The following is a 54,942-nucleotide window of genomic DNA, read 5'->3' as shown; positions in this document are numbered from 1 at the left end:
TGCACGCCATCCGGTACATGTTGGCGGTGGGGCCGCCGATGTCGGAGATCACGCCGGTGAAGCCCGGCGTCTTGTCGCGGATCTTCTCGATCTCCCGCAGAATCGAGCCCTCCGAACGGTTCTGGATGATGCGGCCTTCATGCTCGGTGATCGAGCAGAAGGTGCAGCCGCCGAAGCAGCCGCGCATGATCGTCACCGAGAACTTGATCATGTCCCAGGCGGGGATTTTGGCCTCGCCGTAGGACGGATGCGGCGCGCGCGCGTAGGGCAGGTCGTAGACCGCGTCCATCTCGTCGCTGGTCAGCGGGATCGGCGGCGGGTTGAGCCAGAGATCGCGGTCGCCGTGGCGTTGCACCAGCGGCCGTGCATTGCCGGGATTGCTCTCCCGATGCAGCACGCGTGACGCGCGGGCATAGGCGTCCTTGTCCTGCTCGACCTGCTCCAGCGCCGGCAGCCGGATCACGGTTAAGCCCTTCTGGCGGGTTGCGCCCTCATCCGCGGAGTCGAGATCGTCGGCGTGCAACTCGGAATAGCCTTCGGGCACGCGGCGGAACAGCGCGACACCCCTGATGTCGCTGAGCTCGCGCGGCGCTTCGCCGGCGGCAAGCCGGTTGGCCACCTCGACGACGGCACGCTCGGCATTGCCATAGAGCAGCAGGTCGGCCTTGGCGTCGGCCAGCACCGAGCGGCGCACCTTGTCGGACCAGTAATCGTAATGCGCGATCCGGCGCAGCGATGCCTCGATGCCGCCGAGCACGATCGGTACGTCCTTGAATGCCTCGCGGCAGCGCTGCGCGTAGACGACGGTGCAGCGGTCCGGCCGCTTGCCGCCTTCGCCGCCCGCCGTATAGGCATCGTCATGGCGCAGGCGGCGGTCCGCGGTGTAGCGGTTCACCATCGAATCCATGTTGCCGCCGGTGACGCCGAAGAACACCTTTGGCTTGCCCAGCACCTTGAACGGCTCGGCCGAATGCCAGTCGGGCTGCGAGATGATGCCGACCCGAAAGCCTTGCGCCTCCAGCAGCCGGCCGATGATGGCCATGCCAAAGCTCGGATGGTCGACATAGGCATCGCCCGTCACCAGCACGATGTCGCAGGCGTCCCAGCCGAGCGCATCCATCTCGGCGCGGCTCATTGGGAGGAACGGCGCCGGCTTGCGCGGGCGCGCCTGCGCCATCAGGGGCTTTTCGGCGGTGATGATCTGGGTGTCCATGGCGCCTACGCATAGGACTCCGGGCGCACGAATACAACCGACGGACGCGTGAAGATTTGCGGTTCCGCCAGGGGTAAACCGGCTTGCGGGAGCGCGTTAACCGTTCGCGAACCCCTGCCGGCTCGCCGCCATGCTGGCGGACCATCCGCCCGGCGTTCTCGACGAGGCGGAGATTGGTCACCGTCGAGCCCGGCAGCGCCGCCTCGATCCAGGCCTTGCGCATGGCGAGCATCGCCTCGCCGCCCGGAACGGTGCGCGTGCCGCATATGCATATGAGCGATCCCTCTTCCGGGTTCTCACCGCGGCCGACATCGGATATCCGATTGCGCCATGGGCAAGGAAACTTCTGACGGCGGTGATGACGCCGGTGCGGCGCCGTCCACCGAGGCCTGGCTCGGTGCGGTTGCGCTGATCGGCTTCATCCTGGTGGCGACCGCGCAGGCCTCAAATCAGATTCTGGCGCGCGGGCTTGCGGGCTCGGTCCCGCCCTTCGCGCTCGCCTTCTTCCGCTGGAGCATCGTTGCCATCGGGCTCGCGCCGATCGCGTTCGCCGAAATCCGCGCCGGCCGCGTGCCACTCGGCAAGAACATCTGGCCGATCCTCGCCGCCGGCTTCATGGGCATGTTCCTTTGCGGCGGCCCGGTCTATGCCGCGGGCATCTCGACGACGGCGATCCACATCGCGTTGATCATGGCGCTGTCGCCGATCACGGTGCTGATGATCTCTGCGGTGCTCGGCATCGAGCATGTCGGCCCGCTGCAATGGCTCGGCACAGCGCTTGCGCTCGCCGGCGCCTTGCTCATCATCTCCGGCGGTCATCCGGAGACCTTGTTCGCACTGGAGACGGCGGCGGGCGACGGCCTGGTCGTGATCGCGATGCTCGGCTGGTCCGGCTACACGCTGCTGCAATCGCGCGCAGCGCCCAAGGCGTCGCTGCTGGCGCGCATGAGCCTGTTCGCAGGCGCCGGCGCGCTGTTCTCGCTGCCGCAGGCGCTGATCGAGATGTGGACCGCGCCGGCGCAGGTCTTCAGCACGAAAGCGCTGTCGGCTTACGTCTTCGCCGGGATCGTTCCCGGGCTGCTCGCCTATGCCGGCTTTGCCTGGCTCGGCGGCAAATTCGGTTCGGTCCGAACCTCGCTCGTGCTTTATCTCGGACCGATCGCGAGCGCCCTGCTGTCGTTCGCAATTCTCGGTGAGCCGCCAAAACTGATCCATCTGCTCGGCGGTGTGCTGATCCTCGGCGGGGTCTGGGCGAGCCTGCGCAAATAGTTCCATCGATCGGAGTTGTGGTTCATTCGCAGGAACCAACCGCCTCCGCGAACATTCTGATCAAGGGACCGGTGCGAGCCATGCTCGCGCGCGCCCCGACCATCCCGGCGCCAGTGCCGTAACCGGATTTTGCCTCGACGCTTCGTTTCGGGGCGATGGGGGACTTGTGAGTACGGTCATAGAGAACTTGTTGTCGCGGAAGCAGAAGCTTGTGGAACAGCTCGAGAAGGCGCAGTCGGTCGACGACCGCGACAAGATCGAGCACCAGCTCGAACAGATCAACACCGCGCTGGATTTCCTGGACAGGCCGGGATCGAAGGACGCGGGGTAGAAGCGCTCAGTCCACCTTCAGCGCCTCCACTTTCAAGGTCTCCACTTTCAAGGCCTTGGCGTAGACCAGGCCGGAATTGGTGATGTGCGTCGTCATCAGCGCTTCGAAGGAGGCGAACTCGCCGCGCGCGAACAAATCCAGCAGCTTGCGATGCTCGTCGAAGGACGAGCGGGTGCGCACGTCGATCGGCGACGTCAGATTGGTGCGCAGCGCGGCGACGCGGCCCGAAACGAGCTGGTAGGATTCGATGAGATAGCGGTTGCCGCAATGCGCGAACAACCCTTCGTGAAAGCTCGCATCGGCGCGGCCATAGGCGATGTTGTCCTTCGCCGCGATCGCAGGCTCCATCGCCGCGATTGCCCCGCTCATCGTCGCAATCGCGCCGTCGCGATCGTGACGGAACGCGAGCTCGGCGGCCTTGGGCTCGAGCGCGATCCGGAAGGTGCAGAGTGCGGTGATGTCCTCCGCGCTCGGCGTGAACACGAAGCTGCCGACCTGCGGCCGGATCACGACCAGGCCCTGCGCCTGCAACTGGCCCATCGCCTCGCGCACCGGCGTGCGGCTGACGCCGAAGGAATTCGCCACCATCTCCTCGGAGATGGCGGCGCCAAGCGCGAACTCGCCGTCGATGATGGCCTGGCGCAGCCGCAGCACCACCCGCTGCGACAGCGATTTCGGCGTATCGAGCTTGAGCGATCGCATCTGCTGTCTCAGATCACCTTGCCGGGATTGAGCAGGTGATCGGGATCGAGCGCGGCCTTCAGCGTCCGCATCAACGCGATCTCGGCTTCGCTCCTCGCATGGCCCAGCCACTTCTTCTTGAGCGTGCCGATGCCGTGCTCGGCGGAGACGCTGCCGCCCAGCTCGCGCACCAGACCGTAGATGATCGCATCCATCTCTTCCTTCGGCTGCTGCTCGACGGAAAGGCCGGTAACCCAGGACACGAGATGCAGATTGCCGTCGCCGATATGGCCGTAATAGACGCTCTCGCACCCCTTGATGCCGGAGGCCAACGCGGCCTTGCAGCGCGTCGCGAACTCGTCCATCCGCGCCACCGCCAGCCCGATGTCGTAGGAGATGTGCGGCCCCAGCACCTGGCCGAACTCGGCGCAGATGTCGCGCACGCGCCAGAACGCCTGCGTCTGCGCCAGCGATTGCGCCACGGCGGCATCCGCGAGCAGCCCGCGCTCCATCAGCTCTTCGAGCCAGGCCTGGAAGCGCGGTGCATCCAGGCTCTCGTCGGTGCCTTGGGCCTCGACGAGCACGTAGAGACCTTGGCCTGCGGCGACTGGCGGCTTGACCCCGGCGCGCGTCGTGATCACGTCCCAATAGTCCGGCCACATCACCTCGAATGCCGACAGCAGCGGCCCGAGCCCGCTTCGCGCGGCATCGAGCAGGGCGATCACCGCGGCATAGTCCTTCAGCGCGCACAGCGCCGCCATGGTCGAGCGCGGTTTCGGGAACAGCCGCAACACCACGCGGGTGATGATGCCGAGCGTGCCTTCGGAGCCGATGAAGAGATGCTTGAGGTCATAGCCCGCGTTGTTCTTCATCAGCTTGTTGAGGCTGGTGATGATGGTCCCGTCGGGCAGCACTACCTCCAGGCCGAGCACCAGTTCGCGCGTCATGCCGTAGCGGATCACGCGGTTGCCGCCGGCATTGGTGGAGAGATTGCCGCCGATCGCGCAGGAGCCGCGCGAGCCGAGATCGAGCGGAAAGAAGAAGCCGGCTTCGTCCGCGGCCTTCTGGATCGTCTCCAGCGGCGTGCCCGATTTCACCGTCATCGTCATTGACGCCCGATCGATCTCCTCGATGCCGGTCATGCGCTCGAGCGAGATCGCGACCCAGCCTGCTTCGGGCGATGCGCCGCGGCACAGCCCGGTCAATCCGCCCTGCGGCACGAAGGGCAGCCGCGCCTGCCGGCAGGTCGCTATCGCATCGGCAACGCCTTGCGCATCGACCGGTCGGATCACCGCAAGCGGCGTTTGCGGCAGGCTCGCGCTCCAGTCGTTGCAATTGCGCGCGGGCACGTCGGTGCCAACAAGCACCGCGGCCGCGCCGAGCTTGTCGCGCAAGGCGCCGAGCAACCGATCGGGCCGCTCAATGGGGCTAACCATGTTCATGCGAGGCCTCCTCGGAATCTGGCTACGCCTCATGCGCGCCGTGATGGTGGAAAGGATTTGCGTCTGTCTTGTATGTAAGGTACAACATAAAAAGTAAAGCAAAAACAAAGCCCGGAAGGCCTCCTAAGATCGTTCGAGATCAGGGGCTTAGTCCGGGACCGCAGCAATGGGTGGTGAGATGACGGAGGCAATTCGCGGGTTCTGGGTGGCGTCGGCGACGCCGCTGGCGACGGATGGCAGCGTGGACTCCGCCAAGCTCGCCGCTCACGCCAGGCAGCTCTTCGGCAAGGGCGTCGACGGCGTCGTGCTGTTCGGCACCACCGGCGAGGGCACCTCCTTCAATGTCACTGAGCGTGTCGCGACCATCGAGGCCGTGCTCAAGGCCGGCGTCGCGCCCGAGCGGGTCGGCATCGGCGGCGGCTTTCCCGCCATCACCGACAGCATCGCGCTGACACGCGCCATGCTCGGCCTCGGCCTGCGTCACGTGCTGTATCTGCCACCCTATTTCGACCGTGGTGTCACGCCCGAAGGCATCGAGGACGCGTTTGCCGCGATCATCGACGGCGTCGCCGACGATCGCCTGCGCGCCTCGCTCTATCACATCCCGCAGGTCTCCGGCGTTGCGATCCCGACCAGTGTCGCTGCGAACCTGCGCAAGCGTTACGGCAAGGTGGTTGCGGGCCTGAAGGACTCCAGCGGCGACTTCAAGCAGTTCCAGGCGTTCCGTGCTGCCGCGCCGGAGCTCGCCATCACTGTCGGCAACGAAGCCGACATCACCCGCGCGATCGCCGCCGGCGGCGCCGGCACCATCTGCGGCATGGCCAACGTCGTGCCCGAGCTGGTCAAGGGCATGGTTGACGGCAAGGACGTCGAGGCGCGCATGCAAGCCGCGACCGATGTCGTGCTGAACACGCCGTCGTTCCTCGCGACGCTGAAGGCAATCCTCGCCGCACAGACGGGCGACGCGGGCTGGCTGCGCGTGCGTCCGCCGTTCCGTGCTTCGTCCGATGGCGCGGCGCTCAAGCGAAAGATTGACGAGCTGATTGCTCCTGCCATCGCGTGAAATGTAAAACCTTCGTGACACGTTGCCGCAAATTCGCGCGCAGCGTGTCGCGATCACAGCGACGTCAATCGGTGATTGCCGTTCGGCGCGCTGATACGCTTAGAACGATTCAACACTAGAGCGATTCAAGCTCGCCTACGGTTCTCTTCGATCCCGCCGACTGTTACAGGCGCACACTTCAATGTTCTTGACTTGAAGTGGAATGAAAGTGCGTGCCCCCGTGGATGGCCAGCGCGTCAGCGGCCATCGTCTTCGTGCCGGCAAGAGCCGTGCAGGTCTTCTCCTCGGCGCAGCGGTGCTGCTCGTCGAATCCCCCTCGAACACGACGACCGCGCAGGCGCAATCGGCGCTGCCGCCGGTGACAGTGGAGGCGCCGGTGCAGCGACCGAAACCGGCGCGCGCATCTGAATCGCCCCAGCGCCGGACGCAAGCCGCCGCGCGCCAGCGCAGCCGGAATGCCGCCACACCAGCAGCGCCGACAATGTCGGAACGTGCAGCCGCCGCGGCCGCCGCGCAGCAGGCCGCCAAGCTCGGTTACCGCGCGATGCCGAGTTCGACCACGCTCCGCAGCGGCGCCTCGCCCCTCGATACCTCGCAAGCCGTCAACATCGTGCCTGAGCAGGTGTTGAAGGACCAGCTCCCACGGAACATCGACGATGCGCTCATCAATGTCTCCGGCATCACTCAGACCAACACGCTCGCCGGCAGCCAGGACGCGGTGATCCGCCGCGGCTTCGGCGATAATCGTGACGGTTCGATCATGCGCAACGGCATGCCGCTGGTGCAGGGCCGCAGCTTCAATCCCGCGGTCGAAAGCGTCGAGGTGCTCAAGGGGCCGGCCTCGCTGCTCTACGGCATCATGGATCCCGGCGGGATCGTCAACACCATCAGCAAGCGCCCGGAGCTCTATCAGCACGGTTCGGTCACGCTGCTCGGCTCGGCCTTCAGTGCCTCGAAAACCGGCGCCGACGGTCTGCTCGACGTCACCGGGCCGATCGGGGATCAGGGCCTTGCCTATCGCTTCATCGGCTACGGCGTCAGCGAAGATTACTGGCGCAATTTCGGCCGCCACCGCGAGATGCTGGTCGCACCGTCGCTGGCCTGGTACGGCCAGGACACGACGGTCCAGCTCAATTACGAGCATCGCGAGTTCATCTATCCGTTCGATCGCGGCACGGCGTTCAATCCGGTGACCAAGGCCCCGCTCGTGGTGCCGCCCACGCGCCGGCTCGATGAGCCCTTCAACAACACCTGGGGCACCTCGGATTTGATGCAAGCCTCGATCGAGCACCGCTTCAACCAGGATTGGAAGCTCTACGCCGGCTACAGCTACAACACCGAAACCTTCAGCGCCAACCAGCTCCGCATCTCCACCCTCAACTTCACGACGGGCGTCGAGACGCGCAGCAACGACGGCACACAGGGCTCGCTCAGCAATGCCAGCTATGGAACGTCGTACATTTCCGGCGGCTTCTGGCTCGGCAATATACGCAATGAGGTGGTATTCGGCGGCGACGGCCAGTATCGCACCATCTATCGCGACAATCTGATCCGGCAGGCGACTCCCGCCATCAACGTCTACAATCCCGTCTACGGGCTGGTCGGACCGGGCACGACGGTGTCGAACAGCGATAGTGCACAGACCGACAAGCTCGGCCAATGGTCGCTGTTCCTCCAGGACACCCTGCATCTCACCGAACGGTTCGCCCTGGTTGGCGGCGTCCGTTACATGGACTACGACCAGATCGCCGGGCGCGGGAAACCGTTCGTCACCAACACCAACGTGTCGCAAGACAAGGTGCTTCCCCTCGGCGGGGCCATTCTCAAGCTGACCGAGGAGGTCTCGCTGTATGCGAGCTACACCGAGTCGCTGAAGCCGAACTCGACCATTGCGCCGGTCGGCACCGTGATCGGCTCCAATGTCGCGCCGGAAGAAGGCGTGTCGTACGAGACGGGCGTCAAGTTCGATCTGAACAAGCGCATCTCCGGTACGCTGGCGGTCTACGATCTCGACAAGAAGAACGTTCAAACGTTCAAGACGGTCAGCGCGAATGTGGTGGAAGTCCACACTGTCGGCCGTGCCCATTCGCGCGGCGTCGAGCTGGACGTGACCGGCAGGCTCTCCGACAGTTGGGCCCTGATCGGCAGCTATGGCTACACCGACGCGCGGGTGACGGCATCCGAAGATAAGTCGCTCTACGGCATGAAGCTGCAGAACGTCGCGCTGAACACGGCCTCACTCTATCTGGTCTATGACTTCGGCACGGCTCTGCCGGGACAGCTCCGCCTCGGCGGCGGCGCGCGCTATGTCGGCGATCGTCCCGGTGATGCGATCAACAGCTTCTTCTTGCCGTCCTATGTGGTCGCCGATATTTTCGCGACCTATGAGACGAAATACCAGACCACGCCGGTGATCTATCAGCTCAACGTCAAGAACCTGTTCGACACCGTCTATTATCCTTCAGCCGTCAACAATCTGAACGTCGCGATCGGCGATGCGCGCCGCGTGTCGCTGTCGGCAACGGTGAAGTTCTAGCGATGGCGGCGCGGCACAAAGCCATCGCGGTCCTGATCGCGGCGGCGTCCGCCTGCCTTGCCGCCACAGGTACGAGCCGCGCCGAGGAGATCACGCTCTATTCGACCAGGGAGGCTGCCCTGGTCGAGCCGGTCGTTGCGGCCTTCACGGAGGCCAGCGGCGTCAAGGTGAAAATCGTCTTCGTCGAGGATAGCCTCGTCAAGCGACTTGCGTCGGAAGGTGCCGCGTCGCCTGCCGACGTATTGATGACGATCGGGCTGGACAAGACGACCCAGCTCTCTACCCGCGGTCTGACGCAAGCCTTCACGTCGTCGCGTCTCGATCAGGTCGTCCCTCCAAATCTCCGTGGTAGCGGCGCGCAATGGCTTGCGCTTTCCGTCCGACCGCGTGTCGCATTTGTGCGCAAGGACAGCACGCTTGCTTCGATCGACTATGAAGATCTCGCCGCTCCCAATTGGCGCGGCAAGCTCTGCATGCGCTCGCCGCTTCATCAGAACAATGTCGCGCTGGTCGCGGCCTATCTCGTCCATCACGGTGAGGCCGCGACGGAGACCTGGCTCGCCGGCCTGAAGGCCAATCTCGCGCACAAGCCTGATGGCAAGGACAACGACGTGATCCGCGAGGTCGCGCAAGGCACGTGCAAGATCGGCATCGGCAATACCGTGGCATTGGCGCAATTGCGCGACGGACGGGAAGGGGCCGACTGGCGAGCCTGGGCGATGGAGGTCAAGGCGGTGCCATCGACATTCAGGGGCGGCGGCACGCATGTGAACCTCACCGGCGCGGCGATGGCGAAACAGGCGCCGCATCCGGCGTTGGCGCGACAATTCCTCGAATTCCTTGTCACGCCGGCAGCGCAGCGGATCTTTGCCGCTGCCGAGTTGGAATACCCCGTGCTTGCAGCAGCGGAGCGTGCATCCATCGTTGCCGAAATGGGCACGTTCATCGCCGATGCGACGTCGATCGACCAGATCGCCGCACATCAGCAGGCCGCGATCTCGCTTATCAAGAAGGTTGGCTTCGATGAGTAGGGTGGGGCATCACGTCAAGGCCGCTCTGCACCAGATTCACTCGATCGCGGGCCTCGTGCTTGCGCTGCTGCTGGCCTTGATCGCGCTGACCGGCGCGATCATGAGCTTTGAGGACGAGATCGGCGACTATCTGAATAGCGGTATCATGCAGGTGGCGCCGCGCCAGGCGCCGGCGCTGATGCCGGACGAATTGGTGGCCCGGCTGAAGGCGGGGCAGGACCTCGGCAAGGTCTCGGCCGTCACGCTGTCGAGCGATCCGGCCGCGGCGGTGCGTGTCCGCTTCGCGCGCGACGAGCAGGGCGCGCGGCCGACATCGCTCTATGTCGATCCCTACGACGCGCGCGTGCTGGGTGCGCCGCGTGGCGAGGAGTTCTTCGCGACCGTGCGCAGGCTGCATCGATGGCTTTTGATTCCCGGCGATGCCAAGGGGTGGGGACGCCAGATCACCGGCGTCGCCGCGCTCGGCCTGATCGTCATGCTCATCTCGGGCCTCGTGCTGCGCTGGCCGCGCCGTGCCGGCAGCGTGAAGATGTGGCTGAAGCCCAATCTCGGTCTCAGTGGCCGTGGCCTGCACCGCTCGCTGCATGCCGTCATCGGCACCTGGGTGCTGCCGGTCTATCTGGTGATGACGCTGACCGGGCTGTGGTATTCGTTTGACTGGTATAAGGACGGCGTCGTCTGGCTGCTGTCGCGTCCAGAGGTCACTGCTGCGAAGATGCAGCCCAAGATATCCGCAAAGCAGCCGCGCGCGGCAGCGCGTCCCGAGCCGGTTCAGCCGGTGGGATTTGATCTTGCGTGGTCGACGCTCCAGCGCGAGGCAGGCGATCGTTTCTCCAAAGCGCTGCTGACGTTGCCCGCCGGATCCGGCACGGTCATCCGGATCCGGTCTTGGCCGAAGCATTCGACGCTCGATACCACACGTGACGAATTCCGCGTGGATGCCGTCACCGGTGAGATCGTCTCGGCGGAGCGCTATGCCGACAAGACGCTCGGCGAAAAGATCATCGCGAACGTGCTCGACATCCATCGCGGCGCGTTCCTGGGTTGGCCCGGCAAGCTCGCCTTCATGATTGCAGCAGCGTTGATGCCGCTGTTCTCGGTGACTGGCATTTTGCTGTATCTGTCGCGCCGCAGGCTGCGGCGCCCCGCGCAGTCGCCGCTCGGGCGGCTGGTTCCGGGCGAGTGAACGGCCGCGAAGGCTAGCCAAGCGCGCCACAATCGTTCAAAAGCCCATGGCCGTACTTGCCAGGGTTCACGCCATGAAGCACCCCACCGTCACCCCCGCCGATATTCGCCGCGCGCTGCTGCTGCGCGAGGAGATCGCGCTGCTCGATCTCAGGTACGAGGCCGGCTTCGCCACCGGGCATCCGCTTTTTGCCGCCAACATGGCCGCGGACCGGATCGCGATCGAGGCCGAGGTGAGGCTGCCGCGCAAGCACGTCGCGATCGTGCTCTATGATGATGGAGAGGGACTTGTCGCGACCGGCGCCGAACGGCTTGCCGCCCTCGGCTACACCAATGTCAGTGCGCTCGAAGGCGGGCTGAAGGCCTGGCGCGATGCGGGCTATCAGGTGTTCGAGGACGTCAATTCCTATTCCAAGGCATTCGGCGAGCTGGTCGAAGCGCGGCGGCACACGCCGTCGTTCAGCGCCGACGAAGTGGCAAAGCTGATTGCGGACAAGGCCAACATCGCGATCCTCGATGTTCGTCGCTTCGACGAATATGCGACCATGAACATTCCGGGCTCGGTCAGCGTGCCCGGCGCTGAGCTGGTGCTGCGGGCAGGGCAGGCCGCGCCCGATCCCGACACCACCATCATCGTCAATTGCGCCGGCCGCACGCGCTCGATCATCGGCACCCAGTCGCTGATCAATGCCGGCGTGCCCAACAAGGTGCGGGCGCTGCGCAACGGCACCATCGGCTGGACCCTGGCGCGGCACACGCTCGATCACGGTGCTGAGCGGCGCGGTGCGATCGGGCCGTTCGAGAGCGGCCCGGCCAATGCGCGCGATGTCGCCTATCGCGCCGGTGTTCGCCATATCGGCGCGAACGAGGCGAAGGCGCTCCCAGCGCAGACCGATCGCACGCTCTATCGCTTCGACGTACGCGACGCCGAGGAGTTTGCGGCTGGCCATCTCCCCGGCTTCTGCCACTATCCCGGTGGCCAGCTCGTCCAGGAAACCGACATGGCCGCACCCGTGCGCGGCGCGCGCATCCTCCTGACCGACGACCAGGGCGTGCGTGCAGACATGACGGCATCGTGGCTCGCGCAGATGGGCTGGGAGGTCTATGTGCTCGAAGGCGGCTACGAGGGTGAGCTCGAGGTCGGCCCGCCGCGCGTGCTGCCCAAGCCCGACCCGGCACATCGTTACCGCCGGCCCTACGAGGGCACGGACGTCGCCGAGCGCGCGATGCAGGCCTATCTCGACTGGGAATACGGTCTCGTCGAGCAACTCCGGCTCGACGGCACGCATGGATTTTATGTGATTTGACCGGGCGGCCACCGTAAACACTTACCGCCCCGCCATCTTCTCCCCATATCCGAACCCTATTGTGCTGCATCTCCCCCGCGGTCTATGAGCTGCGGCAAAGTTGTGACCTACGGAGATTCCATGCCAGCCCCAGGCCAAAGCCCCGAGCGGAACGCGAAGGCGCTGTTGCTCGAAGGCGTCAATGACAGCGCTGTCGACCTGTTCCGGAGCGCGGGCTTCACCAATGTCGAGCGGCTGACCAAGGCGCTGGACGGCGAAGAGCTGCGGCGCGCGCTGAAGGGCGTGTCGCTGCTCGGCATCCGCTCGCGCACCCAGATCACCGACGAGGTGCTCGCGGCCGCGGACGGGCTTCTCGCGGTCGGCTGCTTCAGCGTCGGCACCAACCAGGTCGATCTCCTGGCAGCGCGCAAGCGCGGCATTCCCGTGTTCAACGCGCCCTTTTCCAACACGCGCAGCGTCGCGGAACTCGTGGTCGGCGAGATCGTGATGCTGCTGCGTCAGATCTTTCCGCGCTCGGTGTCCGCCCATGAAGGCGGCTGGGACAAGTCCGCTGCCGGCAGCCGCGAGGTGCGTGGCCGCACCCTCGGCATCGTCGGCTATGGCAATATCGGCTCGCAGCTTTCGACCCTTGCTGAAGCCATGGGCATGCGCGTGATCTATTACGATCGCACCGACAAGCTCCGACACGGCAATACCGAGCCGGTCGAGAAGCTCGAAGAGCTGCTGGCGCAGAGCGACGTCGTCAGCCTGCACGTGCCGGAGACACCGGAGACATCAGGCATGATCGGTGAGACGGAGCTGCGGGCGATGAAAGCAGGCTCGTTCCTGATCAACAACAGCCGCGGTACCGTCGTCGATCTCGATGCGCTCGCAGGCGCCTTGCGTGACGGTCACATCGCGGGCGCTGCGATCGACGTCTTCCCGGTTGAGCCGTCCTCGAACGCGGAACGATTCAAGAGCCCGGTGCAGGGCCTCAACAACGTGATCCTCACCCCGCATGTCGGCGGCTCGACCGAGGAGGCGCAAGAGCGCATCGGTGGGGAAGTCGCGCGAAAACTGGTCGACTATTTCATCACGGGATCGACCATGGGCGCGGTGAATTTCCCGGAGGTGCAACTGCACTTACGTCCCGCCGGAGCGCGCTTCAGCCATGTCCACCGCAACGTGCCGGGCATGCTGCGGCGGCTGAACGAGGTCTTCCTCCAGCGCGACATCAACATTGTCGCGCAATATCTGGAGACCGCCGGCGACCTCGGCTACGTCGTGCTCGACGCCGATCTCGGGGGTGAGGATTCGGCCGCGCTGCTTGCGCAGATCCGGGCGCTCGAGGGCACGGTTGGCGCACGGCTGGTATTCGAGCACTAGAACGTCCCACGTTCCGGTTGCAATCTGTAGCCACGGCTCTCTACACTGCTGTCATCTTCGGGTACTAAAAAGTACGTCGAATTTGAGCTTCAGTTGCGTGGGTGCCGCGATGGAACGGGACGCCGTACTGATCGATCTCGCGCTTCAAGGTGGCGGTTCGCACGGCGCCTTCACCTGGGGCGTGCTCGACCGTCTTCTGGAAGAGAAGCGGCTCACCATCGCCGCGATCTCCGGAACCTCGGCAGGCGCAATGAACGCGGCCGTGCTGGCGGATGGCTGGACGGCCGGCGGCGCCGAGGGCGCGCGCGACGCGCTCGAAAAATACTGGCGCCGCGTCTCGAAGGCTGCCGCCTTCAGTCCGCTCCAGCGCTCGCCGCTCGATCGGTTGATGGGGCGCTGGACGCTCGATACGTCGCCGGCCTACATCCTCACCGATTTGATGTCGCGGGTGCTCTCGCCCTATGATCTCAATCCGACCGGTTACAATCCTCTGCGCGCGGTGCTGGCCGAGAGCATCGATTTCGAACGTCTCGTGCGCTCGCCGATCCAGCTGTTCATCACCGCGACGCGGGTGCGCACCGGGCGCGGCCGCATCTTCCGCAACGCGGAGATCACGGCGGATGTGCTGCTGGCATCAGCCTGCCTGCCGACCATGTTCCGCGCGATCGAGATCGACGGCGAGCCCTATTGGGATGGCGGCTTCGCTGGCAACCCGACCATCACGCCGCTGATTCGTGAGAGCGACGCGCACGACACCATCCTGGTCCAGATCAACCCGACCGAGCGGCCGGAGGAGCCGCGGACGGCGGCCGAAATCCTCAACCGGCTGAACGAAATCTCCTTCAACTCGCCGCTGATGAAGGAGCTGCGCATGATCGCGCTGCTGCGCCAGGCCGCCGACCCCGGCAGCGGCGAGGGCGCGCGCTGGGCGAAGATGCGGACGCACCGGATCAAGAGCGACATGCTGGCGGGGTTCGGCGCCTCGTCAAAGCTCAACGCGGAATGGGAGTTCGTCTCGATGCTGCGCGCCGAGGGGCGCCTGGCCGCGGACGCGTTTCTCGCCGCGCACGGCCACGACATCGGCCGGCAATCGACCGCCGATCTCGACGTCCTCCTGTCGGAGTGCTGAGACATGGGTCTTCTCGGCCTCCTCGTCGGGCTCGCCCTGCTCGTCCTGTTCGCCTTTCGCGGCTGGAGCGTGCTTCTGCTGGCGCCGTTCGCGGCGCTCGTTGCCGCGTTGTTCGGCGGCGAGCCGCTGCTTGCGAACCTGACCCAGGTGTTCATGGTGCATGCGGCGGGATTTCTGGCCCAGTTCTTCCCGATCTTCCTGCTTGGCGCGGTCTTCGGCAAGCTGATGGACGATAGCGGTGCGGTCACGTCGGTTGCCGCCTTCATGGCGGAGCGCCTCGGCGAGCGTCGCGTGATCCTGGCGGTGGTGCTCGCCGGTGCCGCGGTGACCTATGGCGGCGTCAGCCTGTTCGTTGCGTTTTTCGTCATCGTTCCCATGGCCCGCTCGCTGTTTCGTGCGGCTTCGATCCCGCGTCGCCTGATCCCGGCTGCGATCGTGCTGGGGACGTCGACCTTCACCATGTCGGCCTTGCCGGGCACGCCGTCGATCCAGAATGCGATCCCGATGCCGTTCTTCGGCACGACGCCGTTCGCCGCGCCGGGTCTCGGTATCATCGCTTCCATCATCATGCTCGTGGCAGGGTTGTGGTGGCTCCACCGCGCCGAAGCTGCGGCGCGCCGTGCCGGAGAAGGTTATGGCGACGATATCGAGGACGCGACCGAGCGCGCCGCCGCCGACGAGCTCGTGCGCGAGCGCGCCACGACCGCGCGCGAGTTCGATCCGGCAGAACTCCAGCACGGTCAGCGCAGCGAGCGGCCTTCGCCCGTGTGGAGCGCAATTGCGCCGCTGATCGTCGTCGTCACGGTGAATCTGGTGATGTCGCTCGTGGTGCTGCCGCGACTCGATGTCAGCTATCTCGCCGAGCAGCGTTTTGGCGAAACGACGCTCGCGGCCGTCGCGGGCGTGTGGTCGGTCGCGGTCGCGCTGACCGCGGCCATCGTCACGGCCATCGCGCTGAACCGGGCCCGCCTGCCGGCGCTTCGCCGCACAATGGACGCCGGGGCCAATGCATCCGTCCTGCCTGCGTTCAGCGTGGCGAGCCTCGTCGGATTCGGTGCGGTCGTCGCGTCGCTGCCGGCGTTCACGATCGTGCGCGACTGGGTGCTGGCGATCGAAGGCGGACCGCTGGTCTCGCTAGCGGTTGCGACCAACATCCTGGCCGCTCTGACCGGGTCGGCGTCGGGCGGCCTGACCATTGCGCTGGACGCGCTCGGCCAGACCTATGTCGAGCTCGCCGCGCGCACGGGCATCGCCCCCGCGCTGATGCATCGCGTGGCAGTGATCGGCTCGGGGACGCTCGACATCCTGCCGCACAATGGTGCGGTGGTCAGCCTGCTCGCGATCTGCGGCCTGACGCATCGCGACAGCTATTTCGACATCGTGATGGTCGGCATCGTGACCTCGCTGCTGGCGCTGGTGGCCGTGATCGCTTTGGGCAGCGCGCTGGGATCGTTCTGACCAGAATGCGAATGTGAGCGATTGACGGAACGGCGAAGGTTGCATTCAATGCGGCCAACGGACCAAATCCAATCAGCAGCGAACGCCGGGTGGAAACGATGACGCGAATGAGAGCGAAGCTCTGTGCATGGCTCGTGGGTGCGATGGCAGCCATGAGCGCGAGCGGCGCGTCGGCGGTGACGCTAGCTGAGGACGCGGATACGGTCTGCAAAGGGCTCATCGGCAGCGCCGATGCCGTGAAGATCGATTCCGCTACATTGTTGGCGCCGACACTCCTGGCGGTCGTCGAACGCGGCCCGACGCCGTCTGGGCGCGTCACGCCCGCCAATCCTGCCTTCTGCAAGGTGCTGGGTCACATCGACCCGACCGATCCCAAGGCGCCGCCGATCAAATTCCAGGTCAACCTTCCGGTCGAATGGAACGGGCGCTCCGTCCAGTATGGCGGTGGCGGCTTTAACGGCGTGCTGATCACTGGCCTTGGGCTGCCGCCGGCCTATCCCTTTGACAAGCCGTCGCCGCTGGCGCGCGGTTTTGTCACCTACGGCACGGACTCCGGCCATGAGTCCAAGCCCGGCGAGCCGCCGCAGGTCTTCGCACTCAACGACGAAGCCTTCGAGAATTTCGCTCACCGCGCCTACAAGAAGGTGCGCGACGCTTCTGTCGCGCTGATGGAGCGCGCCTACGGCAAGAAGCCGGAGAAGATGTATTTCATGGGCTCCTCCGAGGGTGGCCGCGAAGGCCTCACGATGGCCCAGCGTTACCCCGACGATTTCGACGGCATCTTCGCCCGCGTGCCCGTGATCAACTGGGTCGGCCTGCAGCATGCCGGTACGCGCTCGGGCCTTGTGACCATGGGCGAGGGCTGGATCAATCCGGCGCAAGTCAAGCTCTTTGCCGATGCGGTGCGCACTGCCTGCGACAAGGCCGACGGCTCCGATAAGACGCTGGTGCACGATCCCGTGGCCTGCAAGGCCGTGTTCAAGGTCGAGACGCTGCGCTGCGAGGCCGGCAAGGCCGGCGATCAGTGCCTGACCGAGGCGCAGATCAAGGCAGTCAGCACGCTGCATGGGACCTACAAATTCCCGTTCGTGCTCGCCAATGACCTCGATGACTATCCGGGCTGGGGCATCTCTGGCGAGGATACGCCGGCGTTTGGGCCGACCGGCGGCTGGTCCGCGTGGTGGCTGGGTAGCGCGCCGCCGGCGCAGCCGCCCGCACCCAACAACGGCATCGCCTGGATCTACGGCGCCGGCGGCATTCAATATGTGTTCGCGCGTGATCCCAAGCTCGACGTCACCACCTACAAGGTGGAGGACCACAAGGCGCGGCTGCTCGAAGTCTCGAAGCTGATGGATTCGACCGATCCGGATCTCAGCCGTTTTCGCGGACGCGGCGGCCGGCTGATCATGCTCGAGCACATGGCGGACTATGCGCAGAGCCCCTATGCCGGCATCCGCTATTTCGAGAGCGTCGAGCGCAAGCTCGGCAAGGCCGAGACGGCGGAATTCGCGCGGCTCTACACCGCGCCGGGCGTCGATCATGTCGGCTCCGGCGCGCCCGCCAATGTCGACATGCTCAGCGCGTTGGTCGACTGGGTCGAGAAGGGCAAGGCGCCCGGCGATCTGGAAGTCAGTGAGCAGAAGGTCGAGGCGCCGTCATTTGCCGTGTTGCGCGCGATGCCGCTGTGCCACTGGCCGTCCTGGCCGCGTTACAAGAGCGGCCCGGTCACGGAAGCGTCCAGCTTCACCTGCGCGCCGTGAGGCGGCTCTTCACCTCTCCCCGCAAGGACGGGGAGAGGGAGTAGACCTTCTAATGCGCACCGCCTCCGCCGGCCGCCGCCTTCACCCGCAGCGTCAGCAGCACCGCGATCGCGGCGAGCACGAGCACCACGCCGATCACCGCGAAGGTGTCGGAATAGCCCATCACCAGCGCCTGGCGTTTCACCGTCTTGCCGAGTGCGATGATAGCCTGCTCGCGCGCGGCGTTGGGGTCGGGCACGCCGTGCGCGATGAAGTAATTGGTCATCTGCGCGATGCGGGCACGGACCTCCTCACGGCCGAGCGTGACGGAATGGCCGATGATGTTGGAGTGGAACTGCTCGCGCTTGGTGACGATGGTCGCAAGCACCGCGGTGCCGATGGCGCCGCCGAGATTGCGCATCATGTTGGAGATGCCGGAGGCGGCCGGCGCGTCCTGCGGCGCGACACTGCCGAGGCTGAGCGCCGACAGCGGCGCCAGCGTCAAGGCCTGGCCCACGGCGCGCACGACGTTGGGGATGAAGAACTGGTCGCCTGAATAGTCGAGCGACATCTCGATATTCAGGAAGGAACTCGCGGCGAACAGCAGCAGGCCGACGGCCGCGATGTAGCGCGCGTCGAAGCGCTGCATCAGCTTCGGCACCAACGGAATCAGGAGGAGCTGCGGGAGGCCGGTCCAGGCCAGCACGTTGCCGATCTGCTCGGCATTATAGCCCTGCACCTGCCCGAGATAGGCCGGCAGCAGATAGACGGAGCCGAACAGCGCAAATCCAAGGAACACGGCAGCGATCGTGCCGACCCCGAAATTCCACTGCGTCAAGAGGCGCAGGCGGAGCAGCGGCTTCTCCACCACGAGCTCGTTATAGATGAACAGCGACAGGCTGACGGCGGCGATGATCGCAAGGCGGACGATGAAGGGCGAGCCGAACCAGTCGTCCTTGTTGCCCTCCTCGAGCACGGCCTGAAGTGAGGCCAGGCCAACCGCCATGGTCGCGATGCCGAACCAGTCGCCCTCGCGTAACAGCCCGAGATTCATCGGCTGGCGCTCCAGGGTGAAGAACAGGATCGTCACCATGACGGCGGTCGGCAGCACGTTGACGAAGAAGATGGTCTGCCAGCCGTAATTCTCGGTGAGATAGCCGCCGATGGTCGGCCCGATCGCCGGGGCAAAGGTCACGGCGAGCGAGAACATGGCAAGGCCGATCGGCTGCTGGCCCTTCGGCAGCTTGGTGAAGACCAGCGTGAAGGCCATCGGAATCAGCACGCCGCCGAAGAAGCCCTGGAGGCCGCGCATCGCGATCATCGAGGGCAAATCGTGGGTGAAGGCACAGGCGACCGAGAACGCGGCGAACAGCGTCGCGAAGCTCAGCATGATGTTACGGAACGAGAACACCCGCGACAGATAGTCGGTCAGCGGAATCACGATGATCTCGCCGATCAGGTAGGACGTCGAGATCCAGGAGCCGTTGTCGGCGCCGGTGCCGATGCCGCCCTCGATGTTGAGCAGCGAGGCGTTGGTGATCTGGATGTTCAGGATCGCCATGAAGGCGCCGATCATCGCCGCGAAAACGGCGATCCAGACCGTAGCGCTCGCGCGGTTGGGATCGCTGGCGGCGCGATCAGGCGTCGCGGCCGGTGTTGCGGGTGCTGGCGTCGAGATTGTGAGGCTGTTTGACATGGCACGACCCTCCGGAAACAAGCTTCGCTTTGGGCGTCGTTGCCGCTTGCGCGGTCGGCGCTGAACGGGTTGCGATCGTCGGGATCACGGACATGCCGGGCCGCAGCTCGATCGCAGAGTGCGTCTCGGCATCCAGCGCGATCTTCACGGGGATGCGCTGCACGACCTTGGTGAAATTGCCGGTGGCGTTGTCCGGCGGCAGCAAGGCGAACTCCTGGCCGCTGGCGGGTGCGATGGAATCGACATGACCGTGCACGACCTGGCCCGGGAACGTGTCGACCTCGATCTCGACTTGCTGTCCCGCCCGGACATGGGTGAGCTGGGTCTCCTTGAAATTGGCGACGACATAGGCGCCCTCGGCCGGCACGATCGACATCAGCTGCGTTCCCGCTTGCACATATTGGCCGATGCGCAAGGTGCGGTTGCCGACGACACCGTCGATCGGAGAGACGATCGTGGTGTAGCTGAGATTGAGCTCGGCCTGATGTTGAAGCGCGGTCGCGCGGGCGGCCGCGGCACTGGCTTGCACGATCTCGGCCTTCAGCAGCTCGACCTGTTTCAGAGCTGAGGCGAGATTGGCGGTGTCGCGCTGGATCGCGGCATCGGCGCCGGCATCGCGCGCCTGCGCCTGCTGTGCATTCTGCACGCTGCCATAGCCGGTCTTGGCGAGGTCGGTGTAGCGCTTGTTCTCCTGCTCCGCGAAGGTCTTTGCAGCAGTGTCGACGTCGATGGTCGCCTTGGCGGCCGCGATCACCGCTTGCTGGACCTCGAGCTGCGCTTGCTTGCTTGTCACCGTCGCATTCGCGGCGGCGACATCGGCCTTGGCCTGGTCGAGCGCGACGCGGAAGTCGCGGTCGTCGATCCTGGCGAGCACCTGGCCGGCCTTCACATGCTCGTTATCGCCGACCAGGACGCGGTCGAGATAGCCGCTGACCTTCGGCGCGATCGTGGTGTTGTCGGCCTTCACATAGGCGTCATCGGTGGAGACGAGGAAGCGGCCGACGGTCCAGTAATCGTAGCCATACCAGCCTGCGCCGGCGAGCGCGACGATTGCCGCTCCCATCAGCAACAGCTTGCGGAGATTGAGCTTTTGCCGGCGGACGCCGGTCGGGGCCGTGGGCAGCACGCCCTCCCGCACGGTTGCGGGAATAGCGGTTTGGGTCGCAGCAGATGGGGTGGTGTGGACGGACATGGCCGGCTCCCCTGAATTAGGAAACTTGACGATTTCCAAAATGAGACTAGCTTTGGAATTGTCAATGGAATGACAGGCGTCATTTAAAAGCATGGCTCAGGCAAAACCTTCAGGTGAATGCCGTCCGCGCGGGCGGCCGCAACTGCGCAGCGACGAGGAGACGAGGCGGATCGTCTTCGACGCCGCGCGCCACGCGTTTGCCGTCGACGGCTACGCCGCGACCAGCACCGAAGAGCTGGCACGCCGCGCCGGCATCTCGACCAAGACGCTCTACCGCCTGTTTCCGGGCAAGGCCGCGCTGTTCGAGGCGATGTGCGCGGACAGGCTCGAGCAGCTGCTCTCCGCCGTCGATCTGCAAGGAAGCGACGAGGTCGATATCGAGACCGGCCTGCGTGCAGCGCTGCTGGCCTGCGCCGATCTCGCGCTCGATCCGGAGGTCGTGGCGTTGCAGCGCATGGTGCTGCAGGAATCCGCAGCGTTCCCCGAGCTCGCCGCCAACTTCTACAACAACGGCATTTTCCGCACCGTCAGGACGCTTGCCGGCTGGCTGCGGGTCCAGGTCAAGCGCAAGCGCATCGCCATCGAGGATGCGGAGGAAGTTGCCGGCATGCTGATCGGCATGGTCGCGTCGGCGCCGCAGCGCGCGGCGATCTACGGCGGCATGCCGCTGCCGTCACGCAAGCAGATCGAGCGCCGCGTGCAGACCTGCGTGGCCCTGTTCCTCGACGGCTGCCGCGCCGCGTAGCGGTCGCCCTTTGACAATCCGGTTCGGGTCGGCTATCTATTTCGCATGCGAAATAAAGAAGCCGCAGCGAGGCATCATCGGCTCATTTACCTCCTGAACGTCGCACAGCGCCGCTTGCAGCGCTGGATGGCGGCGCAGCCGCAGAACGAGGTCACGCCGGCGCAGGCGGGGCTGTTGTTCATCCTCGGCAAGCAGGACGGCGTGCTGATGGGCGAGGCGGGCGCGGCGCTCGACATGGGGCCGGCCGGCATCTCAGGCCTCGTCGATCGCAGTGCTGCGGCGAGGCTGGTCGAGCGGCGGGCCGATCGCGAGGATGGTCGAGCCTGGCGCGTATGGCTGACGCCGAAGGGACGCACCGTGCTGTCGCAGGCGAAGACCGACGCGGCGCAGATCAACGCCGCGTTGACAGACGGATTTACCAGCGCGGAGATCGACATCGTCGCGCGCTGGCTGACCAGCATTCAGGACAAGTTTCCAAGACCTTCAGACGAATAAAGGAGAGACCCATGACCGAGCACGTCCGGATCGAGAACAACAACGGAATTCTCACCCTCACGCTGGCGCGTCCCGACAAGAAGAACGCGCTGACGGATGCGATGTACGGCAAGCTCGCCGACACGATCGAATCCGCCGAGTTCGATCCGTCCGCCCGCGTGATCCTGATCCGCGGCGAGGGTGACATGTTCACCGCCGGCAACGATGTCGGCGAATTCGCCGCTGTCGCCGCCGGCAAGTCCGAAGGCAGCCGCAACGTCGTGCGCTTCATCCAGTCGCTGGCGCGCTGCACCCGGCCGCTGGTCGCGGCCGTGCAGGGCCGTGCCGTCGGCGTCGGCACCACGATGCTGCTGCATTGTGATCTCGTCGTGCTCGCCGACAATGTGCAATTGTCGACGCCCTTCGTCAGCCTCGCGCTGGTGCCGGAGGCCGCCTCGAGCCTGCTGATGCCGGCGCGCATCGGCTACGCCCGCGCCTATGAGATGTTCGCGCTGGGCGAGACCGTAGCGGCGAGGTCGGCGCTGGAATGGGGCCTTGCCAATCGCGTGGTGCCGCTCGACAAGCTCGATGCCGAGGCGCTCGCGCTGGCGCAGCGGCTCGCTCGCCAGCCGGCCGGCGCGCTCACGGCCACCAAGAAGCTGATGCGCAACGGCGAGGCTCTGGTCGCGCAGATGCAGGCCGAAGGCGAGCAGTTCGCGCAGCGCCTGCGCACCGCTGAGGCGCGTGAGGCCTTCACCGCCTTCGCGGAGCGCCGGCCGCCGGATTTCACCAAGGTTGCCTGATTTCGCTAGTCTTGAAGCGCTTACAGACCGGGCACTCCCGGCAATTTGACTAAAACCTTAACCGATCCTTGGCATGTCGCGATGCAGGGTGGCCGGCAGTACAATGCAGGCCCCCTGACTCATGGCAATGTTTAAGAAATCGGTAAGCTCGCTTCTCCTGACCTTGATGGCCCTGCTGGCGGCCGGTGCGCTGGCCTCTACGGCGATCCAGATGTTCGGAGCGTTCGGTCGCTACAGCGACAGTCTCGAGACGGCGCGGCTCGCCGCTGCCGACAAGGCGATCTTCCATGGCGTGCTCGCGTTGCGCAACAATCGCGGCGATGCCCAGAGCGCCATCCTTGGCGAGGACGATCCCAAGGCTAAACTCGCCGAAGCCGAGAAAGCCGAGCAGGGCGGCTATGAAGGGATCAGCGCTGCACTCTCGACCGTCGATTTCGCACGCCGCGACGAGCTCGCCGGCACGCTGAAGCAGCGCTGGAACGAAGCCGCGCCGCAATTCCAGCTGTTCTACGACGAGGCCAGGCTGCCGCGCGCCGAGCGCAAGATGGAGCGGACCAATTCCTGGTACGACGCCGTCACCAAGGTCATCGACACGGCGAACCTCGCCTCCACCGCGGTGTCTAACCGCGCCTGGATGAACGATCCCTACATCGCCCGCATGATCCAGGTCCGCCGCTTCGCCTGGCAGGTGCGCGACCGCTATGGAATCCATTGCTCGTCGCTCCGCTCGAACGTCAACAGCAGCAAGCCGCTCGACGACGCCCAGAAGCGGTCAGTGGCGCAATGGGACGGCACGATCGCCTCCGGCTGGGCGGGCATGGCCGAGTTGCTGGCTGCGCCCGACGTGACGGCGGAGCTGGTGACGGCAGCGTCGGACGCGAAGGCCAAGACCGATGGCGTCCTGAAGCAGATCGGCGATCTCACCAAGAATTTCGACGGCAGCGGCAAGCCTGCGATGCCCGCTTCGGAGTGGAATGCGCTGTGCCAGTCGCCGTTCCCGCTCATTGTCGGGGTCGCGACCAAGGCGCTGGATCAGTCGATCGCGCGTGCCGAGGCCGTGCAGACCAAGGCGCTCACCAACCTCATCGTGCAGTCGCTCGCGTTTCTGCTCGCGCTCGCCGTGACCCTCGCCGGCGTCTACGTGGTGCGCAATCGCCTGATGCGCCCGGTCCGCGCCATCCTCGACGCCATCGCGCGAATCGGCGCCCGCGATTACGCGACGCCGGTGCCGCAGTCGAAATATCCGGACGAGTTCGGCACCATGGCTGCCGCGCTCGAGAGCCTGCGCGAGAGCGCGGCGACCGCCGAGCGGCTGGGCCAGGAACGCGAATCGCAGCAGGCGCTGCAACTCGCCCGCTCCGGTACCGTGGACGACGCATGCCGCAGCTTTGACGACACCGTGCAGGCGGTGATCCACAGCGTCGCTGCCTCGGCAAGGGAGCTCGATGCCACCGCGACCGATGTGCGCACTCTGGTTTCGGAATCGACCAGCCAGACCGCGGCAGTCTCCTCCGCGGCCGAGCAGGCCACCAACAACCTCGAGACCATCGCGGCCGCGACCGAGGAACTCTCCGCATCCGTCGGCGAGATCTCCGCACAGGTGCAGTTGAGCGCCCGCGAGGCGCGCGAAGCCGTGTCGCAGGCCGAGCGGACCAACGCGACGGTCGAGATCCTCGATCAGACCGCGAGCCGCATCGGCGAGGTCGTGAAGATGATCAACGCCATCGCCGGCCAGACCAATCTCTTGGCGCTGAACGCGACCATCGAAGCGGCGCGTGCGGGCGAAGCCGGCCGCGGCTTTGCCGTGGTCGCCGGCGAGGTCAAGAGCCTCGCCGCGCAGACCGCAACTGCAACCGAAGAAATCTCGCGTCAGGTCGAGGAGATCCAGGGCGCGACGGGCCAAGCCGTGACCGCCATCCGCTCGATCGGGGGCGCCATCAGCGGCATCGACGAGAAGATGACGGCGATCGCAGCCGCGGTCGAGGAGCAGCGCGCGGCCACCACCGAGATCTCGCGCAACTTCCAGCAGGCAGCCCAGGGCACCCGCGAGGTCACCGACACCATCGGCAGCGTCGCCAGGCTCAACCAGGAAACCGGCAACGCCGGCACGGTGCTGTCCGAATCCGTGAAGAAGATGTCGGGCGATGCCGATCGTCTTCGCGTCGCGGTCGAAGGCTTTTTGGGGGCCGTGAAGACCGCATAACTTCGATCGTCGTCCATTCCGGCGTCGCGCGAACGGCATTGCCGCCGCTTCACGCGGCGGGTACATCTGTGCCGCTGCGGGAGTGCAGCAACAGACGTATCAAGGATGGAGAGTTCGATGCCGGTCACCCCACACAAGGCCCAGCGCCCCTATCGCGGCGTGTTCCCGGTCGCGCCCACCATCTTCGACGAGCGCGGCGAGCTCGACCTCGAGGGCCAGCGCCGCTGCATCGATTTCATGATCGATGCGGGCTCGAATGGTCTCTGCATCCTCGCCAATTTCTCCGAGCAGTTCGTGCTCACCGATGCCGAGCGCGAAACCGTGATGCATGCGGTGCTGGAGCACGTCGCGGGCCGGGTTCCCGTGATCGTCACCACCACGCATTTCAGCTCCGCCGTCTGCGCCGCGCGCAGCCAGCAGGCCGAGGCGGCGGGGGCCGCCATGGTGATGGTGATGCCGCCGTATCACGGCGCGACCTTCCGCGTGCCCGAGAAGGGCATCGTCGAATTCTTCAAGGTGCTCTCGGGCGCGATCAACATTCCCATCATGATCCAGGACGCGCCTGTCGCCGGAACGCCGCTGTCGGTCGAGCTGCTCGCGCGGCTGGCGCGCGAATTCGCCAACATCCGCTATTTCAAGATCGAGGTGCCGGGCGCCGCTGCAAAGCTGCGCAGCCTGATCGAGGCGGGCGGCAAGGATATCGAAGGCCCGTGGGACGGCGAGGAAGCCATCACGCTGCTCGCCGATCTCGACGCCGGCGCCACCGGCGCGATGACGGGCGGCGGCTATCCCGACGGCATCCGCCAGATCATCGATCCCTATTTCGCCGGCAAGCGCGAGGAGGCAAAGGCCGCCTATGAGCGCTGGCTGCCGCTGATCAACTACGAAAACCGCCAATGCGGCCTGATCGCCTGCAAGGCCATGATGCAGGCCGGCGGCGTGATCAAATCGGACGCCGTGCGGCATCCGCTCCAGCCGCTGCACCCGGCAACGCGGGCAGGGCTGCTGGAGCTGGCGAAGGAGCGAGATGCGCTGGCGTTGCGGTGGGGGAAGTAGCGCTGGACCCACTCGGTTGCCGCGAGGTCTCTCTGCAGTCCCCGCCTTCGCGGGGGCGACGCCGAGTGTGAGGTGCGCACAGTCCTGATCCCGCCGGCTTCCGTCTGGCCGAGGGCGTCGAATTAGCGCGGTTCGGGCGGTTTTCCGCACGCCGGCGATGACGTATCGTACGCTCGCCGACCAGGTCTGCGGAGCTTCTCAAGACGTCGCTGGGCAGCTCTTCATTATGCCGCTATTCCGAGCCAGGTTGGAGCGAGCCGACGAAACAGGGAGGCAGTGCCATGACGATGAGGCCGGATCCCACCTTTCACGCATCGCCCAAGCTGGCGATGGAAGCACCAGCGGAGAACTTTGCCTACACGCTGCTGCTCAGTCCGGATTTCTCAAAACCGGATGCTCTCGCGGTCATCGACGTCAAGCCGGGATCGCCGACCTACAGCCAAATCGTCCACACGGTGACGATGCCCAACAAGGGCGATGAGTTTCATCATTTCGGCTGGAACCCCTGCTCCTCCGCCTTGTCGCCGCTCGCCGGACATGCCTTCATCGAGCGGCGCTACCTCATCATCCCCGGGATACGCTCGTCGCGGATCTACATCATCGATACCAAGCCCGATCCGACCAAAGCCAAAATCCACAAGATCATCGAGCCCGAGGAAATCTTCAAGAAGACCGGCTACTCGCGGCCGCATACCATCCATTGCGGGCCGGACGGCGTCTATGTGAGCACGCTGGGCGGCGGCGGCAAGGACGGCACCAACGGGCCTCCAGGCGTCTTCATCATGGATTGCGAGACGTTCGAGGTTCTCGGACGGTGGGAGATCGACCGCGGTCCGCAGACGCTGCACTATGATTTCTGGTGGAACCTGCCGCGCGACTACATGGTGACGAGCGAATGGGCGTTGCCGCCGCAGTTCGAGAACGGGATCGTCGCGGAAGATCTGCTGGCGAACAAATATGGCCATCGTCTCCACTTCTGGGATCTCCGCGCCCGTCGCAACGTGCAGACCATCGACCTCGGCGCCAATCATCAGATGGCGCTGGAGGTGCGGCCCGCGCACGATCCGGTTCGCGAATACGGCTTCGTGGGCGTTGTGGTCGACACCACCAACCTCGAAGCATCGATCTGGACCTGGTGGCGCGAAGGCGGCAAATTCCATGCGGAGAAGACGGCGACGATCCCGCCCGAACCCGCGCCAAAGGAGAAGCTCCCGCCGCTGCTGCAGGGATTTGGCGCCGTGCCGCCGCTGGTCACCGACATCGACCTGTCGATGGATGACCGGTTTCTCTATGTCTCGTGCTGGGGCACGGGTGAAATGCGCCAGTACGATGTGAGTGATCCGCGAAAGCCGAAGCTTGCCGGCTCGGTTCACATCGGCGGCATCGCGCGCCGCACGCCCCATCCGAACGGCAAGGCATTTGCGGCCGGTCCGCAGATGGTCGAGATCAGCCGCGACGGCAAGCGCGTGTACTGGACCAATTCGCTGTATTCCACCTGGGATGACCAATTCTATCCCGATGGAGTTCCGGGCGTGGAAGTCATGGCCAATGTCGGTCGCGACGGCGGCCTCGAGCTCGCCAAGGACTATTTCGTGAGCTTCCCCGACGGATATCGTGCGCACCAGATCAGGCTGGAGGGCGGCGATTGTTCGACGGACTCCTTTTGCTACCCGTCGGCCTAGGCTGGCAGCACGGGAGTTGGCCGCTCGGCTGGCTGTGGCTCGCTCTTGTCGCGAGCGGTCTTTATCACGGCGTCAATCCGGGAATGGGATGGCCGCTGGCGGTGTCGGCCGGGCTCATGGACAAGAGCCCGCGCGCGCTGTTCCGGGCGTTGTGGGCGCTGGCGGCCGGACATCTCCTGGCAACACTTCTCGTGCTGCTGCCATTCGCGTTCCTGCTCGTGCTGGCCGAGTGGCAGCGTTCGATCCAGCTCGGCGCGAGCCTTCTCGTCATCGGCTTCGGCGTCTATCGGCTGATCGCGCGGCGCCATCCGCGCACGCTGGCACGAATTCCGCCCACGCAATTGGCGCTCTGGTCATTCGCCGTTGCCATTGCTCACGGCGCGGCCTTGATGCTCGTGCCGATCTATCTCGGGCTCTGCCGGGCCTTCGAGCTCGATGCCGGCCATGAGGCGGCTGGCGCGCTGATGAAGGCAAGTCTTCTGAAGACAAGTCTCGGGATGGCGGTGCTGGTGTCCCTGGTGCACGTTGTCGCCATGGTCAGTGCCGGCGGATGTCTGGCGTGGCTGGTCTACCGCTATCTGGGATTGAGGTTCGTCGCGCGAAGCTGGTTCAATCTGGATGCAATCTGGGCGACCAGCCTCATTCTGGTTGGCGCCGTAGCGCTCGCCTTCAATCTCGCGAGCTGGCTCTGAGGCCTACTTCGCCAACGCCCACTCGCCGACAAAGCGGAAGCGCGCCCTGGCATCATCCTGCTTGAACAGCGCGATCCGGTCGATCGCCAGCGTATCGAGACCAAGCGCCGCAAATCTCGCGCGCAGCATCTCCAGGATCGGCCCGCGCCGCTCCGCGTCCAGCCGTCCCGTCAACGTCATGTGGAAGCGGAATTCTTCCATCACGTACGGGTAACCCCAGCGGTCGAGATAGTCGCGCTGCCGCTCAGTGAGCTTGTCGGGCTTGCGCCGCGCGCGGTCTTCCGCCGTCATGGGCGCGCGGAAGTCGTCGAATTCGCGGACGCAATCGGCGGCAAGTTGCTGGAGCGCGCCCACCGGCTCGGTCGGAATCACCGCGATGAAGCCGCTGATGGAGTCGACGACCGGGCGGATCGACGGCATCGGCCGCGCCTTGCCGGCAAAGGCCGCGCAGGCTGCGACGAGCTCGGCTTCAGTCCTGCCGGGTGCCAGCGCCATCGGCGCCTTCAGCGTGCCGTGGAAACCGTATTTGCGGGGATCGGCCGTGACGTCGCGCCAATCCGGCGCAACACGCGATGCGTCGGCAGGGAACGGCACCTCGTCACCGGTGTAGACATCGTAGCCGAGCAGCTCGGCGCCGAAGCGGGTGAGGGCGCTGTCGGCGCCGGCGGCAAAGTAGATCGCGTAGCGGGGAAAATCTGTCATTGCCCGAGCATAACCGGTTCAGGCCGCAACAACAGCCTCGCGCGGCGTCGCCGCCGCAGCGAGCAGTCGCGTCGCATCGGTGAGATGCACGAGCTTTCCGCCTGATACCACCGCGATCAGCCGCGGCCGCAGCGGCACGCTGTCGTCGACCAGCAGCATGTCGGCGCGGCGTCCTTCCGCGAGCACGCCGCGATCGGCGAGGCCGGTCGCGCGGGCCGGTCCCGCGGACACCAGGTTCCAGGCCTCGGTCAGCGGCAGCACGCCGTCGGCGGCGAGGCGGAACGCGGCGAGCAGCTGCGCGGGATAGTAATAATCCGACGCCAGTACCGAGCAGAGCCCCTTCGCGATCATGTCGGATGCCCGGGTCCAGCCGGTATGGCTGCCGCCGCGCACGACATTCGGCGCACCATAGACGATGGCATCGCCCTGGCTTGCAGCCGCCCGCGCGGTCTCCTCGTTGATCGGAAACTCCGCGATGTCAGCGCCCAGCTCGCGAAACTCCCGCCGCATCGCCGGCGTCGCATCGTCGTGCGAGAGCATCCGCACCTCGGCCGCGCGAGCAGTTGCGGCGAGCCGCGACACGGAAGCCGGCACTTCACTGGCGCGCGAAAGCACACGCTCGACCAGCCGGTCGAATTCCTCGCCCGAGAGGCCGGTGCGCTCGACCATGCGGTTGCGCTTGCGCGGCTTGGCCATGTCGGCAACGGTGCCGTCCATGTGGTCGTTGAAGGCGAACAGGTCGACGCGGCCCTCGGCGAGCCACTGGTCGATCTCGGTCTCGGCATCGAGATTGTAAGTCTCGTGCCGCAGGTGGAAACGGGTGTCGGCGGCGAATTGCGGGCGCTGCCGCTCGATCGCCTCCATCAGGGCGCGCGCATTGCCGGCGCTGCGCAGGCCCGGCTCCCACGAGCAGGTCGTGGCGTGAAACACGGTGGTGATGCCGTTGCTGATCGCCTGGCGGTCGCTGTCGGCGAGAGCGACGTCGATCGGAAAGTCGACGCCGGCGCGCGGCATCATCTGCCGCTCGAAGGCATCGCCATGCAGATCGACGATGCCGGGCAGCACCAGCAGGTTGCGCGCATCGATCGCCAGCCGCGCACGGCCGCGAGAGGCACTGACCTGCGCAATGTCGGCGCCGGACACGAGAATGGAAGTTTCGACGAGCTCGGAGCCGATCAGGGCCCGGCCGCCCTCAAGGAAGATGTCTGTCACGCGACCGCGCTTCGTTTGCTGGCAGGGGAACGGGTGAGGGAGCTTGCCCGTGCTTCATATGCCGAGAGGAAATCTTCAATCCCGAGCTTGCGGAAATCGGGCAGTGCTTCACGCAATTTGTCGTGATCCCAGTCCCACCAGGCGAGCCGGGCCAGCCGTCCGGCGACGTCTTCCGAGAACCGCCGCCGCACGATGCGCGCCGGATTGCCGGCGACGATGGTGTAGGCCGGCACGTCCTTGGTGACGATGGCGCCGGCCGCGATCACCGCGCCGGTGCCGATGTTGCGGCCCGGCAGCACGATCGCGCCATGGCCGATCCAGACGTCGTGGCCGATATGGACGTGATGCTGGCGCCGCCAGTCGAAGAACTCGGTGTCGTCGCTCTCGCCGGGGAAATAGGCGCTGGAACGATAGGTGAAATGCGCCTGAGTGGCGCGATGCATCGGATGATTGCCGGGATTGATGCGGGTCATCGCCGCGATCGAGCAGAATTTTCCGATGGTGGTGTAGGTGATCTGGGCGTCGTTCACGACATAGGAGTAATCGCCCATCGTGACTTCAGTGAGGATCGTGCGCGCGCCGACTTCGGTATAGGTGCCGAGCCTGGTCTCGTGCAGCTTCGCCGAAGGGTCGATGGTCGGTTGAATTGAGAGCGTTTTGCCGGCCATGCTACATCCGATAGGTCGAGGGCGGGCATACCTCTTCGAGCGGCCTGATGACAGCGTCATGACGGTGCGATGACAGGGGAAGAGGTGTGTAGGATCGCCGCACCGCGATCCGCGTGTCACACAAGTGTCAAGTGCCGGCGTTAGCGGTGGCAGCCAGCTACTCTGGAGCCCTCTATGCTGGTGGTTGAAGGTCTGACGTGCCGCTTTGGCGCAAAAGCCGCGGTGGACGACGCTTCGTTTCAAATCTCCCCCGGCGGCTTCGTCGGTGTGATCGGGCGCTCCGGCGCCGGCAAATCGACCATGCTGCGCATGATCAATCGCCTGGCGACGCCGACGCAGGGCCGCATCCTGTTCGACGGCCTCGACGTCACGGCGTTGCGCGGCAAGGAATTGCGGCAGTGGCGGGCGCGCTCGGCGATGATTTTCCAGCAGTTCAACCTGGTCGGCCGGCTCGATGTGCTGACCAACGTGCTGATGGGGCGTCTTGCCACGATGCCGGCCTGGCGCTCGCTGACGCAGACCTGGCCCGAGCACGACAAGGCGCTGGCGATGTCGGCGCTCGAACAGTTCGACATCGCCTCGCTCGCCGCCCAGCGTGCCGACCAGCTCTCCGGCGGCCAGCAGCAGCGTGTCGCGATCGCCCGCGCGCTGGTGCAGCAGCCCGACATCATCCTCGCCGACGAGCCGATCGCCTCGCTCGACCCGCGCAACACCAAGATCGTGATGGATGCGCTGCTGCGCATCAACAAGCATTTCGGCATCACCGTGCTCTGCAACCTGCATTCGCTCGATCTGGCGCGCACCTATTGCGATCGCCTGATCGGCATGGCGCAGGGCCGCGTGGTGTTCGATGGCGTGCCGTCCGAGCTCACCGACCGCGTCGCGCGTGAGCTCTACGATCTCGAAGCCGCCGACGTCATGGGCGGTGCATCTGCACCGGCGCCCGAGGGCGTGCCGGCGCTCGGAACGGCCGCGGCGGCCTGAGCGGCACAGCGCTGTCACGTCCTGCTGATAATTTCGCGTCAACCGACCCCAACCGATGAAGAGGGTATCATGATCACTCGCAGACTCATTCTTGCCAGCGCCGCCGCGCTCGCGTTCACGACCTCGGCTTCCGCCGACGACTGGAAAGCCAAATATCCCGAACTAACCTTCGCGGTCGTTCCGGCCGAGAACGCCTCCGGCGTCACCGAGCGCTGGGCGCCGTTCGTGAGCTATCTCTCCAAGGAACTGGGCGTGAAGGTCACGCTGCGTATCGCCAACGACTATGCCGCGGTCATCGAAGGCCAGCGCGCCGGCAACATCCAGATCGCCAGCTACGGCTCGGCGTCGTTCGCGCGCGCCCGCCTGACCGGCGTCAAGACCGACGCGTTCGCCAACGACATCAACGCCGACGGCTCGACCGGCTACTATTCGGTGTTCTTCGTCAAGGCGAGCAGCGCCTACAAGAAGGTCGATGACCTCAAGGGCAAGAACCTCGGCCTGGTCGACCCGAACTCGACCTCCGGCAACAATGTGCCGCGCTTCGAGCTCGACAAGATGGGCATCCCGGATGCCGACACCTATTTCAGCAAGGTCGTCTTCACCGGCAGCCACGAGAACGCGATCCTGGCGCTGTCGCAGGGCACCGTCGACGTCGCCGCCAACCAGTGGACCAGCGACGACGATTCCACGCTGGCGCAGATGTTGACCAAGAACATGCTGAAGAATGCCGACGGCTCGGCGATGAAGAAGGACGACTTCCGCATCATCCACAAGTCGGCGCCGATCATCAACGGCCCCTACGCCTACAATTCCGACCTGCCGGAAGATGCCAAGGCGGCGATCGCCAAGGCGTTCTTCGACGCGCCGGCCAAGGACAAGGCCGCGTTCGACCGCCTCTCTGACGGCCAGAAGAAGGGTTTTCATCCCGCCACGACCAAGGACTGGGATGGCACGATCGAGCTGATCAAGTTCGTCGATGCACTGCGTAAGAAGAAGGCGTCCTGAGTTTCAGGACGATAGCACTGGGGCCGGGTCGATGGACCCGGCTCTTTCTCTTTGATCGACCACCTTTCCTGGCCAGATGACCGTCGCGGTTTCGATCCTCCCCGAGCAGCAACTGGCTGCGTTGAACGCCGCCTATGACCGGGCGGTCGCGCGCAAGCGACTCCGCCTCCTGTTGGGAGTTGTGATCTTCGCCGCCGCGCTGGTTCTCGCCGCGATCGGCGCTGAAGTGAATTTGCGCACGCTTTTCACCTATTTCGGTAACTTCATCAGCTATTTCGACCGCATCCTCACACTCGACAGCGGCCAGCGGGTCTGGACCGATGCCGGCGAGTGGCTGTGGGGCTGGCGTAAATGGCTGAAGATGCTGGGCGAGACGCTGCTGATCTCCTATGTCGGCACGCTGATCGGCGCGATCTTCGCCTTCGCCTTGAATTTCTTCGCGGCCGAGAACACATCGCCGTCGCGCTGGCTGCGCTTCGTGGTGCGCCGCCTGCTCGAATTCGCCCGCACCGTGCCGGGCATCGTCTTCGCGCTGATCTTCGTGATCGCGTTCGGCCTCGGGCCGATGGCCGGCGTGCTCGCGATCGCGATTCACTCCACCGGCGCGCTCGGCAAACTGTTCTCCGAGATCGTCGAGAACGCCGACATGAAGCCGGTCGAAGGCATCCGCTCGACCGGCGCGAGCTGGCTCTCCTGCATGCGCTTCGCCGTGGTGCCGCAGGTTACCGCGGGCTATGCCAGCTATGCGCTGCTGCGCTTCGAGATCAATGTCCGCGAGGCCTCGGTCATGGGCTTCGTCGGTGCCGGCGGCATCGGCCAGGAGCTCGTCGTCGCCATCCGCAAGTTCTATTACTCCGACGTCAGTGCCATCCTGCTCACCATCATCATCACGGTCTTCATCATCGACATCACCACGGGCTGGCTGCGCGGCCGTCTGTTCGGCAAGGAGGCACGGACGTGACGAGGCCGCAGGAGGTCGACACGCGAGAGCTTCGCGCGCGCTATCCCGATGTGTTCGACCGCCCCGCCTCGGCGCGGCTCGCGATGCCCGCGATGATCGTCGCGGCCTTCGCGATCCTGGTTTACGGCCTCGTCGATCTCGACTTCTCGCCGTCGCGATTCTTCGCAGGGCTGAGCCAGCTCGGCTGGATCAGCCTGATGATGATCCCGCCCGATCCCGGCTCTTCGCTCCCGGTCTATCTGAAGGCGCTAGGTGAGACGCTGTCGATTGCGCTGCTCGGCACGACGCTTGCGGCCGTGTTCGCGCTTCCGGTCAGCTTGCTCGCCGCTCGCAACGTCATACCCTCGCAGATCCTGCGCTTTCCTATCAGGCGTTTCCTCGATTCGATCCGCGGCGTCGACACGCTGATCTGGGCTCTGGTGTGGATCAATGTGGTCGGGCTCGGTCCTTTCGCCGGCGTGCTCGCCATCGCCGTGTCGGATTTCGGCGCGTTCGGAAAACTGTTCTCGGAGGCGATCGAGGGCGCCGACCAGAAGCAGGTCGAAGGCGTCCGCGCCTCCGGCGGCAGCGCCTTGCACGAGATCCGCTTCGGCCTGCTGCCGCAGGTGCTGCCCGTGATCGCCGGCCAAGTGCTCTATTTCATCGAATCCAACACGCGCTCGGCCACCATCATCGGCATCGTCGGCGCCGGCGGCATCGGCCTCCAGCTCGCCGAGCAGATCCGCGTGCTGGAATGGCAGAGGGTGTCGTTCCTGATCCTGATGATTCTGGTCGCAGTGGCCGCGATCGATTTCATCTCGAGCAAGCTGCGGTTTGCGATTATTGGGAGACGGGCGGTCGCCTGATCACAACTGCCGTAGGGTGGGCAAAGCGCAAGCGTGCCCACCACCTCCGACTAGATGTCGAGAAAGATCGTGGGCACGGCGCAAGTGCGCCTTTGCCCACCTACGGCCCCTGTGTCGTGGAGAGAGCCGCCTACGACTCCACCAGAAACTCCACCCGCTCCGCTGCAAAGCGCGAGTGCTTGGTCACCAGTGGCTTGCCGGCGAGATCGTGGTCGGTCGCGTCGACCACGAGGATCGGCCGTCCCAGGGGCAGATCGAGCCGCGCAGCATCGGTCGCGTCCACGATGCCGGCGGTGATCCGGGTCGCGCCGCGGCTGTAGTCGCGGACGCCGTAATGCTCGAGCAGTTTCGTCATCGAGCGCGTCGCGGCGAACACGTTGCCCGCGCCCGGGAACAATTCCGCTGACAGCCAGGTGGTGGAGACGCAGATCGGCGTGCGGTCGGCGAGGCGGATCGCCTCGATCCGCACCAGCGGCGCGCCGGCCTTCAATCCCAGTTCGCGCGCCAGTTCGCGGGTCGCGACGTCCTCGGACGCCTCGATCAGCCGGCCATGCGGTTCGCGGCCGTCGGCACCGACGATCTCGGAGAAGCGGGTGCGCGAGCGCAAGGGATAAGCAAGGCGCTGCGCCTCGACATAGGTTCCGCTGCCGCGTTCGGCGCGCACGATGCCGCGCTCGGCAAGCGCGGCCAGCGCACGCCGCACGGTGTGGCGGTTCACGCGATAGGTTTCGGCGATCTCCATCTCGCCCGGCAGCTTGTCGCCGGCCGCAAAGCGGCCGTCGGCGATGCCGCGTTCGATGCCGTCGGCAACGAGGCGCCACAGCGCGACGCCCGAAGAGGCTGTGTCCTGCATGCTCATGTCGCCGAGAAGCCTACTTCAGAAATCACACGTTTGTCACGAAACAGTCATGGCGCTTCCGTATCAAGTTGTCTATTATCATAGACAACTTGGATTCGGCAAGTTCTGCAGAAAGTTTCGGTGGATTTGGTGACCCAGCACAACAACCAGCAAGTCCAGCGCAAGGCCGCGATGGCCGTGCTGGCGCACGCGGAGGCGGGCGAGATCGCCGCTCGCCTCCGCGCTCTCGCCCTGCCGGCTCATCAGGAGCTGCGCGCGCCGGAAAACGGTCTCGTCATGCTGCGCGGCCGGGTCGGCGGCGACGGCGCGCCATTCAATCTCGGTGAAGCCACGGTGTCGCGCGCGGCGGTCCGGCTTGCGAGCGGCGAAGTCGGCTTCGGCTATACGCTGGGACGCGACGGCGAGAAGGCGCGGCTGATCGCGCTGTGCGACGCGCTGGCGCAGTCCAGTGATTTCGGTGAGGCGGTGGAGCGTGACGTTATCGCGCCGTTGCGCGAGCAGCTTATGATCCAGCGCAAGCAGGCGGCCGCCGAGACCGCCGCGACGAAGGTTGATTTCTACACCATGGTGCGCGGTGAGGGGTGAGGCCATGACCACGATTGCGGAGCTGCCGCCGGGTTTCGTCGACAAGGTCTTGTCGGCGCAATCGACCTTTCGTTCCGTCATGGACGCGATGGCGCGGCCGGGCTCGGTCCAGCGCATCGTGCCGATGGCGGGAGTGCCCGGGCCGACGATGCGCGGCACTGCCGCGATCGCGCTGACGCTGTTCGACCACGACACGCCGCTCTGGCTCGATGCGCGGATGGCGGAGAGGTCGGACGTGGTGAAATGGCTCAAGTTCCACACCGGCGCGCCGGTGGTGCAGGATTCCTCGATCGCCGCGTTCGCGCTGATCAGCGACGGCGCGGCGCTGCCGGCGCTCGAGCGCTTCGCGCTGGGCACGAACGAGTATCCGGATCGTTCGACCACGGTGATCCTTCAGGTCGAGAGCCTGGACTCGGGCCGCAGTTTCGAACTGCGTGGCCCCGGCATCGACGGTGTCGCGACGCTTCAGGCCTCGATCAAGCCTTTCGATCTGTTCGAGCGCCTGCGCATGAACGAGGCGCTGTTTCCGCGCGGCATCGATTTGGTGCTGGTCGCCGATGACGCCGTGGTTGCGATCCCGCGCACCACGCGTGTCGTGAACAAGGGAAGCTAGTCGCATGTATGTCGCAGTCAAAGGCGGCGAGCGCGCCATCGAGAACGCCCATCGCCTGCTCGCCAATGCGCGGCGTGGCGACCAGAGCGTTTCCGAAGTCACGCTGGACCAGATCTCGGAGCAGCTTGGCCTCGCCGTGGACCGCGTCATGAGCGAAGGGTCGCTCCATGACCGCGAGCTCGCGGCGCTCGCCATCAAGCAGGCGCGCGGGGACCTGATCGAGGCGATCTTCCTGGTCCGCGCCTTCCGCGCCACCCTGCCGCGCTTCGGCACCAGCGAGCCGGTCGACACCGGCGCCATGCGCGTGCAGCGACGGGTGTCGGCGACGTTCAAGGACATTCCCGGCGGCCAGATTCTCGGGCCGACCTTCGACTACACGCACCGCCTGCTCGATCCCTCGCTTGGCCAGGGCTTTGTGCCTGAAGCGCCAGCGACGGCCGAAGCCTCGACGGCGCCCACGCCGCGTGTGACCGATATTCTGGGCCGCGACGGGCTGATCGAATCCTCGCCGCGGGCCGAAGACGGCGCCAGCGTCGGCGATCTCACGCGCGAACCGCTGAACTTCCCGGCCGATCGCGACCTGCGCCTGCAAAACCTCGCGCGCGGCGACGAAGGCTTTCTGCTGGCGATGGGTTATTCCACCCAGCGCGGCTACGGCCGCAACCATCCCTTCGTCGGCGAGATCCGCTTCGGCGAGGTCGAGGTCGAATTTTTCGCGGAAGACGTCGGCTTCGCCGTGCCACTCGGCTCCATCGAGCTCACCGAGTGCCAGATGGTCAACCAATTCAAGGGTTCGGCGACGGAAGCGCCGTGCTTCACCCGCGGCTATGGTCTCGCCTTCGGCCAGAGCGAGCGCAAGACCATGTCGATGGCGCTGGTCGACCGCGCGCTGCGTGCCCGCGAGCTCGGCGAAGAAGCCGTGGCCCCGGCGCAAGATGAAGAATTCGTGATGTCGCATTCGGACAACGTCCAGGCGACCGGCTTCGTCGAGCATCTGAAGCTGCCGCACTATGTCGACTTCCAGTCCGAGCTTGGCCTGCTCCGCAAGCTGCGCAAGGAGTTTGCCGAGGCCAACGCGCCCGATGCCATGAAGGAGGCCGCGGAATGAACGCGCCCGCCTACAATTTCGCCTATCTCGACGAGCAGACCAAGCGGATGATCCGCCGCGCGATCCTCAAGGCGATCGCGATCCCCGGTTATCAGGTGCCGTTCGCCAGCCGCGAAATGCCGATGCCCTATGGCTGGGGCACCGGCGGCGTGCAGGTCACGGCCGCGATCCTCGGTCCCCAGGATGTGCTGAAGGTGATCGACCAGGGCTCCGACGACACCACGAACGCGATCTCGATCCGCAAGTTCTTCGCCAAGACCGCCGGCGTCGCCACGACCACGGCAACAGAAGATGCGACCGTGATCCAGACCCGTCACCGCATCCCGGAGACGTCGCTGCACGCGAACCAGGTGCTGGTCTATCAGGTGCCGATCCCGGAGCCGCTGCGTTTCCTCGAGCCGCGCGAGACCGAGACGCGGCGCATGCATGCGCTCGCCGAATACGGCCTGATGCACGTAAAACTCTACGAGGACATCGCCCGCTTCGGCCACATCGCCACCGCCTACGCCTATCCGGTGAAGGTGAACGCGCGCTACGTGATGGACCCGTCGCCGACGCCGAAATTCGACAATCCCAAGATGGACAATTGCCCGGCGCTGCAATTGTTCGGCGCCGGTCGCGAGAAGCGCATCTATGCGATCCCGCCCTATACGCAGGTGATGTCGCTCGATTTCGAGGACCATCCGTTCGAGCCGTACCGCTTCAATGCGCCCTGCGCGCTGTGCGGCGCGGAGAATTCGTACCTCGACGAGATCGTGACCGACGACAAGGGCGGGCGCATGTTCGTGTGCTCGGACACCGACTATTGCGAGGGCCGCCAGGCCGCCGGCCATCACGGCAGCCTCAGCGCCGCGCCGTACAAGGAGAAGGCGCAGGAGGGATCAAATGGCTGAGGAGATGCTGGAGAACGATCAGCCGCTGCTGGTCGCGGAGTCGCTCAGCAAGTCCTATGGCCGCATCGCCGCGTGCCGCGACGTCTCCTTCTCGCTTTACCCCGGCGAGGTGCTGGCGATCGTCGGCGAGTCCGGCTCGGGCAAGTCGACGCTGCTGCAAATGCTGTCGGGCCAGCTCGCGCCGAGCGCCGGTCAGGTGTCATACCGGATGCGCGACGGCGTCACCCGCGATCTCACGACGCTGGGCGAAGCCGAGCGGCGCTTCCTGTTCCGCACCGACTGGGGCTATGTGCACCAGGACCCCGCGCAGGGCCTGCGCATGGCGGTCTCGGCCGGTGCCAATGTCGGCGAACGGCTGATGGCGGTGGGCTGGAATCACTACGGCCGCATCCGCGATACCGCGTCGGACTGGCTGACCCGTGTCGAGATCGACATCGCGCGCATCGACGATGCACCGCGGACCTACTCCGGCGGCATGCGCCAGCGTCTCCAGATCGCGCGCAACCTCGTCACCGAGCCGCGGCTGGTGTTCATGGACGAGCCGACCGGCGGTCTGGACGTGTCTGTCCAGGCTCGCCTGCTCGACCTCGTTCGCAGCCTCGTCGCCGAGCTGCACCTCGCCGTCATCATCGTCACTCACGATCTCGCGGTGGCGCGGCTGCTGTCGCATCGCGTGATGGTGATGAAGGGCGGCCGTGTCATCGAGACCGGTCTCACCGACCAGGTGCTCGATGATCCCCGCGAACCCTATACCCAGCTCCTCGTCTCCTCGATTCTGCCGCCATGAGTTTTCCAAGATGAGTTTTCCGATGACCGCCATGATCGACATCGCCGCCGCGAAAAAGACCTTTACGATGCACCTGCAGGGCGGCATCGAGCTGCCTGTCGTCAGCGGCGTGACCTTCCACGTCGATCCGGGTGAATGCGTCGTGCTCTCCGGCCCGTCCGGAGCCGGCAAGTCGTCGATCCTGAAGATGATTTTTGGCAACTACCGCTGCGACTCCGGCCGTATCGGCATCCGCCACCGCGGCGCGCTTGTCGATCTCGCCACCGCCGAGCCGCGGCAGGTTCTCAACATCCGCCGCTCCACGATCGGCTATGTCAGCCAGTTCTTGCGGGCCGTGCCGCGGGTTGCGACCATCGACGTCGTCGCAGAACCGCTGATCGTCAACGGCCTGACACGCGCCGAGGCGCAGCAGCGCGCCGGCGAACTGCTGCACCGTCTCAACATTCCCGAGCGTCTGTGGCAGCTTCCGCCCGCGACTTTCTCCGGCGGCGAGCAGCAGCGCGTCAACATCGCGCGCGGCTTCATCTCGGAGCTGCCGATCCTGCTGCTGGACGAGCCGACCGCTTCGCTCGATGCCGCCAACCGCGCCGTCGTGGTCGATCTGGTCGCCGAGAAGAAGCGCCAGGGCGTCGCCATGGTCGCCATTGTCCATGACGACGAAATCCGCCATCTGATTGCCGACCGTATTGTTGACGTCACCAGCTTTGCCGCCGCCGCCTGAAGGAAATGGAAATGAACGCCAAGCCGAAGGAAACATTGATCGCCAACGCCAGGATCGTGCTGGTTGACCGGGTGATCGAGCAGGGCTGGCTCGCTCTTGCCGACGGACGCATTGCCGAGATCGGCGAGGGCAGGGCGCCTGCGGGTGCGGAGGATGCCGGCGGCGACCTCATCATGCCCGGCCTGATCGAGCTGCACACCGACCACCTCGAGGCGCACTACGTGCCGCGCCCAAAAGTGTTCTGGAATCCAGTCGCAGCCGTCATCTCCTATGATGGCCAGCTTGCGACCTCGGGCATCACCACAGTGTTCGACTCGCTGCGGGTCTGGCGCGAGGACGGCGCCGAGGAAGTCGATGGCCGCGCCGGCGTGCTCGCCGCCGCCATCACGACCGCGCGCGACGCCAGCCTGCTGCGCGCCGACCACTTCTTGCATCTGCGCTGCGAAATCCCGATGCCGAGCGTGGTGGAGGAGGCCAAGGAGCTGATCGACCGTCCCGACGTCAAGCTGATGTCGCTGATGGACCACACGCCCGGCCAGCGCCAGTTCCGCGACGAGGTCAAGCTGCGCGACTATTACCGCGGCAAGGGCGGCGGCAAGACCGATGCCGAGCTCGACGAGCTGTTCGCGAAGCGCTTCGAATATCAGAAAGCCTATGCCGCGACCAACATGCGCGAGATCGTGGCGCTGGCGCACAAATACAACATTCCGCTCGCAAGCCATGACGACACCACCGAGGAGAACGTCGCGGATGCCGTGCGCGATCGCGTGTCGGTGGCGGAATTCCCGACCACGCTGGAGGCCGCGCGCGGCCTGCATCAGGCCGGCATCGACATCCTGATGGGTGCGCCGAACGTCGTGCGCGGCGGCTCGCACTCCGGCAACATCGCCGCGGTCGATCTCGCCCGCGAGGGCCTGCTCGACATCTTGTCGTCGGACTACATCCCGTCCAGCCTCCTGATGGCCGCGCTGCAATTGCCGGAGCATGTGCCCGCGATCAGCCTTCCGGCGGCGGTTCGCACCGTGACCAAGGCGCCGGCCGAAGCGGTTGGCCTGTCGGATCGTGGCGAGGTCGCGATCGGCAAACGCGCCGACCTGATCCGCGTGCATGTCGCAGGCGACGTTCCCGTGGTCCGCAGCGTCTGGCGCGAAGGAAACCGCGTCGCATGAGCGAGACCGCGACCATGGCACACGATGAGGCCAGCGGGATCGGACCCGGGCGGCTCGTGCTCGTGGTCGGTCCCAGCGGCGCCGGCAAGGACACGCTGTTGCGGCTCGCACAGGCGGCCTGCGTCGACGATCGCGACGTCGTCTTTCCGCGCCGCGTCGTGACGCGCGAATCCTCCGAAGCCGAAGACAACATGGCGATGAGCCAGGACGAATTCCGCCGCGCGCGCGAGCACGGCGATTTCGCCGTGCACTGGGAAGCGCATGGTCATTCCTACGCTCTTCCGCTCGAGATCAACGGTGACATCCTCGCCGGCCGGGCCGTCGTCGCCAATGTCTCGCGCACGGTGATCGGCGCGCTACGCCAGGCCTATGCCAATGTCGTGGTGGTCGCGATCACGGCGCCGCCGGACGTGCTGGCGCAGCGGCTTGCTGCCCGGGCCCGGCACAGCGACGGCAACATCGCGGATCGCCTCGCGCGCAGCGTCGACGACGCATCGGCCAATGCCGATGTCACCATCCTCAACGCGGGCAGCGCGGACTATCACAGCCGCCAGCTCGTGCGCGTGATCAGGAACGAAGGCTGGCACGAATAGCCGGCGCAACAAGGAGAACGGAATGTCGGTGATTGAAACGGTCGAACAGCTGGAGGCCATCTACGGCGCCGTTGGTGATGCCTCGACCGTGAAAGTCGCCGACCACGTTACCCCGCTCTACCGCATCTTCATCGAGAAGGCGCCGTTTGCCGCGCTCGCCACCATCGGGCCGGAGGGGATCGACTGCTCGCCGCGGGGCGATCTCCCCGGCTTCGTCCGCATCCATGATCCGAAGACGCTGATGCTGCCGGATCGCCGCGGCAACAACCGGGTCGATTCCCTGCGCAACATCGTGCGCGATCCCAGGGTGTCGCTGATGTTCCTGATCCCCGGTTCCGGCAACGCGGTGCGGGCCAACGGCCGCGCTCATCTCTCCGTCGATCCCGAACTGCTCGCCTCGTTCAAGGTCGAGGGCAAGGCGCCGCGCAGCGTCATGGTGATGAATGTGGATGAAATCTACTTCCAGTGCGCCCGCGCCATCGTCCGCTCCGACCTCTGGAATCCCGACAAGCGGATTGATCCGAAGACGCTGCCGACGCCCGGCCAGATCCTCGCCGAGATGAGCGAGAACAAGGTCGGCGGCGCCGAGTATGACCGGATCTGGCCGGAACGGGCTGCGGCGACGATGTGGTGATGTTTTCTCACCCTCTCCCGTTGTCGGAGGGGGTGGCATAGGCGGCCTCCGGCCGCCGTTCATAAGAACGCCGATGCTTTGCATCGGCTATAGCGAAGCGGCGAGACGGGTGAGGGGCTTCTCTCCGCGAACTTATCTCTCTCAATCGGCATGCGCGGAGAGATACCCCTCATCCGGCGCTTCGCGCCACCTTCTCCCACAAGGTGAGAAGGAAAGCCGGCGCCATCTTCACCCCTAATTAAACGCCATCCCGCCGCTCAGCGCGATCGTCTGCCCGGTCATGTAGGCATTGTCGACCAGCAGCATCACGGCTTTCGCCACCTCATCCGCAGTGCCGAAGCGGCCGAGCGGGATGCGGCTGACGAGCCCGGGCTGTCCGCTCATCATGTCGGTCTCGATCAGTGACGGCGCTACCGCGTTGACGGTAATGCCTTCCTTCACCAGCCGCGCCGCATAACCGCGCGTGAGACCCTCCATGCCGGCCTTGGATGCATTGTAGTGCGGACCGATCGAGCCGGCCCCGCGCGCCGCGCCCGAGGAGATGTTGACGATACGGCCCCATTTCCGTGCGCGCATCTCCGGCAGCACGGCCTGCGTGCACAGGAAGGCGGATTTCAGGTTGACCAGGATGGTGCGGTCGAAATCGTCCTCGGTGAGATCGTCGACGCCGCGCGTGATGGCGATGCCGGCATTGTTGACGAGAATGTCGATCGGCCCGAGCCCGGCCGTGACGCGCTCGGCCATTGTAGCCACGGCGTCGCGCTGCGAAACGTCGGCGGCAACGACAATGGCGCGACCGCCTTGCTTGCCGATCTCGCCTGCCAGCTGCTCGGCCTGCCCGATCTGCTCCCGGCAGTTGATCGCCACCGCCGCGCCTGATGCGGCCAGGGCGCGACAGACGGCTGCGCCAATCCCGCGCGAGCCGCCGGTGACGAGCGCGGTGCGCTCCTTCAGATCATCCGCCATATCCGGATCTCCCTAATTGTCTGTTTTGACGTTGCGCGAGCGTACCATGCCCGCCGCCCGCGCCTGTTGAACTCATCGCGAGATGAATCCGTCTGTTGGTGCTTGCGCCGGGAGAAGCGCGCCAGCGCGCTCGTGTCAAATATGGATAGCCATTTCATTGACCGAACGCGCCAATCTCTCGATATTCGCAGCATCGAAACTGCTCCTCGAGCTTGATGCCGCACTATGAAAACCGATCACCAGCGTAACCCCAGCGACATGCACGCGTGCATAACGCGGCGCTGTTTTTCGGCGGCAACCGGCGCCTGTTGTTGTTGCTGATCGCCTCCTAGCAACCTCCCGCAGCACGAATCCCACGACAGGAACGCCGAGATTCCGGCGAACGAGCAGTCATGTCCCAAATCCAATCCAACGCCTACATCATCGAAATCCAGGACCGCGCCGCCGGCATCATCACAAGAGATGAGCGCGGCTTCCGCTTCTTCTCCTCCGAGCGCCTGTTCGACAGCCTCGAAGGCCGCCAGTTCCGCTCGGCGCGCGAGGCCGAACGCGCAGCCCGTGCGGTGCTTTCGGAGCGGAGCCGCCGCGCCAATTCCTCACTCTTCGCCAACTGAACCTGACGCAAAGGACCGCAACATGATTGCACGACGACATATCCTGACCGCAGCGCTTCTCCTTGCAACCGCCCTGGCCGCACCAGCACGCGCCGAGGACAAGCCGGCGGAAATCCGCATCGGTACCCAGAAGGGCGGCTTCTTCCCGGCCGTGCGCCAGCGTCAAACGCTCGAAAATGCCTTCAGGCCGCTGGGCATCGAGGTCAAATGGATCGACTTCCAGTTCGGTCCGCCGCTTCTTGAGGCCATCAACGTCGGCAGCGTCGATTTCGGTTTCGTCGGCGACACGCCGCCGATCTTCGCGCAAGCCGGCGGCGCAAAGATCAAGTATGTCGCGGCGGTGAAGTCCGAGGGCGATAACCAGGCGATCATCGTGCCGAAGGACTCAGCCATCAAGACGCTGGCCGATCTCAAAGGCAAGCGCGTCGCCTTCGGCAAGGGATCGAGCGCGCACAATCTCCTGGTCGCTTCGCTCGAAAAGGCCGGCCTGTCCTGGTCCGACATCACGCCCGCGCCGCTCGCGCCGGCCGATGCGACGGCGGCCTTCGTGAAGGGCTCGGTCGACGCCTGGTCGATCTGGGATCCTTATCTCGCGCTCGCCGAATTGAAGGAGAACGCCCGCGTTCTCGTCTTCGACAAGGACGTGCACAAGCCGAACGCCTACTACATCGCCAACACCGACTTCGTCGAGAAATATCCGTCGCTGGTCGCGAAGCTCAACACGACCTTCGCCTCCGAAGGCAAGTGGGCGGAGCAGCATCACGAGGAGGTCGCAAAGGCGCAGGCCGAGGCGACCGGCGTCGACATCGAAGCTGTCAGGCGCTTCGTCAATCGCTCCGTCTACAGCGTGGTGCCGCTCGACGCCGAGGTGATCAGGACGCAGCAGGCCGTGGCCGACCGTTTTGCAAAGCTCGGCCTGATCCCGAAGCCGGTCAATGTCTCCGATATCGTCTGGAAGTGGACGCCGGGGTCCTGAGCGGGCTCAGCCCCTCAACGCCGCGAGCAATTCATCCGGGCGCTCGGCCATGATCATGTGGCCAGCGCCCGGCACCACGACGGTCTTCGCATGCGGGATCGCCGCGGCGAGCGCCTTGCCCGCCTTCGCCGGCGTCATCATGTCGCGTTCGCCGAGGATGAGCGTCGTCGGCACTTTCACGCTCGCAGCAGCAGTCAGCGCATTCGCATAAGAATTGCAGGCCGACAGATCCCTGAACAGCACGCCGGGCTCGCAAGACTTCAGCACCGCCTGCGCGCCGCCATGCATCCATAGGCCCGGCGCAAGGCTGCCGCCGAGCTCGGCGTTGAAGCCCAGGCCCCAGATCGACACCATGTCGTTGGCATCCTGCGAGTTGGCTTCGGCGGCTTTCAGCAGATCCGGGCCGACTGTCATGGTTGCGGCGGTGCCGATCAGGCTCAGCGCGGACACCTTGTCGGGATGACGCGCCGCCGTCTCCAGCGAGATCAGCGATCCCATCGAATGGCCGATCAGGTGCGCTTTCGCCACGCCGGCCGCGGCGAGCAATGCCGCCGTCCAGTCCGCCATCTCGGCGATGGTTGACAGCGAAGGTCCGGCCGAGCGGCCGTGGCCGGGCAGGTCGGGCGCCAGCACGCCAAAACCGTGATGCGCGAACCAGCGCGTATGCAGCGCCCAGCTCGAGTGATCGAAGCCGGCGCCGTGGATGAAGGCGACGGCGGGCAGGGACTTGTCGAACTCGCGGCCGCCGTTTGCGGCAAACACCTCGGCGCCGTTGACAGTGAGCTTCATGGTGTCAGACCTTTTGCGAGATGCGCAGCGCCTGCGCAAGATCGTCGATGATGTCGCTTGCCGTCTCGATGCCGACCGACAGCCGCACCAGCTCCTCGCCAATGCCGGCGGCCTTGAGCTGTTCGGCATCCATCTGCTGGTGCGTGGTCGAGGCCGGGTGGATCACCAGTGTCTTTGCGTCGCCGACATTGGCGAGATGGCTGATCATGCGCAGCGATTCGATGAATTTTCGGCCGGCGGGTCGCCCGCCCTTGATGCCGAAGGAGACGATCGAGCCGGCGCCGCGCGGCAGCAGCGTTTTTGCGAGCTGATAGTCGGTGTGATCCTCCAGCGAGGGATGCAGGACCCAATCGACCGCCTTGTTCGATTTCAGCGCCTCCAGCACCAGATGCGTGTTCTGCATATGCCGGTCCATGCGCACGCCGAGCGTCTCGACGCCCTGCAAGAGCTGGAACGCGTTGGTCGGGGACAGGCAGGCGCCGAAATCGCGCAGGCCCTCGGTGCGCGCGCGCATGATGAAGGCGCTCGTGCCGAACTGTTCGTCGAAGACGATGCCGTGATAACCGCCATAGGGCTCGGTCAGCACGCCGAACTTGCCGGAGCCGCGCCAGTCGAACCGGCCGCCGTCGACGATGGCGCCGCCGATCGCGATGCCGTGGCCGCCGATCCATTTGGTCGCCGAATGCATGACGATGTCGGCACCAAGCTCGATGGGGCGGCTGAGATAGGGCGTGGCAAAGGTGTTGTCGATCAGCAGCGGAATCTTTGCCTCATGCGCGATTCCTGCGACCTTCGGGATATCGAGCACCTCGAGCCCGGGATTACCGATGGTCTCGCCGATCACGAGCCTGGTGTTCGGCTTGATCGCTGCGCGGAACGCGTCGAGGTCGCGCGGCTTGACGAAGGTCGTGGTGATGCCGAAGCGCGGCAGCGTGTGCGCCAGCAAATTGATGGTGCCGCCATAGAGCGAGCTCGACGCCACGATATGGTCGCCGGCATTCAAGAGCGTCGCGATGGCCAGATGCAGCGCGGCCATGCCGCTCGCGGTGCAGATCGCGCCGACGCCGCCTTCGAGCGCCGCGAGCCGCTCTTCCAGCACACCTGTGGTCGGATTGGAGATGCGCGTATAGATGTGGCCGGCGCGCTCCAGATTGAACAGCGCGGCGGCGTGGTCGGAATCCTGGAACACGTAGGACGTGGTCTGGTAGATCGGCACCGCGCGGGCGCCGGTCGCGGGATCCGGATGCTGGCCCGCATGCAGGCTCAGGGTCTCGAAGGCAGGCGGTTTCGGCGCGGGCATGCGTGGCCTCGTTGGTCGATCGGCGGAGGCGGCTCTTGTGCCACAAAATGATGCGGCACGTCAGCCCATTGACTATTCACAAGAGGTCGTCATGCCCGGGGCAAGCCCGGCCATGACGCTGTGATGGCCTTAGTGCGCCCCAGCTCGCATGCGATTGACTTACCGCACGCCGGGGGAGGCGGAGCTAGCCCCGGATCGCCTGCTCGATGATCCGCGCCTCCCGCAGCAAAATCTCCGCCACCTCGTGCTCGCGGCGCGGGCCGAGCCTCGTCCGAACGGCGGAGACGGTGATCGCCGCGGCAGGCTGTCCGTCCGGGGTCTTGATCCAGGTGGAGATCGATTTCGTACCCTGCACGAGGCCGATCTCCCTCATGCCGTACCCCAGCCGTCTCGCGGCAGTGACCTGACCGAGCACCGACGCGACGTCGGTCCGGTAGGTCTCGAATCGCTTCTCGTTGGCCGCGACGATTTTTCGCGCGTCCTGCGCCGGCATCGCGGCGAGGATGGCGACGCCTGCGCTGGAGACGCCGAGCGGCCGGCGCGCGCCGACCTCGATCGACAGCACCTGGATCGGATAGATTCCGATCCTGCGATCGACGCACAGCGTGTCGTTGCCGGTTCGCACCGTCAGGAACAGCGTGTCGCCGATCTCGGTGGAGGCACGCCGCAGCGACGGATTTGCTGCGACCAGCAGCCGCGACGGCCGCGGGCGCGCAAGTGCGAGCTCCGGCACCTGGTTGCCGATCGCGTAACGGCCGGTTCGCTCGTAACGTTCGACGATGCCTTCCTCGATCAGCACGTGGACGATGCGATGCACGGTCGGGCGGGTGAGACCGGTCGCGCGCACGACCTCGGCCAGCGGCACGCCGTCTTCGCGCCCTGCGGCAAGAATACGCAGCACCGCGAGCGCGCGCCGGATCGCCTGCGCGCCCTGTCGCGGCTCTGCCGTTCCGCGGGCGGATCTTGCGGAGTTTGTCTTGTCCATATTGTGGACAAGAACGCCACAATTCTCTCGACAGGTAAAGCGCTCGTCTGGAGATTGCGCCGCGATCGAGCGCCATGCGCGACGTCACGGCACTCGATATGGAATTGGAAGCGCCGCCGGGAGGTTAACATGAGATTAATCTGGATTGCCATAGCTGCCGCAGCCGCGATGCTGGCGGGACCCGCATCGGGCCAGCAATGGCCGGCGCGCAGCGTCAAGCTGATTGTGCCCTATCCGGCCGGCGGCAATGTCGACAGCGCCGCGCGCATCGTCGCCGACAAGCTCCAGGAAAAGCTCGGCCAGCCCTTCATCATCGAGAACAAGGCCGGCGCCGGCGGCATGATCGCGGGCGAAGCCTTCGCGAAATCGGCGCCCGACGGTTACACGCTGTTCGTTGGCGCCAACGGCCCGGTGCTGTTCGCGACCGAGATCAACAAGCGCGAGGCCTATAGCTGGAAGAAGGATTTTCTTCCGATCTCGACGATCTCGATGACGCCGCTGGTGCTCGAAGTGCACCCGTCCGTGCAGGCCACGACGTTCAAGGAATTCATCGAGCTCGCCAAGCGCGAGCCCGGCAAGCTGACGATGGCCTCGCCCGGCCCCGGCACGACCAACCATTTGCTCAGCGAGCTGATGCAGTCGAGCCTCGACCTGCAATGGGTCACCGCGCATTACCGCGGCAACGCGCCGGCGATCAACGATCTCCTGGGCGGCCAGGTGCAGTTCGCATTCGACCAGCTCACGGTCAGCCTCCAGCACATCAAGGCCGGCCTGTTCCGCGCGCTCGCCGTCACCAGCCCGCATCGCCTGAAGTCGCTGCCTGACGTGCCGACCTTCGCCGAGCTCGGCTATAAGGATTTCGACGGCCAGACTTTTACGGGCCTGTTCGCGCCCGCCGGCACGCCGGCGCCGATTGTCGACAAGCTGCATGAGACGCTGGTTGCGATCCTGAAAGATCCCGGTGTGATCGACAAGTTCGAAAAGCTTGGTGGCGAATCCACCCTGATGACGCCGGCCGAGTTCAAGGCCTATCTCGAGCGCGAGGACGCCAAGTGGATTCCGGTCGTGCGCAAGGCCAACATCAAGGCTGACTGATTGATGCGGATCGACCCCACCGAGCTCGGCGCGGAGCGCATCTACCGGCTGATGACCGGAATCGTGGTGCCGCGCCCGATCGCGTGGGTCACGAGCCTGTCGCGCTCCGGCGTGCTCAACCTTGCGCCGTTCAGCGCCTTCACCTTCGTCTCGCAGAAGCCGCCGATGCTCGCCATCAGCGTCGGCCGCAAAGGCGCCGACTACAAAGACACCGCGCACAACATCCTCGACACCGAGGAATATGTCATCCACATCGCCGACACTCCGTTGATGGGCGCAGTGCATGACAGCTCGGTCGAGCATCCGCCTGAAATCAGCGAGGTCGAGCATCTCGGGCTGGAGACGCTGCCGTGCGAGCGGATCAAGGTGCCGCGGCTCGCGGCGGCACCTGTCGCGATGGAGTGCCGCTTCCGGCAGTGCCTCGAATTCGGCGAGGCTCGCAGCCGGCTCATCGTCGGCGAGGTCGTGATGTTCCACATCCGCGACGGCCTCGTGAACGACGGCAAGGTCGAGACCGCGGCGCTCGACCCGATCGCGCGCATCGGCGGCCCGCGCTACGCCCGTCTTGGCGAGATCGTGACGCTGAACACCGTCTTCCAGACGCCCAAATCCAAAGACTGAGCGCGCGGCCCATCGCGCTGGCCCTTGTGCCTGAAGACCATTGGAGAACACGACAATGCGACTCGTAAGCTATCTCTTGGACGGAGCGCCGCGCTACGGCGCCGCCGTTGAAGGCGGTGTCGTCGATCTGACCAGGCGGATCGGCCGCGACTTCTCCGACGTGAAGGCGCTGATCGCGGCCAACGCGCTCGCGGACGCGCAGGAAGCGGTGGCTGGACAAAAACCCGACTACGCGCTGGGAAGCCTCGTCCTGCTTCCGCCGGTGCTGGCGCCGGAAAAGCTCTGGTGCATCGGCGTCAACTACGCCGAGCGCAATGCCGAGTATAAAGACAGCTCGGACCTGCCCAAATATCCCAGCCTGTTCGTGCGCAGCATGTCGTCGATGACCGGCTCCGGCCAGCCGATCGAGAAGCCGCATGTGTCCGACCAGCTCGACTATGAAGGCGAGCTCGTCATCGTGATCGGGCAGGGCGGCCGTCACATCCCGCGCGAACAGGCCTTCGCGCACATCTTCGGCATGACCCTGTGCAACGAGGGCACGATCCGCGACTGGCTGCGCCATGGCAAGTTCAACGTCACCCAGGGCAAGAATTTCGATGGCTCCGGCAGCATCGGGCCCTGGATCGTCACGTCTGATGAGCTCGATCCGCGCGGGCCTCATGACATCATCACGCGCGTCAACGGCGAGGTGCGGCAGCAGGACACGACCGAGCGGCTGATGTTCCCGTTCGATTTCCTGATCTCCTATCTCTCGACCTTTGCCACCCTGAAGCCCGGCGACATGATCGTCACGGGCACGCCGACGGGCGCGGGCGCGCGTTTCGATCCGCCGCGCTGGCTCAGGGTGGGCGACGTCGTCGAGGTCGAGTCGAGTCGTATCGGCGTTCTGCGCAACACCGTCGCCGCGGAGCAGTAAGCCATGCTCGACACCGCCACGATCGAACGCCTCGCCGCGCGCCTGGATGAGGCCGAGCGCAGCAAAACGCTGATCCCGATGTTCTCGAAAGAGTATCCCGATTTCGCCATCGAGGATGCCTATGCGATTCAGCGCGCCTGGACCAAGCTCCAGCTCGGCCGCGGCCGCGTCATCAAGGGGCACAAGATCGGCCTGACCTCGAAGGCGATGCAGAACGCGGTCGGCATCTCCGAGCCCGATTACGGCGTGTTGTTCGCCGACATGTTCTATGCCGACGCCACGCCGATCCCGTTCGACCGCTTCCACGCGCCGCGCATCGAGGTCGAGCTCGCCTTCGTGCTGAAGGCGCCGCTCCGCGGACCTGACTGCACAATCTTCGACGTCCTCAACGCCACCGACTACGTCACGCCTGCGCTCGAGATCCTGGAGACGCGCATGCATCGCGTCGATCCTGAAACGGGCAAGACGCGGAAGGTGATGGACACGATCTCGGACAATGCGGCCAATGCCGCGCTGGTGCTGGGCGGCCGGCCGTTCCGCCCCATGGACGCGGACCTGCGCTGGATCGGCACGCTGCTGTTCCGCAACGGCGAAGTCGAGGAGACCGGGCTCGCGGCCGGCGTGCTCAACCATCCCGCCAACGGCATCGCCTGGCTCGCCAATCGCCTTGCGCCGCATGACGAACATCTCGCGGCCGGCGAGGTGGTGCTGGCGGGATCGTTCACCCGTCCCGTCGACATCCGCTGCGGCGACACCTTTCACGCCGACTATGGCGCGTTCGGCTCGGTGTCGTGCCAGTTCGTCTGAATCAACATATAAGAGGGAGCGCATCATGACGGGTCAAACGCGGCGCAAGAGCATCCACATCGGCGGCTTCAAGCACGCCAACCCGATTCCCAACGCCTGCCGCATCGGCAATCTCGTGATGTCCGGTGTCATCCTTGGCCGTGATGCGGCCGGCGTGATGCCCGCGAGCCTGGACGCGCAATGCGCCAACATGTTCGCGCATATGAAGGCGACCGTGGAAGCTGCCGGCGGCACCACGGACGACATCATCAAGATGACGGTGTGGCTGAAGGACCGCACGCAGCGCGGCCCGGTCAATGTCGAGTGGCTGAAGATGTTTCCGGACGAGCATTCGCGCCCGGCGCGCCACGCGCTGCCGATGGACAACATGGACGGCGGAGCACTGGTGCAGTGCGACTTCACCGCCGTGATCGACTGAAGGAGCATTTTGCATGCCGACCTATCTGCCGTTCGATCCGAACCCCCGTCGCCCGGTCAAGGCGCCGCCGCCGAAGACCGTCGACAGCCAGTTTCACGTGCTGGGGCCCATCGACAAATATCCGGAGCGGCCCGGTGCGGCCTATCGGATGCCGAGCGCGACCTGGGAAGCGGCACTGCGCGTGCACAAGACGCTCGGCATCGAGCGCGGCATCATCGTGCAGACCACGACCTATGGTGCGGATCATTCCGTCGTACTCGACGGTCTTGCGGCGATGGGCCCGAACTATCGCGGCTGCGCCAACGCACTGGTGTTCGCGGAAGCGAGCGACGCTTATCTCGCCAAGCTGCATGACGTGGGCGTGCGCGGCGCGCGCTTCAGTTTCCGCCAGGAGCTCGGCGCCGTGCTGTCGGACGCCGATTTCGCCCGCGCCATCGCGCGCATCCGCGAGCTCGGCTGGTACGTGAAGATCCAGCCCGAGAAGGACGGCATCGTCTCCAGCGTCGCCAAATACGAGAATCTCGACGTGCCCGTGCTGATCGACCACATGGCGCGGCCCGATCCGGAAGCCGGCAAGGCCGATCCGAACCTGCGCAAGATGCTCGAGCTGCTGGCCAAGGGCAATTTCTGGGTGATGCTGTCGCTCGGCGAAAAGACCTCGAAGGCCGGCCCGCCTTACGACGACGTCATCCCGATCGCGCGCGCCTATATCGAGGCCGCAATCGACCGCTGCGTCTGGGCCAGCGACTGGCCGCATCCCGTCTCCGTCAAGCAGCCGCCCAACGACGCCGACCTGCTCGAGCTGATGTACCGCTACGCGCCCGATCAGGCCGAGCTGGAGAAGATCCTGGTGCACAATCCGGCAAAGCTGTTCGGCTTTCCGGATTAGGGCGCAATTGATTCACACCGCCGGCTGCGCTGCCAGCCGGTCGCGCACCTCGGCTGCGATCTCGAACGAGCGCAGCCGCGCGGCATGGTCGTAGATCTGGCCCGTCGTCATCAGCTCGTCCGCGCCGGTCTCGGCGATCAGCGCCTTCAGCTTCTGCTCGACCGTTTCAGGCGAGCCTACGGCGGAGCAGGACAGCGACTGGCCAACCATGGCCTTCTCGGCCGGCGACCACAGCGCGTCCATGTCGTCGACCGGCGGCGGCAGCGGGCCGGGCGTGCCGCGGCGGAGATTGATGAACTGCTGCTGGAGCGAGGAGAACATCCGCTCCGCCTCCGCGTCGCTCTCGGCGGCGAACACGTTGACGCCGACCATCGCATAGGGTTTGTCGAGTTGCGCCGACGGCTCGAAGCGCGCCCGATATTCGCGCAGCGCCGGCATCATCATTTGAGGCGCGAAATGCGAGGCGAACGCGAATGGCAGCCCGAGCATCGCGGCAAGCTGCGCGCCGAAGGTGCTCGATCCCAGGATCCAGAGCGGCACCTTCGTCCCAAAGCCGGGCACGGCGCGGATCGCCTGGTTCGGCTGGACATCACCGAGCAGCGCCTGCAACTCCAGCACGTCATGCGGAAAGTTTTCGGAACTCGTGGCGAGATCGCGCCGCAATGCCCGCGCGGTGAACTGGTCGGTGCCCGGCGCGCGGCCGAGCCCGAGATCGATGCGCCCGGGATAGAGCGACTCCAGCGTGCCGAACTGCTCGGCGATGACCAGCGGCGAATGGTTCGGCAGCATGATCCCGCCGGACCCGACCCGGATCGTCCCGGTCCCGCCCGCGACGTGCCCGATCACCACCGACGTCGCCGCGCTCGCGATGCCCGTCATGTTGTGATGCTCGGCCAGCCAGAACCGCTTGTAGCCCCAGGCCTCGGCATGCTGGGCGAGGTCGAGCGAATTGCGGAACGCCTGCGCCGCATCGCCACCTCTTCGGATGGGCGCGAGGTCGAGCACGGAGAAGGGGATCATGGGTGGGTACCGGGTGGGAGTGCGGTGTGCGCTGCGGCCTCACATGTAGTGGCTTATTATGGAAATGTTAGCGCTGCCGTAGCGTGCAAATGCAATCCAAATCTGCTGTACAACGATGGCGTTGCCATTCCCTTTGTAAAGCCTCCAGCGATCGAGATGTGGCCGGCACCTTTCCCGTTGGCGGCAGCTACAGCAGGCCGCGCTTGTGCTGGATGATGATGATAACGCGAATGATGCAGTCCGATACCGACTCGCCGGGCCGCCGTGCCTTGTGCAGCATTTGCCACGTCACCTCATCGATCTGTATCTGCCATTTGCCGCTTGCCAGGCGTCGTCCGGTATCGTCGGACGGGAACTCGGCCGCAATCAGAGCGCGGCACTCGTCGGTGATTTCAATTTCCGGCATTGTTGGTCGTTCTCGCGGACGGTGTGCTCGCGTGCAGCCCTCGCCCGATCCGGAGAGATCAGCCAGTTAAATCTCGGTAACAACCGATCCGGCCGAAGCCGATGCCGATCGTCCTGACCATGAACGAGGAGCGCGACATCTGGACGCAGTCGCGGTAGGGCGCTGCGGCGCCGCCAGTGGATGCCTGCTGAATATCGAGGGATGCGGCGCTGACAAGAAAGATCATTCAATGGCTTGGGTCTCGTTCGTGCAGCCGTGACGCTTGAGCCGTCGGGCTCCCGTCGTCGCCGGACATTGCCAATCCTTCACAACCTTAATGCGGTTTAACGAGGTTTCCGTAAGCAGTGCGGGTAAACCGCGAGTCGCGGGGGGCGTCCTCCAGACACGAGATGACGCCGTGAAGTTTGACGAACAGGAACGCACCGCGCTGACGGACGCTGGGTTTTCCGTCGCCGACAACAGCAAGGCTGCCTACGTCGAAGCCGTCGTGGTGATCGCCGCGTACGACG

At 65.5% G+C, this 54,942-nt stretch carries 57 protein-coding genes (2 of these 57 cut by a window edge); 41 read left to right on the top strand and 16 right to left on the bottom strand.

Annotation, left to right across the window (positions count from 1 at the left end; translation table 11 throughout):
- Nucleotides 1–1,213, bottom strand: partial view of a YgiQ family radical SAM protein gene (locus AB7008_RS46295; protein ID WP_441261010.1) — the 5' portion only. The gene continues 809 nt to the left of window position 1, outside the view; 1,213 of the gene's 2,022 nt are visible here — the first part of the coding sequence; its start codon is at nucleotides 1,211–1,213; the stop codon falls past the left edge of the window.
- 173 nt (nucleotides 1,214–1,386) lie between these two features.
- Here AB7008_RS46295 and AB7008_RS46290 point away from each other — a divergent pair, with 173 nt between their 5' ends.
- The 3 genes from AB7008_RS46290 (at nucleotide 1,387) to AB7008_RS46280 (ending at nucleotide 2,813) form a co-directional block, all read left to right on the top strand.
- Nucleotides 1,387–1,563 carry a hypothetical protein gene (locus AB7008_RS46290; protein WP_441261009.1) on the top strand — a complete coding sequence of 59 codons (177 nt, stop codon included), beginning with the start codon at nucleotides 1,387–1,389 and terminating at the stop codon, nucleotides 1,561–1,563.
- Nucleotides 1,544–2,482, top strand: coding sequence for a DMT family transporter (locus tag AB7008_RS46285; RefSeq protein ID WP_041956829.1), 939 nt, complete (start codon nucleotides 1,544–1,546; stop codon nucleotides 2,480–2,482). The genes AB7008_RS46290 and AB7008_RS46285 overlap by 20 nt, the downstream gene beginning before the upstream one ends.
- Nucleotides 2,483–2,672: 190 nt before the next feature.
- The gene (locus AB7008_RS46280; protein WP_162131457.1) at nucleotides 2,673–2,813 is read left to right on the top strand and encodes a hypothetical protein; all 141 of its coding nucleotides are present in this window, start codon (nucleotides 2,673–2,675) and stop codon (nucleotides 2,811–2,813) included.
- A 6-nt stretch (nucleotides 2,814–2,819) separates the two neighbouring features.
- Here AB7008_RS46280 and AB7008_RS46275 read toward each other — a convergent pair whose 3' ends face one another.
- Nucleotides 2,820–3,515 carry a GntR family transcriptional regulator gene (locus tag AB7008_RS46275; RefSeq protein ID WP_441261008.1) on the bottom strand — a complete coding sequence of 232 codons (696 nt, stop codon included), beginning with the start codon at nucleotides 3,513–3,515 and terminating at the stop codon, nucleotides 2,820–2,822.
- 8 nt (nucleotides 3,516–3,523) lie between these two features.
- Entirely contained in the window at nucleotides 3,524–4,936 is a 1,413-nt protein-coding gene (locus AB7008_RS46270) for an FAD-binding oxidoreductase (protein WP_441261007.1), read from the bottom strand.
- Between the two features lie 178 nt (nucleotides 4,937–5,114).
- Here AB7008_RS46270 and AB7008_RS46265 point away from each other — a divergent pair, with 178 nt between their 5' ends.
- The 9 genes from AB7008_RS46265 (at nucleotide 5,115) to AB7008_RS46225 (ending at nucleotide 17,770) form a co-directional block, all read left to right on the top strand.
- On the top strand, nucleotides 5,115–5,999 hold the full coding sequence (locus tag AB7008_RS46265; RefSeq protein ID WP_304491820.1) for a dihydrodipicolinate synthase family protein: 885 nt from the start codon (nucleotides 5,115–5,117) through the stop codon (nucleotides 5,997–5,999).
- Nucleotides 6,000–6,201: 202 nt separating this feature from the next.
- Complete coding sequence (locus tag AB7008_RS46260; RefSeq protein WP_441261006.1) at nucleotides 6,202–8,535, top strand: TonB-dependent siderophore receptor; 2,334 nt, start codon at nucleotides 6,202–6,204, stop codon at nucleotides 8,533–8,535.
- Nucleotides 8,536–8,537: 2 nt separating this feature from the next.
- Nucleotides 8,538–9,566, top strand: a complete 1,029-nt coding sequence (locus AB7008_RS46255) for an extracellular solute-binding protein (protein ID WP_441261005.1) — start codon at nucleotides 8,538–8,540, stop codon at nucleotides 9,564–9,566.
- The gene (locus tag AB7008_RS46250; protein WP_441261004.1) at nucleotides 9,559–10,752 is read left to right on the top strand and encodes a PepSY-associated TM helix domain-containing protein; all 1,194 of its coding nucleotides are present in this window, start codon (nucleotides 9,559–9,561) and stop codon (nucleotides 10,750–10,752) included. The genes AB7008_RS46255 and AB7008_RS46250 overlap by 8 nt, the downstream gene beginning before the upstream one ends.
- A gap of 73 nt (nucleotides 10,753–10,825) precedes the next feature.
- Nucleotides 10,826–12,058, top strand: a complete 1,233-nt coding sequence (locus tag AB7008_RS46245) for a rhodanese-like domain-containing protein (protein ID WP_441261003.1) — start codon at nucleotides 10,826–10,828, stop codon at nucleotides 12,056–12,058.
- Between the two features lie 120 nt (nucleotides 12,059–12,178).
- On the top strand, nucleotides 12,179–13,423 hold the full coding sequence (gene serA, locus AB7008_RS46240; protein WP_441261002.1) for a phosphoglycerate dehydrogenase: 1,245 nt from the start codon (nucleotides 12,179–12,181) through the stop codon (nucleotides 13,421–13,423).
- A 109-nt stretch (nucleotides 13,424–13,532) separates the two neighbouring features.
- The gene (locus AB7008_RS46235; protein ID WP_441261001.1) at nucleotides 13,533–14,552 is read left to right on the top strand and encodes a patatin-like phospholipase family protein; all 1,020 of its coding nucleotides are present in this window, start codon (nucleotides 13,533–13,535) and stop codon (nucleotides 14,550–14,552) included.
- Between the two features lie 3 nt (nucleotides 14,553–14,555).
- Entirely contained in the window at nucleotides 14,556–16,010 is a 1,455-nt protein-coding gene (locus AB7008_RS46230) for a GntP family permease (protein ID WP_441261000.1), read from the top strand.
- 98 nt (nucleotides 16,011–16,108) lie between these two features.
- Nucleotides 16,109–17,770 (top strand): tannase/feruloyl esterase family alpha/beta hydrolase, encoded by a 1,662-nt coding sequence (locus tag AB7008_RS46225; protein ID WP_304491812.1) that lies wholly within the window; start codon nucleotides 16,109–16,111, stop codon nucleotides 17,768–17,770.
- Between the two features lie 49 nt (nucleotides 17,771–17,819).
- On the opposite strand, the gene AB7008_RS46220 is transcribed toward AB7008_RS46225, so the two are convergent.
- Both AB7008_RS46220 and AB7008_RS46215 read right to left on the bottom strand, forming a co-directional pair.
- Entirely contained in the window at nucleotides 17,820–19,445 is a 1,626-nt protein-coding gene (locus AB7008_RS46220) for an MDR family MFS transporter (protein WP_439711274.1), read from the bottom strand.
- On the bottom strand, nucleotides 19,387–20,637 hold the full coding sequence (locus tag AB7008_RS46215; RefSeq protein WP_304491811.1) for an HlyD family secretion protein: 1,251 nt from the start codon (nucleotides 20,635–20,637) through the stop codon (nucleotides 19,387–19,389). The genes AB7008_RS46220 and AB7008_RS46215 overlap by 59 nt, the downstream gene beginning before the upstream one ends.
- A gap of 91 nt (nucleotides 20,638–20,728) precedes the next feature.
- Between AB7008_RS46215 and AB7008_RS46210 the strand changes: the two genes are divergently transcribed.
- The 7 genes from AB7008_RS46210 to AB7008_RS46180 all read left to right on the top strand — a co-directional run bounded on the left by AB7008_RS46210 (nucleotide 20,729) and on the right by AB7008_RS46180 (nucleotide 28,292).
- Nucleotides 20,729–21,382: a TetR/AcrR family transcriptional regulator gene (locus AB7008_RS46210; protein ID WP_304491810.1), complete on the top strand. Its 654-nt coding sequence runs from the start codon at nucleotides 20,729–20,731 to the stop codon at nucleotides 21,380–21,382.
- Nucleotides 21,383–21,427: 45 nt separating this feature from the next.
- A complete protein-coding gene (locus tag AB7008_RS46205) occupies nucleotides 21,428–21,877 on the top strand; it encodes a MarR family winged helix-turn-helix transcriptional regulator (RefSeq protein ID WP_304491809.1) in 450 nt (149 codons plus the stop codon).
- Between the two features lie 11 nt (nucleotides 21,878–21,888).
- A complete protein-coding gene (locus tag AB7008_RS46200) occupies nucleotides 21,889–22,659 on the top strand; it encodes an enoyl-CoA hydratase (RefSeq protein WP_304491808.1) in 771 nt (256 codons plus the stop codon).
- 121 nt (nucleotides 22,660–22,780) lie between these two features.
- Nucleotides 22,781–24,862 carry a methyl-accepting chemotaxis protein gene (locus AB7008_RS46195; protein WP_028159104.1) on the top strand — a complete coding sequence of 694 codons (2,082 nt, stop codon included), beginning with the start codon at nucleotides 22,781–22,783 and terminating at the stop codon, nucleotides 24,860–24,862.
- Between the two features lie 117 nt (nucleotides 24,863–24,979).
- Entirely contained in the window at nucleotides 24,980–25,918 is a 939-nt protein-coding gene (locus AB7008_RS46190) for a dihydrodipicolinate synthase family protein (protein ID WP_028159105.1), read from the top strand.
- A gap of 281 nt (nucleotides 25,919–26,199) precedes the next feature.
- Complete coding sequence (locus AB7008_RS46185; RefSeq protein ID WP_441260999.1) at nucleotides 26,200–27,600, top strand: selenium-binding protein SBP56-related protein; 1,401 nt, start codon at nucleotides 26,200–26,202, stop codon at nucleotides 27,598–27,600.
- Between the two features lie 83 nt (nucleotides 27,601–27,683).
- Complete coding sequence (locus AB7008_RS46180; protein WP_304494276.1) at nucleotides 27,684–28,292, top strand: hypothetical protein; 609 nt, start codon at nucleotides 27,684–27,686, stop codon at nucleotides 28,290–28,292.
- A gap of 3 nt (nucleotides 28,293–28,295) precedes the next feature.
- Here AB7008_RS46180 and AB7008_RS46175 read toward each other — a convergent pair whose 3' ends face one another.
- The 3 genes from AB7008_RS46175 to AB7008_RS46165 are packed head-to-tail and all read right to left on the bottom strand — an operon-like array spanning nucleotide 28,296 to nucleotide 30,874.
- Nucleotides 28,296–28,994: a DUF1045 domain-containing protein gene (locus AB7008_RS46175; protein WP_304491807.1), complete on the bottom strand. Its 699-nt coding sequence runs from the start codon at nucleotides 28,992–28,994 to the stop codon at nucleotides 28,296–28,298.
- A gap of 18 nt (nucleotides 28,995–29,012) precedes the next feature.
- Entirely contained in the window at nucleotides 29,013–30,206 is a 1,194-nt protein-coding gene (locus tag AB7008_RS46170) for an alpha-D-ribose 1-methylphosphonate 5-triphosphate diphosphatase (protein WP_441260998.1), read from the bottom strand.
- Nucleotides 30,203–30,874 (bottom strand): chloramphenicol acetyltransferase, encoded by a 672-nt coding sequence (locus AB7008_RS46165; protein ID WP_304491805.1) that lies wholly within the window; start codon nucleotides 30,872–30,874, stop codon nucleotides 30,203–30,205. The genes AB7008_RS46170 and AB7008_RS46165 overlap by 4 nt, the downstream gene beginning before the upstream one ends.
- A gap of 174 nt (nucleotides 30,875–31,048) precedes the next feature.
- Between AB7008_RS46165 and phnC the strand changes: the two genes are divergently transcribed.
- From phnC to phnE (AB7008_RS46145), 4 genes are all read left to right on the top strand, one after another.
- The gene (gene phnC, locus AB7008_RS46160) at nucleotides 31,049–31,858 is read left to right on the top strand and encodes a phosphonate ABC transporter ATP-binding protein (RefSeq protein ID WP_014491449.1); all 810 of its coding nucleotides are present in this window, start codon (nucleotides 31,049–31,051) and stop codon (nucleotides 31,856–31,858) included.
- Between the two features lie 69 nt (nucleotides 31,859–31,927).
- Complete coding sequence (gene phnD / locus AB7008_RS46155; protein WP_304491804.1) at nucleotides 31,928–32,863, top strand: phosphonate ABC transporter substrate-binding protein; 936 nt, start codon at nucleotides 31,928–31,930, stop codon at nucleotides 32,861–32,863.
- A gap of 76 nt (nucleotides 32,864–32,939) precedes the next feature.
- The gene (gene phnE, locus AB7008_RS46150; protein WP_028159113.1) at nucleotides 32,940–33,824 is read left to right on the top strand and encodes a phosphonate ABC transporter, permease protein PhnE; all 885 of its coding nucleotides are present in this window, start codon (nucleotides 32,940–32,942) and stop codon (nucleotides 33,822–33,824) included.
- Nucleotides 33,821–34,669 carry a phosphonate ABC transporter, permease protein PhnE gene (gene phnE / locus AB7008_RS46145; protein ID WP_208084140.1) on the top strand — a complete coding sequence of 283 codons (849 nt, stop codon included), beginning with the start codon at nucleotides 33,821–33,823 and terminating at the stop codon, nucleotides 34,667–34,669. Before phnE (AB7008_RS46150) ends, phnE (AB7008_RS46145) begins: the two co-directional genes overlap by 4 nt.
- 130 nt (nucleotides 34,670–34,799) lie before the next feature.
- Here phnE (AB7008_RS46145) and phnF read toward each other — a convergent pair whose 3' ends face one another.
- Complete coding sequence (gene phnF / locus AB7008_RS46140) at nucleotides 34,800–35,528, bottom strand: phosphonate metabolism transcriptional regulator PhnF (protein ID WP_028159115.1); 729 nt, start codon at nucleotides 35,526–35,528, stop codon at nucleotides 34,800–34,802.
- A gap of 120 nt (nucleotides 35,529–35,648) precedes the next feature.
- Between phnF and phnG the strand changes: the two genes are divergently transcribed.
- The 9 genes from phnG to AB7008_RS46095 are packed head-to-tail and all read left to right on the top strand — an operon-like array spanning nucleotide 35,649 to nucleotide 42,631.
- Nucleotides 35,649–36,113 (top strand): phosphonate C-P lyase system protein PhnG, encoded by a 465-nt coding sequence (gene phnG, locus AB7008_RS46135; RefSeq protein ID WP_014491455.1) that lies wholly within the window; start codon nucleotides 35,649–35,651, stop codon nucleotides 36,111–36,113.
- A 4-nt stretch (nucleotides 36,114–36,117) separates the two neighbouring features.
- Nucleotides 36,118–36,726, top strand: a complete 609-nt coding sequence (phnH, locus tag AB7008_RS46130; RefSeq protein WP_304491803.1) for a phosphonate C-P lyase system protein PhnH — start codon at nucleotides 36,118–36,120, stop codon at nucleotides 36,724–36,726.
- Between the two features lie 4 nt (nucleotides 36,727–36,730).
- Nucleotides 36,731–37,834, top strand: coding sequence for a carbon-phosphorus lyase complex subunit PhnI (locus AB7008_RS46125; protein ID WP_304491802.1), 1,104 nt, complete (start codon nucleotides 36,731–36,733; stop codon nucleotides 37,832–37,834).
- A complete protein-coding gene (locus AB7008_RS46120; RefSeq protein ID WP_304491801.1) occupies nucleotides 37,831–38,727 on the top strand; it encodes an alpha-D-ribose 1-methylphosphonate 5-phosphate C-P-lyase PhnJ in 897 nt (298 codons plus the stop codon). The genes AB7008_RS46125 and AB7008_RS46120 overlap by 4 nt, the downstream gene beginning before the upstream one ends.
- Nucleotides 38,720–39,514 (top strand): phosphonate C-P lyase system protein PhnK, encoded by a 795-nt coding sequence (gene phnK / locus AB7008_RS46115; protein ID WP_028159118.1) that lies wholly within the window; start codon nucleotides 38,720–38,722, stop codon nucleotides 39,512–39,514. The genes AB7008_RS46120 and phnK overlap by 8 nt, the downstream gene beginning before the upstream one ends.
- Before the next feature lie 22 nt (nucleotides 39,515–39,536).
- Nucleotides 39,537–40,235, top strand: coding sequence for a phosphonate C-P lyase system protein PhnL (phnL, locus tag AB7008_RS46110; protein WP_304494275.1), 699 nt, complete (start codon nucleotides 39,537–39,539; stop codon nucleotides 40,233–40,235).
- An 11-nt stretch (nucleotides 40,236–40,246) separates the two neighbouring features.
- On the top strand, nucleotides 40,247–41,404 hold the full coding sequence (locus AB7008_RS46105) for an alpha-D-ribose 1-methylphosphonate 5-triphosphate diphosphatase (RefSeq protein WP_441260997.1): 1,158 nt from the start codon (nucleotides 40,247–40,249) through the stop codon (nucleotides 41,402–41,404).
- Nucleotides 41,401–41,997, top strand: a complete 597-nt coding sequence (gene phnN / locus AB7008_RS46100; RefSeq protein WP_441260996.1) for a phosphonate metabolism protein/1,5-bisphosphokinase (PRPP-forming) PhnN — start codon at nucleotides 41,401–41,403, stop codon at nucleotides 41,995–41,997. The genes AB7008_RS46105 and phnN overlap by 4 nt, the downstream gene beginning before the upstream one ends.
- A 22-nt stretch (nucleotides 41,998–42,019) precedes the next feature.
- A complete protein-coding gene (locus tag AB7008_RS46095; protein WP_028159122.1) occupies nucleotides 42,020–42,631 on the top strand; it encodes a pyridoxamine 5'-phosphate oxidase family protein in 612 nt (203 codons plus the stop codon).
- A 234-nt stretch (nucleotides 42,632–42,865) separates the two neighbouring features.
- On the opposite strand, the gene AB7008_RS46090 is transcribed toward AB7008_RS46095, so the two are convergent.
- The gene (locus tag AB7008_RS46090; protein WP_441260995.1) at nucleotides 42,866–43,597 is read right to left on the bottom strand and encodes an SDR family NAD(P)-dependent oxidoreductase; all 732 of its coding nucleotides are present in this window, start codon (nucleotides 43,595–43,597) and stop codon (nucleotides 42,866–42,868) included.
- A gap of 392 nt (nucleotides 43,598–43,989) precedes the next feature.
- On the opposite strand from AB7008_RS46090, the gene AB7008_RS46085 reads away from it, so the two are divergent.
- Together AB7008_RS46085 and AB7008_RS46080 are read left to right on the top strand one after the other, a co-directional pair.
- Nucleotides 43,990–44,211 (top strand): hypothetical protein, encoded by a 222-nt coding sequence (locus AB7008_RS46085; RefSeq protein WP_441260994.1) that lies wholly within the window; start codon nucleotides 43,990–43,992, stop codon nucleotides 44,209–44,211.
- Nucleotides 44,212–44,233: 22 nt separating this feature from the next.
- The gene (locus AB7008_RS46080; protein WP_080751987.1) at nucleotides 44,234–45,187 is read left to right on the top strand and encodes an aliphatic sulfonate ABC transporter substrate-binding protein; all 954 of its coding nucleotides are present in this window, start codon (nucleotides 44,234–44,236) and stop codon (nucleotides 45,185–45,187) included.
- A gap of 6 nt (nucleotides 45,188–45,193) precedes the next feature.
- On the opposite strand, the gene AB7008_RS46075 is transcribed toward AB7008_RS46080, so the two are convergent.
- From AB7008_RS46075 to AB7008_RS46065, 3 genes are all read right to left on the bottom strand, one after another.
- Nucleotides 45,194–45,976, bottom strand: coding sequence for an alpha/beta fold hydrolase (locus AB7008_RS46075; protein ID WP_441260993.1), 783 nt, complete (start codon nucleotides 45,974–45,976; stop codon nucleotides 45,194–45,196).
- Nucleotides 45,977–45,980: 4 nt separating this feature from the next.
- On the bottom strand, nucleotides 45,981–47,276 hold the full coding sequence (locus AB7008_RS46070) for an O-acetylhomoserine aminocarboxypropyltransferase (protein ID WP_212100383.1): 1,296 nt from the start codon (nucleotides 47,274–47,276) through the stop codon (nucleotides 45,981–45,983).
- Nucleotides 47,277–47,460: 184 nt separating this feature from the next.
- Complete coding sequence (locus tag AB7008_RS46065; protein ID WP_441260992.1) at nucleotides 47,461–48,261, bottom strand: IclR family transcriptional regulator; 801 nt, start codon at nucleotides 48,259–48,261, stop codon at nucleotides 47,461–47,463.
- Nucleotides 48,262–48,390: 129 nt separating this feature from the next.
- On the opposite strand from AB7008_RS46065, the gene AB7008_RS46060 reads away from it, so the two are divergent.
- The 6 genes from AB7008_RS46060 to AB7008_RS46035 are packed head-to-tail and all read left to right on the top strand — an operon-like array spanning nucleotide 48,391 to nucleotide 53,007.
- Entirely contained in the window at nucleotides 48,391–49,356 is a 966-nt protein-coding gene (locus tag AB7008_RS46060; protein WP_041956785.1) for a Bug family tripartite tricarboxylate transporter substrate binding protein, read from the top strand.
- Nucleotides 49,357–49,359: 3 nt separating this feature from the next.
- Entirely contained in the window at nucleotides 49,360–49,977 is a 618-nt protein-coding gene (locus tag AB7008_RS46055; protein ID WP_028159130.1) for a flavin reductase family protein, read from the top strand.
- A gap of 55 nt (nucleotides 49,978–50,032) precedes the next feature.
- Nucleotides 50,033–50,893 carry a fumarylacetoacetate hydrolase family protein gene (locus AB7008_RS46050; protein ID WP_441260991.1) on the top strand — a complete coding sequence of 287 codons (861 nt, stop codon included), beginning with the start codon at nucleotides 50,033–50,035 and terminating at the stop codon, nucleotides 50,891–50,893.
- Nucleotides 50,894–50,896: 3 nt separating this feature from the next.
- Entirely contained in the window at nucleotides 50,897–51,700 is an 804-nt protein-coding gene (gene hpaH, locus AB7008_RS46045; RefSeq protein ID WP_441260990.1) for a 2-oxo-hept-4-ene-1,7-dioate hydratase, read from the top strand.
- Between the two features lie 25 nt (nucleotides 51,701–51,725).
- Nucleotides 51,726–52,118, top strand: a complete 393-nt coding sequence (locus AB7008_RS46040; protein WP_028159133.1) for a RidA family protein — start codon at nucleotides 51,726–51,728, stop codon at nucleotides 52,116–52,118.
- Between the two features lie 13 nt (nucleotides 52,119–52,131).
- Nucleotides 52,132–53,007 (top strand): amidohydrolase family protein, encoded by an 876-nt coding sequence (locus tag AB7008_RS46035; RefSeq protein WP_441260989.1) that lies wholly within the window; start codon nucleotides 52,132–52,134, stop codon nucleotides 53,005–53,007.
- Nucleotides 53,008–53,019: 12 nt separating this feature from the next.
- On the opposite strand, the gene AB7008_RS46030 is transcribed toward AB7008_RS46035, so the two are convergent.
- The 3 genes from AB7008_RS46030 to AB7008_RS46020 form a co-directional block, all read right to left on the bottom strand.
- Nucleotides 53,020–54,027, bottom strand: a complete 1,008-nt coding sequence (locus AB7008_RS46030) for an LLM class flavin-dependent oxidoreductase (RefSeq protein ID WP_441260988.1) — start codon at nucleotides 54,025–54,027, stop codon at nucleotides 53,020–53,022.
- Between the two features lie 187 nt (nucleotides 54,028–54,214).
- Nucleotides 54,215–54,433: a hypothetical protein gene (locus tag AB7008_RS46025; RefSeq protein ID WP_028159136.1), complete on the bottom strand. Its 219-nt coding sequence runs from the start codon at nucleotides 54,431–54,433 to the stop codon at nucleotides 54,215–54,217.
- Nucleotides 54,434–54,491: 58 nt separating this feature from the next.
- On the bottom strand, nucleotides 54,492–54,659 hold the full coding sequence (locus tag AB7008_RS46020) for a hypothetical protein (RefSeq protein ID WP_248880321.1): 168 nt from the start codon (nucleotides 54,657–54,659) through the stop codon (nucleotides 54,492–54,494).
- Between the two features lie 171 nt (nucleotides 54,660–54,830).
- On the opposite strand from AB7008_RS46020, the gene AB7008_RS46015 reads away from it, so the two are divergent.
- Nucleotides 54,831–54,942: the 5' end (the start) of a hypothetical protein gene (locus AB7008_RS46015; RefSeq protein WP_014491478.1), read on the top strand. 125 nt of this gene lie beyond the right edge of the window; only the first 112 of its 237 coding nucleotides appear in the window; it begins with the start codon at nucleotides 54,831–54,833; its stop codon lies off the right edge, out of view.

Origin of the sequence: Bradyrhizobium sp. 521_C7_N1_3 (assembly GCF_052075975.1) — a bacterium.
Lineage (GTDB): Bacteria > Pseudomonadota > Alphaproteobacteria > Rhizobiales > Xanthobacteraceae > Bradyrhizobium > Bradyrhizobium japonicum.
The sequence above is the reverse complement of the archived record's forward strand: the minus strand, read 5'-3'. Positions and strand labels throughout refer to the sequence as shown.

Bases quoted from the DNA above. Each gene is read 5' to 3' on its own strand.
- AB7008_RS46285 (WP_041956829.1), top strand. From the start codon at position 1,544: ATGGGCAAGGAAACTTCTGACGGCGGTGATGACGCCGGTGCGGCGCCG.
- AB7008_RS46275 (WP_441261008.1), bottom strand. From the start codon at position 3,515: ATGCGATCGCTCAAGCTCGATACGCCGAAATCGCTGTCGCAGCGGGTG.
- AB7008_RS46270 (WP_441261007.1), bottom strand. From the start codon at position 4,936: ATGAACATGGTTAGCCCCATTGAGCGGCCCGATCGGTTGCTCGGCGCC.
- AB7008_RS46265 (WP_304491820.1), top strand. From the start codon at position 5,115: ATGACGGAGGCAATTCGCGGGTTCTGGGTGGCGTCGGCGACGCCGCTG.
- AB7008_RS46260 (WP_441261006.1), top strand. From the start codon at position 6,202: ATGAAAGTGCGTGCCCCCGTGGATGGCCAGCGCGTCAGCGGCCATCGT.
- AB7008_RS46255 (WP_441261005.1), top strand. From the start codon at position 8,538: ATGGCGGCGCGGCACAAAGCCATCGCGGTCCTGATCGCGGCGGCGTCC.
- AB7008_RS46250 (WP_441261004.1), top strand. From the start codon at position 9,559: ATGAGTAGGGTGGGGCATCACGTCAAGGCCGCTCTGCACCAGATTCAC.
- AB7008_RS46245 (WP_441261003.1), top strand. From the start codon at position 10,826: ATGAAGCACCCCACCGTCACCCCCGCCGATATTCGCCGCGCGCTGCTG.
- serA (WP_441261002.1), top strand. From the start codon at position 12,179: ATGCCAGCCCCAGGCCAAAGCCCCGAGCGGAACGCGAAGGCGCTGTTG.
- AB7008_RS46235 (WP_441261001.1), top strand. From the start codon at position 13,533: ATGGAACGGGACGCCGTACTGATCGATCTCGCGCTTCAAGGTGGCGGT.
- AB7008_RS46230 (WP_441261000.1), top strand. From the start codon at position 14,556: ATGGGTCTTCTCGGCCTCCTCGTCGGGCTCGCCCTGCTCGTCCTGTTC.
- AB7008_RS46225 (WP_304491812.1), top strand. From the start codon at position 16,109: ATGACGCGAATGAGAGCGAAGCTCTGTGCATGGCTCGTGGGTGCGATG.
- AB7008_RS46220 (WP_439711274.1), bottom strand. From the start codon at position 19,445: ATGTCAAACAGCCTCACAATCTCGACGCCAGCACCCGCAACACCGGCC.
- AB7008_RS46215 (WP_304491811.1), bottom strand. From the start codon at position 20,637: ATGTCCGTCCACACCACCCCATCTGCTGCGACCCAAACCGCTATTCCC.
- AB7008_RS46210 (WP_304491810.1), top strand. From the start codon at position 20,729: ATGGCTCAGGCAAAACCTTCAGGTGAATGCCGTCCGCGCGGGCGGCCG.
- AB7008_RS46205 (WP_304491809.1), top strand. From the start codon at position 21,428: ATGCGAAATAAAGAAGCCGCAGCGAGGCATCATCGGCTCATTTACCTC.
- AB7008_RS46200 (WP_304491808.1), top strand. From the start codon at position 21,889: ATGACCGAGCACGTCCGGATCGAGAACAACAACGGAATTCTCACCCTC.
- AB7008_RS46195 (WP_028159104.1), top strand. From the start codon at position 22,781: ATGGCAATGTTTAAGAAATCGGTAAGCTCGCTTCTCCTGACCTTGATG.
- AB7008_RS46190 (WP_028159105.1), top strand. From the start codon at position 24,980: ATGCCGGTCACCCCACACAAGGCCCAGCGCCCCTATCGCGGCGTGTTC.
- AB7008_RS46185 (WP_441260999.1), top strand. From the start codon at position 26,200: ATGACGATGAGGCCGGATCCCACCTTTCACGCATCGCCCAAGCTGGCG.
- AB7008_RS46180 (WP_304494276.1), top strand. From the start codon at position 27,684: ATGGGATGGCCGCTGGCGGTGTCGGCCGGGCTCATGGACAAGAGCCCG.
- AB7008_RS46175 (WP_304491807.1), bottom strand. From the start codon at position 28,994: ATGACAGATTTTCCCCGCTACGCGATCTACTTTGCCGCCGGCGCCGAC.
- AB7008_RS46165 (WP_304491805.1), bottom strand. From the start codon at position 30,874: ATGGCCGGCAAAACGCTCTCAATTCAACCGACCATCGACCCTTCGGCG.
- phnC (WP_014491449.1), top strand. From the start codon at position 31,049: ATGCTGGTGGTTGAAGGTCTGACGTGCCGCTTTGGCGCAAAAGCCGCG.
- phnD (WP_304491804.1), top strand. From the start codon at position 31,928: ATGATCACTCGCAGACTCATTCTTGCCAGCGCCGCCGCGCTCGCGTTC.
- phnE (WP_028159113.1), top strand. From the start codon at position 32,940: ATGACCGTCGCGGTTTCGATCCTCCCCGAGCAGCAACTGGCTGCGTTG.
- phnF (WP_028159115.1), bottom strand. From the start codon at position 35,528: ATGAGCATGCAGGACACAGCCTCTTCGGGCGTCGCGCTGTGGCGCCTC.
- phnH (WP_304491803.1), top strand. From the start codon at position 36,118: ATGACCACGATTGCGGAGCTGCCGCCGGGTTTCGTCGACAAGGTCTTG.
- AB7008_RS46125 (WP_304491802.1), top strand. From the start codon at position 36,731: ATGTATGTCGCAGTCAAAGGCGGCGAGCGCGCCATCGAGAACGCCCAT.
- AB7008_RS46120 (WP_304491801.1), top strand. From the start codon at position 37,831: ATGAACGCGCCCGCCTACAATTTCGCCTATCTCGACGAGCAGACCAAG.
- phnK (WP_028159118.1), top strand. From the start codon at position 38,720: ATGGCTGAGGAGATGCTGGAGAACGATCAGCCGCTGCTGGTCGCGGAG.
- phnL (WP_304494275.1), top strand. From the start codon at position 39,537: ATGACCGCCATGATCGACATCGCCGCCGCGAAAAAGACCTTTACGATG.
- AB7008_RS46105 (WP_441260997.1), top strand. From the start codon at position 40,247: ATGAACGCCAAGCCGAAGGAAACATTGATCGCCAACGCCAGGATCGTG.
- phnN (WP_441260996.1), top strand. From the start codon at position 41,401: ATGAGCGAGACCGCGACCATGGCACACGATGAGGCCAGCGGGATCGGA.
- AB7008_RS46095 (WP_028159122.1), top strand. From the start codon at position 42,020: ATGTCGGTGATTGAAACGGTCGAACAGCTGGAGGCCATCTACGGCGCC.
- AB7008_RS46090 (WP_441260995.1), bottom strand. From the start codon at position 43,597: ATGGCGGATGATCTGAAGGAGCGCACCGCGCTCGTCACCGGCGGCTCG.
- AB7008_RS46085 (WP_441260994.1), top strand. From the start codon at position 43,990: ATGTCCCAAATCCAATCCAACGCCTACATCATCGAAATCCAGGACCGC.
- AB7008_RS46080 (WP_080751987.1), top strand. From the start codon at position 44,234: ATGATTGCACGACGACATATCCTGACCGCAGCGCTTCTCCTTGCAACC.
- AB7008_RS46075 (WP_441260993.1), bottom strand. From the start codon at position 45,976: ATGAAGCTCACTGTCAACGGCGCCGAGGTGTTTGCCGCAAACGGCGGC.
- AB7008_RS46070 (WP_212100383.1), bottom strand. From the start codon at position 47,276: ATGCCCGCGCCGAAACCGCCTGCCTTCGAGACCCTGAGCCTGCATGCG.
- AB7008_RS46065 (WP_441260992.1), bottom strand. From the start codon at position 48,261: ATGGACAAGACAAACTCCGCAAGATCCGCCCGCGGAACGGCAGAGCCG.
- AB7008_RS46060 (WP_041956785.1), top strand. From the start codon at position 48,391: ATGAGATTAATCTGGATTGCCATAGCTGCCGCAGCCGCGATGCTGGCG.
- AB7008_RS46055 (WP_028159130.1), top strand. From the start codon at position 49,360: ATGCGGATCGACCCCACCGAGCTCGGCGCGGAGCGCATCTACCGGCTG.
- AB7008_RS46050 (WP_441260991.1), top strand. From the start codon at position 50,033: ATGCGACTCGTAAGCTATCTCTTGGACGGAGCGCCGCGCTACGGCGCC.
- hpaH (WP_441260990.1), top strand. From the start codon at position 50,897: ATGCTCGACACCGCCACGATCGAACGCCTCGCCGCGCGCCTGGATGAG.
- AB7008_RS46040 (WP_028159133.1), top strand. From the start codon at position 51,726: ATGACGGGTCAAACGCGGCGCAAGAGCATCCACATCGGCGGCTTCAAG.
- AB7008_RS46035 (WP_441260989.1), top strand. From the start codon at position 52,132: ATGCCGACCTATCTGCCGTTCGATCCGAACCCCCGTCGCCCGGTCAAG.
- AB7008_RS46030 (WP_441260988.1), bottom strand. From the start codon at position 54,027: ATGATCCCCTTCTCCGTGCTCGACCTCGCGCCCATCCGAAGAGGTGGC.
- AB7008_RS46025 (WP_028159136.1), bottom strand. From the start codon at position 54,433: ATGCCGGAAATTGAAATCACCGACGAGTGCCGCGCTCTGATTGCGGCC.
- AB7008_RS46020 (WP_248880321.1), bottom strand. From the start codon at position 54,659: ATGATCTTTCTTGTCAGCGCCGCATCCCTCGATATTCAGCAGGCATCC.